At 65.4% G+C, this 57,333-nt stretch carries 46 protein-coding genes and 1 pseudogene (1 of these 47 only partly in view); 26 read left to right on the forward strand and 21 right to left on the reverse strand.

Features of this window, described 5'->3' with window-relative positions:
- From L284_RS0123755 to L284_RS29325, 6 genes and pseudogenes are all read left to right on the forward strand, one after another.
- Positions 1-177, forward strand: a pseudogene (locus L284_RS0123755) (AAA family ATPase); the annotation flags it as partial.
- Between the two features lie 31 nt (positions 178-208).
- The gene (locus L284_RS29305) at positions 209-1,537 is read left to right on the forward strand and encodes a DUF58 domain-containing protein (RefSeq protein ID WP_021232861.1); all 1,329 of its coding nucleotides are present in this window, start codon (positions 209-211) and stop codon (positions 1,535-1,537) included.
- Entirely contained in the window at positions 1,534-2,607 is a 1,074-nt protein-coding gene (locus tag L284_RS29310; protein WP_031341572.1) for a stage II sporulation protein M, read from the forward strand. Before L284_RS29305 ends, L284_RS29310 begins: the two co-directional genes overlap by 4 nt.
- Positions 2,604-3,560, forward strand: a complete 957-nt coding sequence (locus tag L284_RS29315) for an RDD family protein (protein ID WP_021232863.1) — start codon at positions 2,604-2,606, stop codon at positions 3,558-3,560. The genes L284_RS29310 and L284_RS29315 overlap by 4 nt, the downstream gene beginning before the upstream one ends.
- The gene (locus tag L284_RS29320; protein WP_021232864.1) at positions 3,557-4,024 is read left to right on the forward strand and encodes a GNAT family N-acetyltransferase; all 468 of its coding nucleotides are present in this window, start codon (positions 3,557-3,559) and stop codon (positions 4,022-4,024) included. The genes L284_RS29315 and L284_RS29320 overlap by 4 nt, the downstream gene beginning before the upstream one ends.
- Entirely contained in the window at positions 4,024-4,536 is a 513-nt protein-coding gene (locus L284_RS29325) for a GNAT family N-acetyltransferase (RefSeq protein ID WP_021232865.1), read from the forward strand. The genes L284_RS29320 and L284_RS29325 overlap by 1 nt, the downstream gene beginning before the upstream one ends.
- Before the next feature lie 29 nt (positions 4,537-4,565).
- Here the strand turns inward: L284_RS29325 and L284_RS46785 are convergent, their stop codons facing one another.
- The gene (locus tag L284_RS46785) at positions 4,566-5,663 is read right to left on the reverse strand and encodes a S41 family peptidase (RefSeq protein WP_152524608.1); all 1,098 of its coding nucleotides are present in this window, start codon (positions 5,661-5,663) and stop codon (positions 4,566-4,568) included.
- Between the two features lie 168 nt (positions 5,664-5,831).
- Here L284_RS46785 and ispG point away from each other — a divergent pair, with 168 nt between their 5' ends.
- Together ispG and L284_RS29340 are read left to right on the forward strand one after the other, a co-directional pair.
- Positions 5,832-6,959 (forward strand): flavodoxin-dependent (E)-4-hydroxy-3-methylbut-2-enyl-diphosphate synthase, encoded by a 1,128-nt coding sequence (gene ispG, locus L284_RS29335; RefSeq protein ID WP_021232867.1) that lies wholly within the window; start codon positions 5,832-5,834, stop codon positions 6,957-6,959.
- Positions 6,960-6,983: 24 nt separating this feature from the next.
- Positions 6,984-7,709 carry a hypothetical protein gene (locus L284_RS29340; RefSeq protein WP_152524609.1) on the forward strand — a complete coding sequence of 242 codons (726 nt, stop codon included), beginning with the start codon at positions 6,984-6,986 and terminating at the stop codon, positions 7,707-7,709.
- A 482-nt stretch (positions 7,710-8,191) separates the two neighbouring features.
- Here L284_RS29340 and rpoC read toward each other — a convergent pair whose 3' ends face one another.
- Positions 8,192-12,496, reverse strand: coding sequence for a DNA-directed RNA polymerase subunit beta' (gene rpoC / locus L284_RS29345; protein WP_021232870.1), 4,305 nt, complete (start codon positions 12,494-12,496; stop codon positions 8,192-8,194).
- A gap of 78 nt (positions 12,497-12,574) precedes the next feature.
- Complete coding sequence (gene rpoB, locus L284_RS29350; protein WP_021232871.1) at positions 12,575-16,729, reverse strand: DNA-directed RNA polymerase subunit beta; 4,155 nt, start codon at positions 16,727-16,729, stop codon at positions 12,575-12,577.
- Between the two features lie 474 nt (positions 16,730-17,203).
- Between rpoB and L284_RS29355 the strand changes: the two genes are divergently transcribed.
- From L284_RS29355 to rplL, 5 genes are all read left to right on the forward strand, one after another.
- A complete protein-coding gene (locus L284_RS29355) occupies positions 17,204-17,389 on the forward strand; it encodes a hypothetical protein (protein ID WP_021232872.1) in 186 nt (61 codons plus the stop codon).
- Between the two features lie 23 nt (positions 17,390-17,412).
- Positions 17,413-17,967 carry a DUF2975 domain-containing protein gene (locus L284_RS29360; protein ID WP_021232873.1) on the forward strand — a complete coding sequence of 185 codons (555 nt, stop codon included), beginning with the start codon at positions 17,413-17,415 and terminating at the stop codon, positions 17,965-17,967.
- A complete protein-coding gene (locus L284_RS29365) occupies positions 17,967-18,200 on the forward strand; it encodes a helix-turn-helix domain-containing protein (protein WP_021232874.1) in 234 nt (77 codons plus the stop codon). The genes L284_RS29360 and L284_RS29365 overlap by 1 nt, the downstream gene beginning before the upstream one ends.
- 321 nt (positions 18,201-18,521) lie before the next feature.
- Positions 18,522-19,034 (forward strand): 50S ribosomal protein L10, encoded by a 513-nt coding sequence (gene rplJ / locus L284_RS29370; RefSeq protein ID WP_021232875.1) that lies wholly within the window; start codon positions 18,522-18,524, stop codon positions 19,032-19,034.
- A gap of 87 nt (positions 19,035-19,121) precedes the next feature.
- Positions 19,122-19,493: a 50S ribosomal protein L7/L12 gene (gene rplL / locus L284_RS29375; protein WP_021232876.1), complete on the forward strand. Its 372-nt coding sequence runs from the start codon at positions 19,122-19,124 to the stop codon at positions 19,491-19,493.
- A gap of 132 nt (positions 19,494-19,625) precedes the next feature.
- Here the strand turns inward: rplL and L284_RS29380 are convergent, their stop codons facing one another.
- Positions 19,626-20,057, reverse strand: coding sequence for a c-type cytochrome (locus L284_RS29380; RefSeq protein ID WP_031341575.1), 432 nt, complete (start codon positions 20,055-20,057; stop codon positions 19,626-19,628).
- 126 nt (positions 20,058-20,183) lie between these two features.
- Here L284_RS29380 and L284_RS29385 point away from each other — a divergent pair, with 126 nt between their 5' ends.
- The 5 genes from L284_RS29385 to bla all read left to right on the forward strand — a co-directional run bounded on the left by L284_RS29385 (position 20,184) and on the right by bla (position 25,145).
- On the forward strand, positions 20,184-21,563 hold the full coding sequence (locus L284_RS29385) for an MATE family efflux transporter (protein ID WP_021232878.1): 1,380 nt from the start codon (positions 20,184-20,186) through the stop codon (positions 21,561-21,563).
- Between the two features lie 164 nt (positions 21,564-21,727).
- Positions 21,728-22,015: a co-chaperone GroES gene (gene groES, locus L284_RS29390; RefSeq protein ID WP_021232879.1), complete on the forward strand. Its 288-nt coding sequence runs from the start codon at positions 21,728-21,730 to the stop codon at positions 22,013-22,015.
- A 47-nt stretch (positions 22,016-22,062) separates the two neighbouring features.
- Positions 22,063-23,706, forward strand: a complete 1,644-nt coding sequence (groL, locus tag L284_RS29395) for a chaperonin GroEL (RefSeq protein WP_021232880.1) — start codon at positions 22,063-22,065, stop codon at positions 23,704-23,706.
- A 176-nt stretch (positions 23,707-23,882) separates the two neighbouring features.
- Positions 23,883-24,050 carry a hypothetical protein gene (locus tag L284_RS48185; RefSeq protein ID WP_160172093.1) on the forward strand — a complete coding sequence of 56 codons (168 nt, stop codon included), beginning with the start codon at positions 23,883-23,885 and terminating at the stop codon, positions 24,048-24,050.
- A 12-nt stretch (positions 24,051-24,062) separates the two neighbouring features.
- Positions 24,063-25,145 (forward strand): class A beta-lactamase, encoded by a 1,083-nt coding sequence (gene bla / locus L284_RS29400; RefSeq protein ID WP_021232882.1) that lies wholly within the window; start codon positions 24,063-24,065, stop codon positions 25,143-25,145.
- A 160-nt stretch (positions 25,146-25,305) separates the two neighbouring features.
- On the opposite strand, the gene L284_RS29405 is transcribed toward bla, so the two are convergent.
- Positions 25,306-25,641: a hypothetical protein gene (locus L284_RS29405; protein WP_021232883.1), complete on the reverse strand. Its 336-nt coding sequence runs from the start codon at positions 25,639-25,641 to the stop codon at positions 25,306-25,308.
- A gap of 248 nt (positions 25,642-25,889) precedes the next feature.
- Between L284_RS29405 and polA the strand changes: the two genes are divergently transcribed.
- Together polA and L284_RS29415 are read left to right on the forward strand one after the other, a co-directional pair.
- Positions 25,890-28,730, forward strand: a complete 2,841-nt coding sequence (gene polA / locus L284_RS29410) for a DNA polymerase I (protein WP_021232884.1) — start codon at positions 25,890-25,892, stop codon at positions 28,728-28,730.
- 219 nt (positions 28,731-28,949) lie between these two features.
- Complete coding sequence (locus L284_RS29415) at positions 28,950-30,092, forward strand: mechanosensitive ion channel family protein (RefSeq protein ID WP_021232885.1); 1,143 nt, start codon at positions 28,950-28,952, stop codon at positions 30,090-30,092.
- A 12-nt stretch (positions 30,093-30,104) separates the two neighbouring features.
- Here the strand turns inward: L284_RS29415 and L284_RS29420 are convergent, their stop codons facing one another.
- The 5 genes from L284_RS29420 to L284_RS29440 form a co-directional block, all read right to left on the reverse strand.
- A complete protein-coding gene (locus L284_RS29420) occupies positions 30,105-31,679 on the reverse strand; it encodes an ATP-binding cassette domain-containing protein (protein WP_021232886.1) in 1,575 nt (524 codons plus the stop codon).
- A gap of 110 nt (positions 31,680-31,789) precedes the next feature.
- A complete protein-coding gene (locus tag L284_RS29425; protein WP_021232887.1) occupies positions 31,790-32,572 on the reverse strand; it encodes a glutaminyl-peptide cyclotransferase in 783 nt (260 codons plus the stop codon).
- Between the two features lie 188 nt (positions 32,573-32,760).
- On the reverse strand, positions 32,761-35,076 hold the full coding sequence (locus L284_RS29430; RefSeq protein WP_021232888.1) for a CDC48 family AAA ATPase: 2,316 nt from the start codon (positions 35,074-35,076) through the stop codon (positions 32,761-32,763).
- A 516-nt stretch (positions 35,077-35,592) separates the two neighbouring features.
- Complete coding sequence (locus L284_RS29435; protein ID WP_021232889.1) at positions 35,593-36,375, reverse strand: universal stress protein; 783 nt, start codon at positions 36,373-36,375, stop codon at positions 35,593-35,595.
- Between the two features lie 62 nt (positions 36,376-36,437).
- Positions 36,438-37,334 (reverse strand): LysR family transcriptional regulator, encoded by an 897-nt coding sequence (locus tag L284_RS29440; protein WP_021232890.1) that lies wholly within the window; start codon positions 37,332-37,334, stop codon positions 36,438-36,440.
- 86 nt (positions 37,335-37,420) lie between these two features.
- Between L284_RS29440 and L284_RS29445 the strand changes: the two genes are divergently transcribed.
- The 4 genes from L284_RS29445 to L284_RS29460 all read left to right on the forward strand — a co-directional run bounded on the left by L284_RS29445 (position 37,421) and on the right by L284_RS29460 (position 40,121).
- Positions 37,421-38,128 carry a CoA transferase subunit A gene (locus L284_RS29445; RefSeq protein ID WP_021232891.1) on the forward strand — a complete coding sequence of 236 codons (708 nt, stop codon included), beginning with the start codon at positions 37,421-37,423 and terminating at the stop codon, positions 38,126-38,128.
- Positions 38,128-38,763: a CoA transferase subunit B gene (locus L284_RS29450; RefSeq protein WP_021232892.1), complete on the forward strand. Its 636-nt coding sequence runs from the start codon at positions 38,128-38,130 to the stop codon at positions 38,761-38,763. Before L284_RS29445 ends, L284_RS29450 begins: the two co-directional genes overlap by 1 nt.
- A gap of 53 nt (positions 38,764-38,816) precedes the next feature.
- On the forward strand, positions 38,817-39,503 hold the full coding sequence (locus L284_RS29455) for a glutathione S-transferase family protein (RefSeq protein ID WP_021232893.1): 687 nt from the start codon (positions 38,817-38,819) through the stop codon (positions 39,501-39,503).
- Positions 39,504-39,575: 72 nt separating this feature from the next.
- Complete coding sequence (locus tag L284_RS29460) at positions 39,576-40,121, forward strand: glutathione peroxidase (RefSeq protein ID WP_021232894.1); 546 nt, start codon at positions 39,576-39,578, stop codon at positions 40,119-40,121.
- 2 nt (positions 40,122-40,123) lie between these two features.
- Here the strand turns inward: L284_RS29460 and L284_RS29465 are convergent, their stop codons facing one another.
- From L284_RS29465 to hisS, 8 genes are all read right to left on the reverse strand, one after another.
- Positions 40,124-43,057 carry a CHAT domain-containing tetratricopeptide repeat protein gene (locus L284_RS29465; protein WP_160172094.1) on the reverse strand — a complete coding sequence of 978 codons (2,934 nt, stop codon included), beginning with the start codon at positions 43,055-43,057 and terminating at the stop codon, positions 40,124-40,126.
- Positions 43,058-43,164: 107 nt separating this feature from the next.
- Positions 43,165-44,016 carry a sulfurtransferase gene (locus tag L284_RS29470; RefSeq protein ID WP_021232896.1) on the reverse strand — a complete coding sequence of 284 codons (852 nt, stop codon included), beginning with the start codon at positions 44,014-44,016 and terminating at the stop codon, positions 43,165-43,167.
- 189 nt (positions 44,017-44,205) lie between these two features.
- A complete protein-coding gene (gene metK / locus L284_RS29475; RefSeq protein ID WP_021232897.1) occupies positions 44,206-45,423 on the reverse strand; it encodes a methionine adenosyltransferase in 1,218 nt (405 codons plus the stop codon).
- 41 nt (positions 45,424-45,464) lie between these two features.
- Positions 45,465-47,147: an apolipoprotein N-acyltransferase gene (gene lnt, locus L284_RS29480; RefSeq protein WP_021232898.1), complete on the reverse strand. Its 1,683-nt coding sequence runs from the start codon at positions 47,145-47,147 to the stop codon at positions 45,465-45,467.
- Between the two features lie 168 nt (positions 47,148-47,315).
- On the reverse strand, positions 47,316-48,236 hold the full coding sequence (locus tag L284_RS29485) for a DUF4167 domain-containing protein (protein WP_021232899.1): 921 nt from the start codon (positions 48,234-48,236) through the stop codon (positions 47,316-47,318).
- A gap of 237 nt (positions 48,237-48,473) precedes the next feature.
- On the reverse strand, positions 48,474-49,316 hold the full coding sequence (gene prmC / locus L284_RS29490) for a peptide chain release factor N(5)-glutamine methyltransferase (RefSeq protein ID WP_021232900.1): 843 nt from the start codon (positions 49,314-49,316) through the stop codon (positions 48,474-48,476).
- On the reverse strand, positions 49,309-50,379 hold the full coding sequence (gene prfA, locus L284_RS29495) for a peptide chain release factor 1 (RefSeq protein WP_021232901.1): 1,071 nt from the start codon (positions 50,377-50,379) through the stop codon (positions 49,309-49,311). Before prfA ends, prmC begins: the two co-directional genes overlap by 8 nt.
- A 151-nt stretch (positions 50,380-50,530) precedes the next feature.
- Positions 50,531-51,787: a histidine--tRNA ligase gene (gene hisS / locus L284_RS29500; protein WP_021232902.1), complete on the reverse strand. Its 1,257-nt coding sequence runs from the start codon at positions 51,785-51,787 to the stop codon at positions 50,531-50,533.
- 174 nt (positions 51,788-51,961) lie between these two features.
- On the opposite strand from hisS, the gene L284_RS29505 reads away from it, so the two are divergent.
- Both L284_RS29505 and ppa read left to right on the forward strand, forming a co-directional pair.
- A complete protein-coding gene (locus tag L284_RS29505) occupies positions 51,962-53,905 on the forward strand; it encodes a M61 family metallopeptidase (RefSeq protein ID WP_021232903.1) in 1,944 nt (647 codons plus the stop codon).
- A 238-nt stretch (positions 53,906-54,143) separates the two neighbouring features.
- Positions 54,144-54,692: an inorganic diphosphatase gene (gene ppa / locus L284_RS29510; protein WP_021232904.1), complete on the forward strand. Its 549-nt coding sequence runs from the start codon at positions 54,144-54,146 to the stop codon at positions 54,690-54,692.
- 107 nt (positions 54,693-54,799) lie between these two features.
- Here the strand turns inward: ppa and L284_RS29515 are convergent, their stop codons facing one another.
- The 3 genes in view from L284_RS29515 to L284_RS29525 are tightly spaced (each overlapping or abutting the next) and all read right to left on the reverse strand, a layout consistent with a single transcriptional unit that may run on beyond the window.
- Complete coding sequence (locus tag L284_RS29515; RefSeq protein WP_021232905.1) at positions 54,800-55,381, reverse strand: hypothetical protein; 582 nt, start codon at positions 55,379-55,381, stop codon at positions 54,800-54,802.
- Positions 55,378-56,751, reverse strand: a complete 1,374-nt coding sequence (locus L284_RS29520) for a sensor histidine kinase (RefSeq protein WP_021232906.1) — start codon at positions 56,749-56,751, stop codon at positions 55,378-55,380. The genes L284_RS29515 and L284_RS29520 overlap by 4 nt, the downstream gene beginning before the upstream one ends.
- Positions 56,736-57,333: the 3' portion of a response regulator transcription factor gene (locus tag L284_RS29525; protein ID WP_021232907.1), read on the reverse strand. Its footprint extends 110 nt past the window's final position; only the last 598 of its 708 coding nucleotides appear in the window; its start codon lies beyond the right edge, outside the window — the gene reads right to left on this strand; it ends in the stop codon at positions 56,736-56,738. Before L284_RS29525 ends, L284_RS29520 begins: the two co-directional genes overlap by 16 nt.

The following is a 57,333-nucleotide window of genomic DNA, read 5'->3' on the forward strand; positions in this document are numbered from 1 at the left end:
GCGCGGGCGCGTGCGGCGCTGGACGGCCGCGACTACGTGGTGCCGGACGATGTCAAGGCGCTGGCCGGCTCGGTCCTGCGCCATCGCCTGCTGCTGAGCCCTGCCGCCGAGATCGAAGGCAAGCAGGTGGAGGCGCTCGTCGCACAGCTTGTCGAACAGACCGAGGCGCCCCGTTGAGGCCATCCGTTGAGGCCATGGCGCTGATCCCGTGAGCCTGCGCTCCGCTCCCCTTGTCCCCACCGCCCGCGCGGCAGGGCTCCTGGCCCTCGCAGCGCCCGTGGCGCTGGTGATCGGCGCCACCCGGCCGGAAGCCTGGGTGGTGGCGCCGCTGTTCGGCCTGGCGATGCTGGCGCTGATCATCGTCGATGCATTGCTCGCCGGGAGGCTGGGCGACTTGCGGATCGGCGTGCCGGGCGATGTGGAGGTGGGGGCGCCGTTCGAAGTGACCGCCACGCTCGATCTCTCGGGCACGCGCGTCTCGCGCCTGGACCTGGCGCTGGAGTGCGATCCGCGACTGGCGCCGGGCGGGCGGGCGACTCTGCCCCTCGAGCGCCGAGAAGAGGGCTGGCGCGGTGCGACGACCTTGCAGGCGGCGCGGCGCGGCACCGGGACTATCTCGCGCACCTGGCTGCGCTGGACAGGGCCGCTCGGCCTGGGCGCGCGGCAGTTTCGGGGCGAGCTTGGCCGGGACGTGCGGGTCTGGCCGAACATCGCCGCCGTGCGCTCGCCGGCTTTGCAGACGTTCCTCAAGGATGCGCAGTATGGCCTGATCGCCCGGCGCATCCGGGGCGAGGGCACGCAGTTCGAATCGCTGGCCGAGTACGAGCCGGGCATGGATCGCCGCCGGATCGACTGGAAAAGCTCCGCCCGCCACGTCCATCTCTATGCCAAGGAATTCGAGACCGAGCGCAATAACCAGATCGTCTTCGCCTTCGATTGCGGGCAGACGATGTGCGAGCCGATCCAGGGCATGCCCCGGCTGGACCGCGCGATTTCGGCGGCACTCGCCACCGCTTACGTCGCTCTCAAGGGAGGCGACCGCGTGTCGCTGTTCGGGTTTGCCGCGCGGCCCCAGGTGGCGACGCCCTTCGTCACCGCCTCGCGCGATTTCCACCGGCTGCAAAGGGCTGCGGCGGGGCTGGACTATCGCTCGGAAGAGCCCAACTTCACCCTGGCTCTGGCCACTCTGGCATCCCGCCTGCAGCGCCGGTCGCTCATCGTCGTATTCTCCGACTTCACCGATCCTACCAGCGCGCAGTTGATGATCGAATCGATCGGGCGGCTCGTCTCGCGCCATGTCGTGCTGTTCGTGACCATGGCCGACGACGAGCTTGAGGCGATCGCGCATGCCGCGCCGGAGGATCTCGAAACCCTGTCCATGGCGGTGTCCGCCGAGACGCTGCTGCGCCAGCGCGCGCTGGTGACGAAGAGGCTGCAACAGCTTGGGGTGGACCTGGTGGAAGCGCCCTATCACGCCATCGGCACCCGCCTGATCGACGCCTATCTTGCCATCAAGCGATCGGGAGCGATCGGATGAACGCCGCCACACATTCCGCAATGCACTCCGGCACTTCCCGGCTTCCCGAGGCCGTTTCCGCCATCGAAAGCGCCGCGCTGCGTTCCGATCGCTTTCGCCTGGAGCGGGAAGCCGATTGGCAGCGGCTGGAGGCCATCGTCACCCGCATGGAGAAAGGCCGGCTACGCCGCCTGCCCGATGAAGACCTGCTGGCGCTTCCCGGGCTCTACCGAACGGTGGCCTCCAGCCTGTCCATCGCCCGCGAAACGTCCCTGGATGCCGCCACCCTGGCCTATCTGGAGGCGCTGGTGCAGCGCGCCTGGTTCGTGGTCTCCGGCCCGCGCAGCTCGCTGTGGGATTGGCTGCGGGGCTTTCTGGGTGGCGGCTGGAGCGCGGCGGTCCGGGGGATCTGGCCGGATATCCTCATAGCCTTCGCCGTCATGGTGGCTGGTACGGCGGTGGGCTGGCTACTGGTGGCGCAGGACGTCAACTGGTATCACGCCTTGGTGGGCGGAGACATGGCAGGGGGCCGCGTGCCCGGCGCCGCGCCGGAGGTGCTGCGCCGAACCCTGTTCGGGGAAAGCGAGCGCGGCGGCATGAGCCTGTTCGCCACGCAGCTGTTCAGCAACAATTCGCAAGTCTCGATCCTGGCTTTCGCGCTGGGCTTTGCCTTCGGCATCCCGTCGCTCCTGCTGCTGGTCCACAACATGGCGATGCTGGGCGCGATGCTCTGGCTCTATCATGGCGCCGGGCTACTGGTGGATTTCGCGGGCTGGCTGGCAGTCCATGGCACCACCGAGCTGTTCGCGATCATGCTGGCAGGCGCGGCAGGCCTTCACATCGGGCGCGCCCTGGCTTTCCCCGGCGACCGTCCGGTGCTCCAGGCCACGGCAGAGGCGGGGCGGCGCGCGGCATTGGTCATGACCGGCGTGGTGCTGATGTTGGTGGTGGCCGCGCTGCTCGAAGGCTTCGCGCGCCAGCTCGTCGACCAGACGTTCGGCCGCTTCGTCATCGGCGGGTTCATGCTGGCGCTGTGGTGCGCCTATTTCTTCGCCTTTCGGGGCAATCGCCGTCAGGTCGGCCCGGCGTGAGCGTGGTCCCCACCCGCTATCGGCGCACCGCGCGCGACCGGCTGCTGGTCACGCCGGAGGGTATTTCGGTCCCGGTGGCCGTCGCCAGCCGAGGATCCCGCCTGGGCGCGCTCATGCTGGATTTCCTGGTGATCCTGGTGCTCATGGGGCTCACGACCTGGGGCCTCATCGCGATGGCGGGCGGCCTGGTAGGCATCGACCGCCAGCTCGAGCAGAAGAATGCGCTTGGCTACGCTCTGCAATTCCTCGTCATCGTCTGGATGGTGGCGATGTTCCTGTTCCGCAATGCCTATTTCCTGCTCTTCGAACTGGGACCACGCGGCGCGACCCCCGGCAAGCGGATGGTCGGCATCCGCATCGCCGCGCGGGACGGCGGGCGGTTGACCGCGGAAATGGTGATCGCCCGCAACCTGCTGCGCGATATCGAGCTGTTTCTGCCGATCGTCTTCATCATGCAGGCAGGGGCGGACAGCGGCATGGGTTGGCTGGCGGCCTCGGGCTGGCTGGCGATCTTCCTGCTCATGCCCTTGTTCAACCGGGACGGGCTGCGCGCGGGCGACATCATCGCCGGGACCTGGGTGCTCGAGCAGCCGCGCCGGAAGCTCGAAGCGGCGATGTCGGTCGGCCGGGCATCGGCGCAAGCCGTGTCTTTTGCTGACGATAAGGCGCCGCGCACGGCCCCCGCGCGCGCCGGTTTCCGCTTCGAGGATGCCGAACTGGCGGTCTACGGGGAATACGAACTGCAGGCGCTGGAACGCGTGCTGCGCGACGGCCGCGCGCAATCGCTGGAGAGCGTATACCAGACCATCGCTCGGAAGATCGGCCGCAGCGACGGGTGGAACGACGAGCGGGCCTTTCTGGAGGATTACTACACCCAGTTGCGCGCCCGCCTGGAAGCAGGCATGCGCATGGGCCGCCGCAAGGCCGACAAGTTTTCCGGAACGAGCGAATGACTCTTCAGCTTACCATTGTCGAAGACGACCTGACTGACCGTCAGGTGCTCGACCTGCTCCAGTTTCATCTCGACGAAATGCACCGGTGGTCGCCGCCCGAGAGCGTCCATGCCATGCCCGCCGAGCGCCTGCGCCAGCCCGACGTGACCTTCTTCTCGGCCTGGGACGGCGAGCGGCTGGCCGGTTGCGGCGCGATCAAGCATCTCGATCGCGGCCATGGCGAACTCAAGTCGATGCGCGCCGCCGACCCCTATCGAGGCAAGGGCGTGGGCAAGGCGATCCTTTTGCGCCTGATGGAAGAGGGCCGCGCGCGCGGTTACTTGCGGGTCAGCCTGGAAACCGGCCGCCCCGAACCGTTCCACGCCGCCCAGCGGCTCTACCGCGCTCACGGCTTCGAGGAATGTCCGCCTTTCGGCAGCTACCGGCACGATTCCTTCTCCCTCTGCATGACGAGAGCCCTGTGATGAACCTGCGCTTTGCCGCTCCCGATGATGCCGCCGCCCTTGCCGACCTTGGCGCGCGCAGTTTCGTCGCGAAGTTCGGGTACATGTATACGCCCGAGGATCTCGGAAACTTCCTGGACGAATCGCATAGCGCGAAGAAGACGGCGAAGGAGATCGCAGATCCGGCCATGCGCGTCGTGCTGGCGGAGGAAGCGGGCAAGTTGCTGGGCTTCTGCAAGCTCGTTCTGGCCTGCGGCTGGCCGGAACATGCGCAGGGTTCCAAGGTCGTGGAATTGAAGCAGCTCTACACCGATCCCGACACCACCGGCCGGGGGATCGGCTCGGCACTGATGGACCGCGCGCTGGAAATCGCCCGCGAGCACGGAGCCGAGGAAATGCAGCTTTCGGTCTGGAGCGGCAACGAAGGGGCGCAGAAATTCTACGCCCGCTACGGCTTCGGCAAGATCGCGGACATCCACTTCATGGTCGGCGATCAGCGCGACGACGAGTTCCTCTACGCCCGGATGTTGTAAAGGGATGAGGTGAGCGTCGTCTCATCGACTCAGCGCCGGTTTCGGCGCTCCATCGGCAATGTCGGTTTATGCGAATCGGATAGGGCCTTGGCTGCGGCGGCAGGCAAGCCGAGGTCGGTCAGCGTCCATTCCAGTGCCTGTTCCTTGGCAACCGCCACATCGGGGGCGACCCCGACGCCTTCCCAGTCCTTGCCGGTCGCAGGATCGTAAGTGCGGCCGACCGGGAGGAAGACTGCCAGCCCGCCCGGCAAGTCCACTTGCCCGCCGAAGTGATTGGCCCCGGCGGTGGGCTCACCGACGAGGGTGGCGCGGCGGGTAGTCTTCGTGGCGAGCGCGAAATGCTCTGCGGCTGAGGCGGTGCGGGGACCGGTGAGCAGGTAGACCTTGGCCTTGCGAAGCCGTGCATCGGCATTGGGCGTGACCCAGTGTTCGCGCCGCACCATCTTCGCGTCCGGCACGAGTCGCATCGAGGCGACACCCTCTATCGGCGAACCCAGTTCCTGTTCGGCCGCACGCGGGCTTTCCATGGTCACCAAACGTGTCGGCTGGGCAAAGAGCCAGGGCAGCATGACGTCCATCTGCTGCACGCCGCCGCCGTGGTGGGTGCGCAAGTCGAAGATCAGAGCCCGTGCGCCTGCGTGATCGGCCATGAAGCGCGCCATGGCCCGCGTCGTGGCGCTGTCGTCGGGAAACTCGTTGATGCGGACATAGGCCACTCCGGGAGCGATCCAGCCGGGCTGCTCGTACTTCGGGATCGGCGCGCGCACAGGACTCGCCGCATGGCCGGACGCGGGGACTTCCGGCTCCACAGGCCAGACGTGGAGGTGACCATCCGGCGCTGTGGCCTGAAGGTCGGACGTCATGGCCTTGGCGGCTTCGGCTTTCGAAAGCTGGCTGTACCGTCCCGCACTTACGGCTGCGCGCAAGCCGGCCGCGTAGCGGGCGCCCTGTTCCGGGATGATGAACATCCGCTCCAGCAGGTCGGCCAGCTTGCAGGCGGCGGCATCGTTGCCGTCGGAGGTCGGCAGCGAGCGGCAAGGCTCACCGGGAGAGGCCGGCGATGATGCCGAAGCGGTTCCGGCGGCGATCGCTGCGGCGAGGGAGAGGGTGAGGACGATGCTCTTCATGGCGGACTTTCGCGTGTCTTCTCTGCACGAAAGAATGCCTTCGTCGTGGCCGAAACGGCAAATGCGCCGGCCGGCGCATTTCGGGCTTTCGTCGAAAGCCGAAAGGCTGGTGCCCCGGACGCGCAATCGTGCTTCAAACCGTCATCGCAAAGGCCTATAGGGGGCGCCATGTCTTCCGTACGTCCCTGGCGCGACATCGAGCGCCGCAAGAGCCGCCAGATCATGGTCGGCAATGTTCCCGTTGGCGGCGATGCCCCGATCACGGTGCAGACCATGACCAACACCCTGACGTCCGACGCCAAGGCGACGATCGACCAGATCCGTCGCTGCGAGGAAGCCGGGGCGGACCTGATCCGCGTGTCCTGCCCCGACGTGGAGAGCACGGCGGCGATGAAGGAGATCGTCCGCGCCGCCCGCGTGCCCCTGATCGCGGACATTCATTTCCACTACAAGCGCGCGCTCGAAGCCGCCGACGCGGGCGCTGCCTGCCTGCGCATCAATCCGGGCAACATCGGTTCGGATGACCGCGTGGCCGAGGTCGTCCGCGCGGCCAAGGCCAACGGCTGTGCCATCCGCATTGGCGTCAACGCCGGCAGCCTCGAAAAGGATCTGCTGGAAAAGTACGGCGAACCTTGCCCCGAAGCCCTCGTCGAATCGGCGCTGGATCACATCAAGCTGCTCCAGGACCATGACTTCCACGAATACAAGGTGGCGGTGAAGGCCAGCGACGTGTTCCTGGCCGTCGCCGCCTACCAGGGCCTGGCGGATGCGGTGGATTGCCCGCTGCACCTCGGCATCACCGAGGCGGGTGGGCTGATCGGTGGCACCGTGAAGTCCTCGATCGGCATGGGCATGCTGCTCTGGTCCGGCATCGGCGACACCTTGCGCGTCTCGCTTTCGGCCGAGCCGGAAGAGGAAGTGCGCGTCGGCTTCGAGATGCTGAAGGCGCTGGGTCTGCGCACCCGCGGCGTGCGTGTGGTGTCCTGCCCGTCTTGCGCCCGCCAGGGTTTCGACGTGATCCGCACGGTCGAGGCGCTGGAAGACCGTCTCCAGCACATCAAGACTCCACTCTCCCTCTCGGTGCTGGGCTGCGTAGTCAACGGCCCCGGCGAAGCGCGCGAGACCGACATTGGCCTGACGGGCGGCGGCAACGGCAAGCACATGGTCTATCTCTCGGGCGTGACCGATCACGTCGTCCAGTCCGAGGACATGCTCGACCACATCGTCAAGCTGGTCGAGGCCAAGGCCGCCGAGATCGAAGCGGCGAACGAGGCTGAGGCCCAGGCAGCCGAATGATTCCTGCCGAATGATTCCGGGCGAATGAGTTTCAGCCAGCGAATGGGCGGGGAGGTACGCACTTTCCTCGCCTCGCTGCGTGATGGCGTCAGGCTGTGGAAGCTGGCGCCGATCATCCCCGCGCTCGCCGTGCTGCCGGAGTTCGCGCAGCATGTCGTCGAGATCCGCCTTGGCATGTTCGCGAGCCATGATGCCTTCACGGCCTTCGCTTCCGCTCCGGCGCGGATGTCGCTGGGGGCGATCAAGATGGCGGGGTTCCTTATCGCCATCCTGCTGGCCGCGCGCTTCTGGGCCAATCGGGCGGAAGTTGCGCGGTTTTGGAGCCTTGCCGGGATCGGCCGGAAGCAGGTGCTGCTGGGCTTTGCCGTGCAGGTGCTGTGCTCGATCCCTGGCTTCTTCGACTTTCGCTTCCCGCCTGCGGGGCAGTTCGCGCTTTCCGCATTACTCTTCGTGGCCAGCCTGCCGGGTCTGGTGCTGATGATCGGCGGGCTGCTGGGAGACCGGACCAGCGGGTTGAAGGACGCCTACCGGAACGGCTGGGGGCAGACCTTGCGCATGGTGATTTTCACCGGCCCGATCTTCGCGCTGCTGCAACAGCTCCATCACGGGAACCATGTCTTCGCGCTCGGTAAGCCCTTGGCGGTGGTCTGGGGATTGATGGCCTGGGATGCGCTGCTGGTCGGTCTGATCGCGACGCTGGTGGGCACCGGATTTCATCACGGTTATCGAGGGGGGAAGATAAAGGGATGATCCTGGGGCCATCGCCCCGGACCCCGGAATGTCGACGTAGCGCGCCGCTATTCGTCGTGCGCTCCTTGCGGCGCAGCCGATGAGTCTTCCGACCCCGCCATGGGCGCAGGAGGCTCTCGGTTCGCGTGAACTCGACAGTATTGGGGGGCAGGGCGGCTATGCACCCCTGCTTTTCACTTTAACCTTCAAACGAAGCCTCCGATCCCCGCAAGGCAGGACCAAGCTGCGAGCGTGGCCATGGCGATGACCGAGGCGATCGCGGCCGGTACGAACTTGGACTCGGGATTGCCCATGTGGAATCAGCCTTGCGGAATGAGCGGAAGGTAGCGCCTCTATGCCCGTGACGGGGCGGGCAGGCCATGTCGCCGGTAGAGCATCGTCAGCCGCTCATCGAAGCGCCTGTCATCGAACGCCATGCAAAAGGCCCCGCCGGATCGCTCCGGCGGGGCCTTTCGTGTGCCTGTCAAGCGGAGGCGAGAAGCTTACGCTTCGTCGCCACCTTCCGCGTCGCCGTCACCCTTGATCAGGTAATCGCCGGCATCGGCATCCAGACCATGGGTTTCACCCTCGACGGCGGCGAGCGGATCGTTGCCGATCGCGGCTTCCGGACCCTGGGCCAGTTCGGCTGCATGCTCTTCTTCCGCCGAATTGGCGGCGATCAGGGCTTCCTGCATGCGGCGGTAGGATGCGCGCAGGGCAGCATCGCGGCTGGTGGCCGCCACGCGAACGCGGTTCATGCCGGCGCCGGTACCCGCCGGGATGAGGCGGCCGACGATGACGTTTTCCTTGAGGCCGATGAGCGAGTCCTTCTTGCCCTCGACAGCCGCCTGCGTGAGCACGCGGGTGGTCTCCTGGAACGACGCCGCCGAGATGAACGAACGGGTCTGGAGCGACGCCTTGGTGATGCCGAGAAGCACCGGCTTGCCTTCCGCGGGCTGCTTGCCCTCGGGAAGCTTGCTGTTGATCTCGAACATTTCCTCGTAGTCGACCTGTTCGCCCGGCAGCAGGGTGGTGTCGCCACCGGCCGTGATCTCGACCTTCTGCAGCATCTGACGAACGATCGTCTCGATGTGCTTGTCGTTGATCTTCACGCCCTGCAAGCGGTAGACTTCCTGGATTTCCGCGACGAGATATTCTGCCAGTGCCTCGACGCCGAGGACTTCCAGAATGTCGTGCGGATCGGGCGAGCCCGAAATCAGGTTGTCGCCCTTCTTGACGAAGTCGCCTTCCTGCACGTCGATCACGCGGCTCTTCGGGATCAGGTACTCGACCGGATCACCCTCTTCCGGAATGATCGCGATCTTGCGCTTGGCCTTGTAGTCGCGAACGAACTCGATGCGGCCGGAGACCTTGGCGATGATCGAGTTGTCCTTCGGCTTGCGGGCCTCGAACAGTTCGGCAACGCGCGGCAGACCGCCGGTGATGTCGCGGGTCTTGGCGGCTTCGCGCGAGGCACGGGCGATGATGTCGCCGGCCTCGACCATCTGGCCGTCTTCCACCGAGAGGGTCGTGCCCGGCGCCATCATGTAGCGCGCGGCCTCGCCCGAAGCGTCATCGAGAAGGGTGATGCGCGGACGCAGGTCCTCCTTCTTCTTGGCGCTGCGCGAGGAACGATCCTCGGTGACGACGCGGCTGGTCATGCCGGTGGCATCGTCGACCTGCTCGGTCAGCGTGCGGGTGTCGATCAGGTCCTGATACTTCACCGTACCCGAGGTTTCGGTGATGATCGGGAGCGAGAACGGATCCCACTCGGCCAGGCGTTCGCCTTCCTTCACGGTCGCGCCGCTGGTGTGCAGCAGCACGGTACCATAAGGAACGCGGTGCATGGCGCGCTCGCGGCCTTCGGTATCGAGCACCACGATCTCGCCGTTACGCGCCAGCGACAGACGACGGCCGCGCTTGTCGACGATCGTCGGGATGTCGCGATATTCGACGGTACCGTCGCTGATCGCTTCCAGATGGCTGGTTTCGTTGAGCTGCGCGGCGCCGCCGATGTGGAAGGTACGCATGGTGAGCTGCGTGCCCGGTTCACCGATCGACTGTGCGGCGATGACGCCGACCGCTTCACCGATGTTGACCGGCGTACCGCGTGCGAGGTCACGGCCGTAGCACTTGCCGCAGACGCCCTGCTGGGCTTCGCAGACCAGCGGCGAACGGATGCGGGCAGCCTGGAGACCGGTCGCCTCGATCGCAGCCACGGCGGCTTCGTCGAGAAGCTGGCCCTTGGCGGCGATGGTATTGCCTTCCTTGTCGACGATGTCCTCGGCCAGGGTGCGGCCCAGGATACGCTCGGCGAGCGAGGCGATGGTGGAACCGCCCTGCACGATCGAACGCATTTCCAGCGCGCGCTCGGTACCGCAATCCTCGATCACGACGACGCAATCCTGCGACACGTCGACCAGACGGCGGGTCAGGTAACCCGAGTTCGCCGTCTTGAGCGCGGTATCGGCCAGGCCCTTACGGGCGCCGTGGGTCGAGTTGAAGTATTCAAGGACGGTCAGACCTTCCTTGAAGTTCGAGATGATCGGCGTTTCAATGATCTCGCCCGAAGGCTTGGCCATGAGGCCGCGCATGCCGCCCAGCTGCTTCATCTGCGCGGGGCTACCACGCGCACCGGAGTGGCTCATCATGTAGATCGAGTTGATCTGGGCCATGCGGCCCGTCTCGGGATCGACCGGCTGCGCCTTCAGGTCTTCCATCATGGCGTTCGCCACCTGGTCGCCGCAACGGCTCCAGGCGTCGATCACCTTGTTGTACTTTTCCTGCTGGGTGATGAGGCCGTCCTGGTACTGCTGCTCGTAGTCGGCAACCAGTTCCTTGGTCTCGCCGACCAGGGCTTCCTTCGATTCCGGGATGATCATGTCATCCTTGCCGAAGGAGATGCCCGCCTTGAACGCGTTGCGGAAGCCGAGCGACATGATCGCGTCGGCGAACAGCACCGTGTCCTTCTGGCCGGTGTGACGGTAGACCTGGTCGATGACGTCACCGATTTCCTTCTTGGTGAGAAGGCGGTTGACGACGTCGAAGGGCACGGTGTGCGACTTCGGCAGGCATTCGCCCAGCAGCATGCGGCCCGGAGTGGTCTCGAAGCGCTTCATGTACTGCTCGCCGTTCTCGTCGGTCTGCGGCACGCGGGCCTCGATCTTCGAGTGCAGCGTCACGGCACCGACGTGAAGCGCCTGGTGCACTTCGGCCATGTCCGCGAACTTCATGCCTTCGCCCGGCTCGCCGGTACGGTCCATCGACAGGTAGTACAGGCCGAGAACCATGTCTTGCGAAGGAACGATGATCGGCTTGCCGTTCGCGGGCGAGAGGATGTTGTTGGTGGACATCATCAGCACGCGCGCTTCCAGCTGGGCTTCCAGCGAGAGCGGCACGTGGACGGCCATCTGGTCACCGTCGAAGTCGGCGTTGAAGGCCGAGCAGACGAGCGGGTGCAGCTGGATCGCCTTGCCTTCGATCAGAACCGGTTCGAACGCCTGGATGCCCAGACGGTGGAGCGTCGGCGCGCGGTTCAGCATGACCGGGTGCTCGCGAATCACTTCGTCGAGGATGTCCCAGACTTCCTTGCGCTCCTTCTCGACCCACTTCTTGGCCTGCTTCAGGGTCATGGAAAGACCCTTGGCGTCCAGACGGGCGTAGATGAACGGCTTGAACAGTTCGAGCGCCATCTTCTTCGGCAGGCCGCACTGGTGGAGCTTCAGTTCCGGACCGGTCACGATGACCGAACGGCCCGAATAGTCGACGCGCTTACCCAGAAGGTTCTGACGGAAGCGGCCCTGCTTGCCCTTGAGCATGTCGGACAGCGACTTCAGCGGACGCTTGTTGGCGCCGGTGATGACGCGGCCGCGGCGACCGTTGTCGAACAGGGCGTCCACGGCTTCCTGGAGCATGCGCTTTTCGTTGCGGACGATGATGTCCGGCGCGCGCAGCTCGATCAGCCTCTTGAGACGATTGTTGCGGTTGATGACGCGGCGATAAAGGTCGTTGAGGTCCGATGTCGCGAAGCGGCCGCCGTCCAGCGGCACCAGCGGACGCAGTTCGGGCGGGATGACCGGCACGACTTCCAGGATCATCCACTCGGGACGGTTGCCCGAATCGATGAAGGATTCCACGACCTTCAGGCGCTTGATGATCTTCTTGGGCTTGAGTTCCGACTTGGTCGTCTCAAGTTCCTGGAGAAGGTCTGCACGCTCCTGCTCGAGGTCGAGGTTGATGAGCATGTGCTTCACCGCCTCGGCGCCGATGCCGGCCGAGAAGGCGTCTTCGCCGTACTCGTCCTGCGCGTCGAGCATCTCGTCTTCGGTGAGAAGCTGGTACTTCTCGAGCGGGGTCAGGCCCGGCTCGATCACGATGTAGCTCTCGAAGTAGAGAACGCGCTCAAGCTGCTTGAGCTGCATGTCGAGCAGCAGGCCGATGCGCGAAGGCAGCGACTTCAGGAACCAGATGTGCGCGACCGGAGCGGCCAGCTCGATGTGGCCCATGCGCTCGCGGCGCACTTTGGTCACGGTGACTTCGACGCCGCACTTTTCGCAGACGACGCCCTTGTACTTCATGCGCTTGTACTTGCCGCAAAGGCATTCGTAGTCCTTCACGGGACCGAAGATGCGAGCGCAGAAGAGGCCGTCACGCTCAGGCTTGAACGTACGGTAGTTGATGGTTTCCGGCTTCTTGATCTCGCCGAAGGACCAGGAGCGGATGCGCTCGGGCGAGGCCAGACCGATCTGGATCTGATCGAAGGTCTCGGGCTTCGCCATCTGGTTGGTGAACTTGGTCAGGTCGTTCATGTTTCAGTCCCTCTGGGGGTGAATTCTCGGGGGCGGGCGGTAGGGAAGGCGGGGCCGCGCGGGCCCCGCCCGATCCCGTTATTCCGCCGCCAGGGCCACGCCGTCGTCGTCCTCGTTGTCATCGTGGCTCGTAAGCTCGACGTTGAGGCCCAGCGAGCGCATTTCCTTGACGAGCACGTTGAAGCTCTCGGGGATGCCGGCCTCGAAGGTGTCGTCGCCCTTGACGATCGCTTCGTAGACCTTGGTGCGGCCGACCACGTCGTCCGACTTCACCGTCAGCATTTCCTGGAGCGTGTAGGCTGCGCCGTAGGCCTGGAGAGCCCAGACCTCCATTTCACCGAAGCGCTGGCCGCCGAACTGCGCCTTACCGCCCAGCGGCTGCTGGGTGACGAGCGAGTAGGGACCGATCGAACGCGCGTGGATCTTGTCGTCGACAAGGTGGTGCAGCTTGAGCACGTACTTCATGCCCACCGTCACCTTGCGGTCGAAGCGATCGCCGGTGCGGCCATCGTACAGGTCCACCTGGCCCGACTCGTCGAGACCGGCGAGGCGGAGCATGTCGGTGACGTCCTTTTCAACCGCGCCGTCGAACACCGGCGAACCCATCGGCACGCCCTTGCGGACGGACTGGGCGAATTCGACGATCTGCTCGTCGCTGCGCGCTTCGATCTCGGCGGTGTAATTGTCGCCGTAGACTTCCTTGAGCAGCTCGCGAACGGCTTCCGGCGGCTGGCCGGCTTCCGGGTTCGGGTTGGCTGCACGCCAGTCGTCCAGAGCCGCGCCGATCCGCGCGCCAAGGCCGCGAGCGGCCCAGCCGAGGTGCGTTTCGAAGATCTGGCCGACGTTCATGCGCGAAGGCACGCCGAGCGGGTTCAGCACGAAGTCGACGGGCGTGCCGTCTTCGAGGAAGGGCATGTCTTCCAGCGGCAGAATGCGGCTGATGATACCCTTGTTGCCGTGACGGCCGGCCATCTTGTCGCCCGGCTGAAGCTTGCGCTTCACGGCCACGAAGACCTTGACCATCTTGAGCACGCCGGGCGCGAGTTCGTCACCGCGTTCCAGCTTCTCCTTGCGGTCCTCGAACTTCTCCTGGATCGCCTTGACGGTAAGGTCGTACTGGGTCTTCACCGCTTCGAGCTGCGACTGCATGTGGTCGTCCGCAACCGCGAACTTCCACCATTCGTGACGCTCGACTTCGTCCAGCAGTTCCTCGGTGATGTCCACGCCCTTCTTGAGGCCCTTGGGCGCCGAAGCGGCGACCTGGCCGAGGAGCATGTCTTTCAGACGGTTGTAGGTGGCGCGGTTGAGGATGGCGCGTTCGTCCTCGCGGTCCTTGGCGAGGCGTTCGATTTCCTCGTTCTGGATCGCGCGGGTACGGTCGTCGACCTCGATGCCGTGACGGTTGAACACGCGCACGTCGACGATCGTGCCCGAAACGCCCGGCGGCAGACGCAGCGAGGTGTCGCGGACGTCCGAAGCCTTTTCACCGAAGATCGCGCGCAGAAGCTTTTCTTCCGGCGTCATCGGGCTTTCGCCCTTCGGCGTGATCTTGCCGACCAGGATGTCGCCCGGGTGCACTTCGGCGCCGATGTAGACGATTCCCGCTTCGTCGAGGTTGCGCAGGGCTTCCTCGCCGACGTTCGGGATGTCGCGGGTGATGTCTTCCGGACCCAGCTTGGTGTCGCGGGCCATCACTTCGAACTCGTCGATGTGGATGGAGGTGAAGACGTCTTCCTTCACGATCCGCTCGGAGATCAGGATGGAGTCTTCGTAGTTGTAGCCGTTCCAGGGCATGAACGCGACCAGCACGTTGCGGCCCAGGGCCAGTTCCCCCAGCTCGGTGGAGGGGCCGTCGGCAATGGTGTCGCCGGCCTGGACCACTTCGCCCACCTTCACCAGCGGACGCTGGTTGATGCAGGTCGACTGGTTCGAACGCTCGAACTTCTGCAGGCGGTAGATGTCGACGCCGGACTTGCCGGGTTCGATATCGCCCGAGGCGCGGATGACGATACGCGTGGCGTCGACCTGGTCGACGATGCCGGCACGCAGCGCCGAGATCGCGGCGCCCGAATCGCGCGCGACGGTCTCTTCCATGCCGGTGCCGACGAACGGAGCGTCCGCCTTCACGAGCGGCACGGCCTGACGCTGCATGTTCGATCCCATGAGCGCGCGGTTGGCGTCGTCGTTTTCCAGGAACGGAATGAGAGAGGCGGCCACCGAGACGAGCTGCTTGGGCGAAACGTCCATCAGCGTGATCTGGTCGCGCGGGCTCATCACGAATTCGCCGTTCTGGCGAGCCGAGACGAGTTCCTCGACGAACGAGCCGTCGGCGTTCAGCCCGGCCGACGCCTGCGCGACGGTGTGCTTCTGCTCTTCCATGGCGGAGAGATAGACGACGTCCTTCGACACGTGACCGTCCACGACGCGGCGGTACGGGGTTTCGATGAAGCCGTACTTGTTGACGCGGGCGAAGGTCGACAGCGAGTTGATCAGACCGATGTTCGGGCCTTCCGGCGTTTCGATCGGGCAGATGCGGCCATAATGGGTCGGGTGAACGTCGCGAACTTCGAAGCCGGCGCGCTCACGGGTGAGACCGCCCGGTCCAAGTGCCGAGACGCGGCGCTTGTGGGTAACTTCCGACAGCGGGTTGGTCTGGTCCATGAACTGCGAGAGCTGCGAAGAACCGAAGAACTCGCGCACGGCGGCCACGGCGGGCTTGGCGTTGATGAGGTCGTTCGGCATGACCGTCGACACGTCCACCGACGACATGCGCTCCTTCACGGCGCGCTCCATGCGGAGCAGGCCGACGCGGTACTGGTTTTCGAGCAGCTCGCCCACCGAACGCACGCGGCGGTTGCCGAGGTTGTCGATGTCGTCGATCTCGCCCTTGCCGTCCTTGAGGCCGACAAGTTCCTTCACGACCGCGAGGATGTCCTCGACGCGCAGGGTGGTGACGGTGTCCTCGGCATCGAGGCCAAGGCGCATGTTCATCTTCACGCGGCCGACGGCCGAGAGATCGTAGCGGTCGGCGTCGAAGAACAGGCCGGCGAAGAGGGCTTCGGCGGTTTCCTTCGTCGGCGGTTCGCCCGGACGCATGACCTTGTAGATCGCTTCCAGACCCATGTCGCGGTTCTCGGCCTTGTCGGCCTTGAGCGTGTTGCGGATCCAGGGGCCGGTGTTCACGTCGTCGATGTCGAGCAGGTCGATCTGGTCGATGCCCGCGCGGTCCAGCGCTTCCAGGTTCTCCGGCGAGACTTCGTCGCCCGCTTCGATCCAGATGCGGCCGGTCGATTCGTCGATCAGGTCCTTAGCCGAATAACGGCCGAAGATTTCCTCGGTCGGGATGAGGAGCTCCTCAAGACCGTCCTTCTGCGCCTTGTTGGCGGCGCGGGGGCTGATCTTGGTGCCGGCCGGGAACACGACTTCGCCCGACTTTGCGTCGACGATGTCGAAGGCGGGCTTGGCGCCGCGCCAGGCTTCGGACTGGTATGGCAGCTGCCAGCCGCCCGAGCCGCGCTTCCAGGTCACGGTCTCGTAGAAGTAGTCCAGGATGGCTTCGCTATCGAGGCCGAGGCCGAACAGCAGCGAGGTGACCGGCAGCTTGCGCTTGCGGTCGATACGGACGTTGACGATGTCCTTGGCGTCGAACTCGAAGTCGAGCCAGGAACCGCGATACGGGATCACGCGGGCTGCGAAGAGGAACTTGCCCGACGAGTGGGTCTTGCCGCGGTCATGGTCGAACAGGACGCCCGGCGAGCGGTGCATCTGCGACACGATCACGCGCTCGGTGCCGTTGATGAAGAAGGTGCCGTTCTCGGTCATGAGCGGCATGTCGCCCATGTAGACGTCCTGCTCCTTGATATCGAGGACCGAGCGGGTCTCGGTCTCGGCGTCCACTTCGAACACGATCAGGCGCAGCGTAACCTTCATCGGGGCTGCATACGTGATGCCGCGCTGGCGGCACTCGGTCACGTCGTATTTCGGCTCTTCCAGCTCGTAGTGGACGAAGTCCAGCTCGCTGGTGCCGGCGAAGTCGCGGATCGGGAAGACCGAGCGCAGGGTCTTCTCCAAGCCGGAGACATAGCCGGTCGAAGGGTCCGAACGCAGGAACTGTTCGTAGCTCTCGCGCTGAACTTCGATCAGGTTGGGCATCTGGACGACTTCGTGGATGTCGCCGAAGATCTTGCGGATCCGCTTCTTTGCAGTGCGGACGCTGGCGGGCTTGGTGGCCATGAGCTGGTCTTTGCCTCTTCGCTTCAGAGGACCGATTCGCACGAACCGGCCCGAAAAATTTCGTCGTCGCGAGTGACGTTTCCCTGCGGGAAGCAGGGTATCCGAAGCACCAAAAGGCCGCACGGCACGCGCGGAAAACCTGAAGTTTACCGATGCGGCCAGCAGCCTTCTGCGTCAGATGAAACCCGTACCGCTTCCTTCCCGGGCATGTCCCCGCGCATGGACAAGCCTTGCTCGAAGCGATCGAGCGAGGGCCTCATATAGAAGTGAGGGGGGCCGCTGTCAACGAAGCGGCGCATTTCCGCGCAGTGGGGCTTGCTCTTTTCACGTCCTCGTTGCGGCGATGAGAGGGCAGGGCCTGGATAGCTTCGATCGTTAATCGGCAAATGATATATCGTTTTTCAATATTATCGTTTGACGATATGCCGAATCGAGATTATTGAATTTCGATATCAGGCATATCGGAGAACGAAAATGATTGTCTCGAATTCGCAAAGCGCTTCTCGCTCTGTCGCCGTCATTCTCGCTCTGGCTTTCATGGCGGCGTTCTGGCTCCCCACCGTTTCCAGCCCCGTCCAGGCAGCGGGGGCGGCGAGTTCCCAGCAAGCGGAGCATGCGGTGCTCGTCATCGTCGCGCCTGCCGCGCCGGTATTGATGTAGTCGAAGCCCAAGGAGCCAGGACAATGACCGCGACTTCCGCCATGAGCACGCTCACCCGCGATCCGCTGCTTGCCATCGCCAAGGGACTGCTATGGTTTCTCATGGCCAGCATGGTCGTCGGCATCGCCGCGTGCCTCGTCGCCGTGCCGCTGCTGCTTTTCTTCCGCAACGACATCTCGGTGGAGATGGCGAAGGAAATGCCGCTCGTCCTGCCGCAGTTCTTCTGGGTGGTGAGCGGCATTCTGGTCGTCGCGGCGATGCTCTGCGCGGTGCTGTTTCGCATCTTTCAGCTGCTCAAGCGTATCGTCAGCACCGTGGGCGAGGGTGATCCCTTCCTGCCCGAGAATGCCGTTCGACTCACGCAGATGGCGTGGCTCAGCCTGATCGTTCAGCTGTTCGGCCTGCCTCTCTCGGGCCTTGGTGCACTCATAAACAAGCTGGGCGAGGGCGAGACGCACCTCGACACGATGGGCGGGATCTCCGGCAACGGCCTCCTGCTGATGTTGATCCTGTTCATCCTCGCCCGGGTCTTCCGCAAGGGCGCCGAGATGCGCGCCGAACTCGAAGGAACCGTGTGATGGGCGACGACAGCAGCGAAGGAGGCAATATCGTGGTGAAGCTCGACGACTTGCTCTACGCCCGCCGCATGACGCTGACCGAACTGGCGGAGCGCATCGGCATCACGCTCGCCAATCTCTCGATCCTCAAGACCGGCAAGGCCAAGGCGATCCGCTTCTCCACGCTGGAGGCGATCTGCCGGGAACTGGACTGCCAGCCGGGCGACCTGCTGGGATACGATCCGACGGTTTGAAGTTCCCGCATTACCCGCGAATCGCTTGACTTCGGGCGCGCTTTCCTTCAGAGGCGCGCCCGAACCGTTGGGTTTCGGCCCATCGTTCATCCGTCCGAGACAGTTGGTGCCCTCGATTTGCGGGGGCTTAATTTCCAGCCTAGACGGGGAACAGGAAATTTTCCGGCCCTCGCTCAAGAGCGTGGTGTCCATTCGGGTTTCGACCCGAAAACTCCTTCCCCATCGCCAACGGACTCGCCCGAAGTGCATCAGCGCTTCGGACAAACGTAGCCGGCCGTGCGGGGCGCAAGTCCCAAGCGGTCACATGTGAAGGAGTAAGGCATGGATCGTTCGCAGAAAGCCGATTCGGTCGCCCAGCTCAACGCGGTCTTCAACGAGGTCGGCGTGGTGGTCATCACCCGCAACCTCGGCATGACGGTGGCTCAGTCCACCGCCCTGCGCGGCAAGATCCGTGACGCGGGCGCGACCTACAAGGTTGCGAAGAACAGTCTTGCCAAGCTTGCCATCGTGGATACCGACTATGCCGGTATCGACGACTTCCTGACCGGCCCGACGGCCATCGCCACTTCGGTGGACCCCGTCGCTGCTGCAAAGGCTGTCGTGGACTTCGCCAAGACGACCGACAAGATCGAGATCGTCGGCGGCGCGATGGGTTCGCAGGTTCTGGACGCAACGGGTGTCAAGGCTCTCGCCTCGATGCCCTCGCTCGACGAACTGCGCGCCAAGCTCATCGGCCTCGTTCAGGCTCCGGCGACCAAGATCGCCCAGCTTCAGACCGCTCCGGCGGCCAAGCTGGCGCGCGTCTTCGCTGCCTACGCCGACAAGGCTGCTTGAGTTCAAGCTTAAGCAACGCTTTTCTAACGATTTATTCCGCCGCTGGGCATGAGGCTCACGGTGGACCACAGATCAGGAGTTATTATCATGGCCGATATCGCCAAGCTTGTTGAAGAACTGTCGCAGCTGACCGTCCTCGAGGCCGCTGACCTCGCCAAGGCTCTCGAAGAAGCATGGGGCGTTTCCGCCGCTGCTGCCGTTGCCGTGGCTGCTGCCCCGGCCGGTGAAGCCGCTGCCGTCGAAGAAAAGACTGAATTCGACGTGATCCTCACCGGCGACGGTGGCAAGAAGATCAACGTCATCAAGGAAGTCCGCGCCATCACCGGTCTGGGCCTGGCTGAAGCCAAGGCTCTCGTCGAAGGCGCTCCGAAGGCCGTCAAGGAAGGCGCTTCGAAGGCTGAAGCCGAAGAAATCAAGAAGAAGATCGAAGAAGCCGGCGGCACCGTCGAGCTCAAGTAATCTGCTGCGGGCCCTGGCCCGCGCCGATTATCGATCTTCTCGGTTCTTCCGAGCAGATGAAAAAGGAAGGGCGGCTCTTCGGAGCCGCCCTTTTCTTGTGCCGATCGGTCTGGAGAAACTACCGCCGCAAAGTCACTTCAGGGTTTCCAGATAGTCGATGACCTCCTGGCGCTTCTTTGGATCGGACACGCCGATGACCATCTTCGTGCCGGGCACCATCTTCATCGGTCCCTGCAGCCAGGTGTCGAGCGACTGCCGGTCCCAGGTCACGCCCGAGTTCCGGAGCGCCGGACTGAAGTTGAAGCCCGGTATGTCGCCGGCCCTCGTTCCGACTATGCCGAACAGCGAAGGACCGATCCCGTGCTTGCCCGGTTCCACCGAATGGCACGAGCGGCAGGTTGCGAAAGCGGCCGGGGCGCTGTCGGCCGCCACGGCCTGCGTCTTCACGGGAGCCTGCGTCGCCGTGAGCGACGGATCTTGATCTCCAGCACTTTCGCGTTCCTCGCTGCCGCAAGCGGTCAGCATCGCGACGGGCAAGGCTAGGAAGAAGGCTTTGAAAATCACGCAAGTTCTCCTGATCGCCGCCCGTTTTGACGAGGTCGGCCTCGGCCCGCGATGACCTAGAGCAAATTCGTCTCTCAGGAAGCGAATTGTGCTTTCACCGTTCCGGCCCTATCGCCCGGAGCGACAATGGCTTCGCAACATCTCCCCTCGACTTTCCGCGCCGAAATGGGCGCAACCCTGCGCCTCGCCGGTCCCCTGGCGCTCGCGAACCTGCTGCAGATGGCGGTCTTCGCCACCGATGTGATCTTCGTCGCGCGCCTGGGGCAACAGGCGCTGGCGGCGTCGAGCCTGGCGATCGCCATCGTCGCGCTGATGATGATGGGCATCAATGGCGTAACCGGCGCCGTCGCGCCACTGATCGCAGCGGAGATGGGCCGCCGCTTCAACTCGGTTCGCGAAGTGCGGCGCTCCGCACGCATGGCGCTATGGGTTGCCGTCCTGTTCAGCCTGGGCGCGATCGCCTTGTCGCAAATGGGCGAGCTGCTGATGACTGCGACGGGCCAGGACCCGAAGGTCTCCTCGCTTTCCGCGCATTTCCTCGAGATCGTCAGCCTGGCCGTCTTGCCGATGACGATCGCCAATGTGCTGCGAACCTTCGTGTCCACCCTCGGCCGACCGTTCTTCGCGACCGTCATAACGGCGCTGGCGATCGGGGTGAACGCCTTGGGCAACTATGTGCTGGTCTTCGGCCACTTCGGTTTTCCGGCGCTCGGCCTGATGGGCTCGGCGCTTGCCAGCATCACCACGGCGACCGTCATGGTGCTCGCCTATGCCCTGGCCATCCGTAGCGACCGCCGGCTGCGGCGTTACCATGTGTTCGGACGCATCTGGCGGCCCGAATGGCAGCGCCTGCGCCAGATCCTCGCGCTCGGCCTGCCGATTGCCGCGACGCTGATCGCCGAGGGCGGCCTGTTCAGCGGCGCCGCCTTCCTGGTGGGCCGCATCGGCGAAGCGCAGCTTGCGGCGCACACGGTGGCGCTGCAGATCGCTGCCTTCGCGTTTCAGGTGCCGTTCGGCGTGGGTCAAGCGGCCACGATCCGCGTGGGCTATCACTACGGAGCGGGCAATCGGGCAGGGATCGGCCATGCAGGCTGGGCGGCGATCGCCATCGCGATGATGTTCATGGTCGTTTCCGCCTCCACCATGTTGCTGGCGCCGCGCTTCATCCTCTCAGCCTATGTCGATGTAGACGCCCCGCAGAATGCGCTGCTCGTCGGCTTTGCGCTGCATTATCTTTTCGTGGCGGCGATATTCCAGCTCACCGACGGCCTCCAGGCGGTAGCCGCAGGTGCCCTGCGCGGCATCCAGGACACGCGCGTGCCGATGGCCATCGCCCTGTTCGGTTACTGGGCAGCCGGGTTCGCGACATCGGCCGTATTGGGCCTGTTCACGCCGCTCGAGGGCGTCGGCGTATGGATCGGACTTGCCGTGGGCCTCACCGTGGCTGCATTGCTGCTGATCGCCCGCTGGCACTGGCGTGAAGAGTTCCATCTCGACAGGGTGTAACGCTCTCGTCTCATCCTGCATCCATACCGGACGAGAAATTTTTGCCGGGCCTGCGCTTGACGCCGCTTCAGGGCCGAACCATATCCACGGCCGTTGGCACTCTCCGAGTGTGAGTGCCAATTCCAGTTTTTGCCCTTTTTGTTCGTTGGATAAGGGAGAATCCCATGACTTTCCGCCCGCTGCACGACCGTGTTCTCGTGCGCCGCGTCGAGGCCGAAGAAAAGACGGCCGGTGGCATCATCATCCCCGACAGCGCCAAGGAAAAGCCCGCTGAAGGCGAAATCGTCGCCGTCGGCACCGGCGCCCGCGTTGAAAACGGTACCATCACCCCCCTCGACGTCAAGGTTGGCGACCGCGTGCTGTTCGGCAAGTGGTCCGGCACCGAAGTCAAGGTTGGCGGTGAAGACCTGCTGATCATGAAGGAATCGGACATTCTGGGCGTGATCGGCTGATCACCCGAATTTCCGCATTTTTCACATTTTCTGGAAGGATTTAAAACATGGCAGCCAAGGACGTAAAGTTCGGCCGCGACGCGCGTGAACGCATTCTCGCCGGCGTCGACACCCTCGCCAATGCCGTCAAGGTGACCCTGGGCCCCAAGGGCCGCAACGTCGTGATCGAGAAGAGCTTCGGCGCTCCCCGCATCACCAAGGACGGTGTCTCGGTCGCCAAGGAAATCGAACTCAAGGACAAGTTCGAGAACATGGGCGCGCAGATGCTGCGCGAAGTGGCCTCGAAGGCCAACGACAAGGCCGGTGACGGCACCACCACCGCGACCGTCCTCGCCCAGGCGATCGTGCGCGAAGGCATGAAGTCGGTCGCTGCCGGCATCAACCCAATGGACCTCAAGCGCGGCATCGATCTTGCCGTCGCCAAGGTCGTCGAGAACCTCAAGACCCGTTCGACCCCGGTTGCCGGTTCGTCGGAAATCGCCCAGGTCGGCATCATCTCGGCCAACGGTGACACCGAAGTCGGCGAGAAGATCGCCGAAGCCATGGAAAAGGTCGGCAAGGAAGGCGTCATCACCGTCGAAGAGGCCAAGGGTCTGGAATTCGAACTCGATGTCGTCGAAGGCATGCAGTTCGACCGCGGCTACCTGTCGCCCTACTTCGTCACCAACCCCGAGAAGATGACGGTCGAACTCGAAAACCCGTACATCCTCATCCACGAGAAGAAGCTCTCGTCGCTCCAGGCGCTGCTTCCGATCCTCGAAGCCGTGGTGCAGTCGGGCCGTCCGCTCCTCATCATCGCCGAAGACATCGAGGGCGAGGCTCTGGCCACGCTCGTCGTCAACAAGCTGCGTGGCGGCCTGAAGATCGCGGCCGTCAAGGCTCCGGGCTTCGGCGATCGTCGCAAGGCCATGCTGGGCGACATCGCCACGCTGACCGCTGGCGAGATGATCTCGGAAGACCTCGGCATCAAGCTTGAGAGCGTCACGCTCGGCATGCTTGGCGAAGCCAAGAAGGTCACCATCGACAAGGACAACACCGTCATCGTTGACGGTGCCGGTTCGCACGACGACATCAAGGGCCGCGTCGACCAGATCCGTTCGCAGATCGAAGTCACCACTTCGGACTACGACCGCGAAAAGCTTCAAGAGCGTCTGGCCAAGCTTGCTGGCGGCGTTGCCGTCATCAAGGTCGGCGGCGCGACCGAAGTCGAAGTGAAGGAGCGCAAGGATCGCGTCGACGACGCTCTCCACGCGACCCGCGCTGCCGTCGAAGAAGGCATCGTCCCCGGTGGCGGCACCGCGCTGCTCTATGCAACGCGTGCTCTCGAGGGTCTGACCGGCACCAACGAAGACCAGACCCGCGGCATCGACATCATCCGCAAGGCGATCACCGCACCGGTCAAGCAGATCGCTGAGAACGCCGGCAGCGACGGCGCCGTCATCGCCGGCAAGCTGCTCGACCAGACGGACGAAGGCATCGGCTTCAACGCCGCCACCGACGTTTACGAGAACCTGAAGGCCGCCGGCGTCATCGACCCGACCAAGGTCGTGCGCACCGCACTTCAGGACGCAGCTTCGGTTGCCGGTCTCCTGATCACCACCGAAGCGGCGATCAGCGACAAGCCCGAAGACAAGGCTGCCATGCCGGCAATGCCCGACATGGGCGGCATGGGCGGCATGGGCGGCTTCTAAGCCACTCACGTCACCGACGGGAATTGGGGCCGGAGAGAGCGATCTCTCCGGCCTTTTTCTTTGCTGCGACGGTACCAAGTGTCACCGACCCTCGTCACCGCGAGCGTAGCGGCGCAATCAGAGTTCCGCAGAGCCGCTCTGGATTGCTTCGCTACGCTTGCAATGACGACCAGGCCGTGGGTGCCGTGGAAATCACGCTGTTCGGCCAGCGAAAGGATTCGTTCATCCGCGCGAAAGGATTGTTCGATTCCAAGCAATTGCCCGCATGGTTCATGCAGTTCATCGCGCAGGGCTGGCGCTTTGCCTTATTGTCGTTAACTGTTCGGGAACATGAACAGGATTAGGGTGGGATCTGCATGATCGGGGCAGACGAACTCATCGCGCGGTGCCGTAAAGGGGCCCGGCGCTTTCTTCACGTTGCGGCTGCCGGCGCGGTGAGCCTGTCGCTCGGCGTTCTGGCGCCGGCTCAAGCACAAGTGCGGCCTCTCGCCTCTGTGCCTCTCGCGGCGGGCGCTCAAGCGGCCGGCATCGACGATGTGCAGGATTCGTTCGACTCGGTATTCGGGACCGAACGGCGCTCGCCCCGCAGCTACTCCAGCGATTTCGGCAAGCAGCTGGCTTCGGTAGCGGAGGCCTCGCGCGGGCGGATCGGCGTGGCAGCGATCGACCTGTCCAGCGGTCGCATGGTCGACGTGCTCGGCAACCAGCGCTTCCCGATGGCCAGCACCAGCAAGATCGCCATTGCCGCGACGTTCCTGGAAGGCGTGGACAAAGGCAAGTGGTCGCTCTCCAGCGAGTTCCCGCTGATGGTACCGGTGCCATCGGCGCCGTTCTCCAGTGCGATCGCCCCGGTTCGCCCCGGCACCTACATGAGCGCGCGCCAGCTGATCGAGATCATGATCACCCGGTCCAACAACTATGCCACCGACGCCTTGCTCAAGGTCGTCGGCGGACCTTCGGCGGTGAATGCCTGGGTGCGTCGCACCGGTATCGAGGAGTGGCACATAGACCGCGACATCGCGACTCTGGTGCGTGACGACGGCGCGATCGACCCCGCGCGGGTCGTCGACAAGCGCGACAGCGCCACGCCGATCGCCATGGCGCAGCTCCTCTCGGGCATCTACCAGGGCAAGTGGATGAGCAAGCAGGGCCGCGACGTCCTGCTGGGCGCTATGAGCCGCACCGTCACCGGCAAACGCCGGATACGCGCCGGACTGCCGGCCGAAGTGTCGGTCTCCCACAAGACCGGATCGCTCAACAATACCTCCAGCGATATCGGCATCATCGAGACCCCGGACGGCCGGGCCTATGCCGTGGCGATCTACGTCACCGGCCAGGGTACCCGCCCGAACCGCGAAGCCCGGATCGCCAGCATCGCCCGCACGATCTACGAAGGCTATCGGGCAGAAGGTTCTTCCTACCGCACGGCTGCCCGCTAGGGGGCCAGGCCACCGAGGCTTCCTTGGCTGTGCCCCTGGCCGCCAGGACCACACCTCTTTCGGTTCAAGCAGTCAACTTCACAAAAAAAGCGCCCCGGATTCGGTCCGGAGCGCCCTTGTCCAACGGACCACCGGGCGCGAAGCCCGGTGTCCGCGAAGATCAGTGCGGTTCGTTGTTGTTGTGCGGGGTGCTCTCCGCATCGGTGACGTCGGCAGCGGCCTTTTCGGCATCGGCGGCGATGTCGTCGGTGGTCTTCTCGGCCTTCTTGGCGGCGTCGGCGGCAGCGTTCTTCACGCCATCGGCCGCCTCGTCGGCGACGTTCGAGGCCTTGTCGCCGAGATCGCTGACGGCATCGCCCACGTCGTTGGCGGCTTCCGACATGTCACCGGCGGCCGAAGTCGCGGTTTCCGAAGCGGCATCCTGCGTCTTCTCCGAGCAGGCGGCGAGCGACAGGGCTGCAACGGCGGCAGTGGCGGCGATAACGATCTTGCGCATGTTCTCGGTATTCCCTCGTTTGCTAAAAAGCGCTTGCTGAAAAGACAAACCCTGTAAGCCCTGCCGCGGATGCGGGCAGCTTCCCCCCGTGAGGAGCGAAACTAGGCCGCTCGCGAGTACGTTTCAAGCAGTCGCGGGCAAACGGTGGGGGAGCGAATTTGTTCCCGGCCGATTGCGCTGGGCGATTTCACCGGTCTCGTCGCAGAGGCTTGCTGACGGCCAGCCTGCGCGCTGCTAGGGGTCTTGCCATGGATTCCAAGCAGCATCTCTACCTCGTCGACGGCTCGGCCTATATCTTCCGCGCCTATCATCGCCTGCCGCCCCTGACGAACCCGGAAGGGACTCCGGTCGGCGCGGTCTACGGCTATACGACGATGCTGTGGAAGCTGGCGGACGACCTCAACAAGGCCGATGGCCCGACCCACCTGGCGGTGATCCTCGACGCGGGCAGCCATTCGTTCCGCAACGACATCTACGACGACTACAAGGCCAACCGCCCGCCGCCGCCCGAGGATCTGGTCCCGCAGTTCCCGCTGATCCGCGACGCCACCCGCGCCTTCTCGCTGCCGTGCATCGAGGAGGTGGGCTTCGAGGCGGACGATCTCATCGCCTCCTACGCCCGCGAGGCGACGCGCCGGGGCTGGGACGTGACCATCGTCTCCTCCGACAAGGACCTCATGCAGCTCGTCGGCAAGTGTGCTGTCGGGGGCGGCTGCATCGACATGCTGGACACGATGAAGAACCAGCGGATCGACATTCCCGAGGTGATCGAGAAATTCGGCGTTCCGCCCGAGAAGGTGGGTGACGTTCTCGCACTGATGGGCGACTCGGTGGACAACGTGCCGGGCGTCTTCGGCGTCGGCCCCAAGACCGCGACCAAGCTGATCCAGGATTACGGCGACCTCGAAGCCGCGCTGGCCGCGGCGCCGTCGATGAAGAAGTCCAAGCTGCAGGAGCGCCTGATCGAGCAGGCCGAGCAGGCACGCCTGTCCAAGGTGCTGGTCACGCTCAAGGAAGACTGCACGCTGCCGATGGCGCTGGACGACTTCAAGCTGGACGCGATCCCGCCCGCGCCGCTGGCCGACTTCCTCGGCAGGCATGGCTTCACCAGCCTGCTCAAGCGGCTCGACGGCGGTCGCGGCAGCCCGGATCGGCCGACCCAGCTCAATCCCGCCAAGCCGGTCACCGCCGCCAGCGGTGCAAGCGAAGGCGCCGCGCGCCAGCCGCTGCCGGAATGGCCGGCGGTGGACTATGCCGCCTACGAATGCGTGCAGACGGTCGAAGCACTGGAACGCTGGGTTTCGCGCGGGCTGGCCGCGCACGTCGTCGCGATCGACACCGAGACGTCAGCGCTCGATTCGATGAAGGCGGATCTGGCCGGTATCAGCCTCGCGCTCGGCGCCAACGACGCCTGCTACATCCCGCTCGGCCATGGCGGCAGCGACATGTTCGCGGAGAAGCCGCAGCAGGTGCCGCTCGAGACGGCGCTGGCACTGCTGAGACCGCTGCTGGAAAGCGACGCCGTGCTCAAGGTGGGCCAGAACATCAAGTACGACCTCAACGTTCTTGCCCGTCACGGCATCGCGGTCGCGCCGGTGGACGATACGATGATCGTCAGCTTCTGCCTCGATGCGGGCCGCCAAATCGAAGGCATCGGCGGCGGGCACGGCATGGACGAACTGTCGGAACGCCACCTGTCGCACAAGACCATGTCGTTCAAGGACGTTTGCGGCACCGGCAAGAAGGCGATCCCCTTCGGCGAAGTGCCGCTCGACCGCGCCACGCCCTATGCGGCGGAGGACGCCGACGTCACCTGGCGCCTGCACGGCGTTCTCAAACCGCGCCTCTCTGACGAAGGCGGCACGCGCATCTACGAGCGCGTCGATCGCCCGCTGATCCCGGTCGTGGCGCAGATGGAGCGGCACGGCATCAAGGTCGACCGCGAGAAGCTGGCCGGCCTTTCCAGCCAGTTCGCCGAGGCCATAGGCACGCTGGAAGGCGAGATCTACGGCAAGGTCGGGCAGGAGTTCACCATCGGCAGCCCGAAGCAACTCGGCGATATCCTGTTCGAGAAGCTCGGCTACAAGGGTGGCAAGAAGGGCAAGAGCGGGCAATATTCCACCGACCAGTCGGTGCTGGAAGGCTTGGCCTCGCAGGGCGCGGAAGTGGCTACCCAGGTGCTGGAATGGCGCCAGCTCTCCAAGCTGCGCTCGACCTATACCGAGGCTCTGCAGGCCGCGATCAATCCGCAGACCGGCCGCGTCCATACCAGCTACAGCCTGGTCGGGGCCCAGACCGGGCGTCTGTCCTCGACCGATCCGAACCTTCAGAACATCCCGATCCGCACCGAGATCGGCCGCCAGATTCGCGACTGCTTCGTGGCCGAGCCGGGCAACGTCCTGCTCGCTGCCGACTATTCGCAGATAGAACTGCGCCTTGCTGCGCATATGGCCGATGTGCCGAGCCTGAAGGAAGCTTTCGAGCAGGGCGAGGACATCCATTCGCGCACCGCCATGGAGATGTTCGGGACGGTGGACCGCGACACCCGCGGGCGGGCCAAGACCATCAACTTCGCCATCCTCTACGGCATCTCGCGCTGGGGCCTTGCCGGACGCCTCGGCACCGAGGCGGAGGAGGCGCAGGCAATGATCGACCGCTACTTCGAACGCTTCCCCGGCATCCAGCGCTACATCGTCCACACGCTTGAGCAAGTGCGCGAGCGCGGTTATTCCGAGACGCTGTTCGGCCGCAAGACCTGGTTCCCGCGCATCGCTTCGAAGAACGGCGCCGAGCGGCAGGGCAGCGAGCGCGCGGCGATCAACGCGCCGATCCAGGGCACCAGCGCCGACATCATCAAGCGCGCCATGGTCCGCATGAACCCGGCGCTGGCGGCGGCGGGTCTCGGCCATGTCCGCATGTTGCTTCAGGTCCACGACGAACTGGTCTTCGAACTGCCCGAAGCCGACGTGGCAGCGGCGTCCGAAGTGATCCGCAGCGTGATGGCCGGCGCGGCCGAGCCTTCGGTGAAGCTGGACGTGCCGCTGGGCGTGGAGATCGGCTCCGGCCTTAGCTGGGGCGCCGCGCACTGACTCATGTAGCATAACGTCGTCCCGGACTTGATCCGGGACCGTCGGCCACGCATCGCCCAAGTCGGGGCGAGGCGCGTTCTTGCAAGATGGCGGCTGAAGAATCGCCGGCAGTCCCGAATCAGGTCCGGGATGACGCGCTATCTCCTCCGACCTGCCCCGAAAGCCCGATGAAGCGAGCCGATCGCTGAAACTGCTGCGATGCAGCATAGTTTCAGCCCCATGATCGATTTCATCGAAAGCCTGCTCGGCGGTTTGCCGGATTGGGCGGAACGTCCGTTGATGGCGCTAATCGCCGCGCTGATCGGCCTGACGCTGGCCTTCCTCGCCCATGCCTTGCTGTTCCGCGGCCTCCACCGCATTGCGCATCGCAGTGCGAGCGAGGCGGACGACATCGTCGTAAACCGCCTGAACCGGCCCGCACGCTGGGCCTTCCTTGCGATGGGTGTCGTTCTGGCAGCCCGCGAAACTCCGGCCCTTGAAGCGGTTTGGGAGCGCTTCGCGCCTTTCATCATGCCGCTGTTGACGGGCTGGGTGGCCGTCGCGGTCCTGCGCGCCTTCGTCGAAGCGATGATGGTGCGGGCCGACATCTCCGTGGAGAACAACCGCAATGCGCGCAGGCGCCGGACGCGGCTGTCGATCTTCAGCCGCATCGGCACGTTCCTGATCGTGTTCCTCACCGTCTCCGGCATGCTTGCTTCGGTTCCCGGCGTGCGAGAGATCGGCGTCACCCTCATGGCTTCGGCAGGCCTTGCCGCGCTGGCGGTGGGTGCTGCCGCCCAGCCAGCGCTCAAGGCGCTGATCGCGGGCTTCCAGATGGCGATGACCGAACCCATTTCCATCGACGATGTCATCATCCTCGACGGCGAGTGGGGCCGGATCGAGGATATCCGCACCACCTACGTCGTCGTGCGCCTGTGGGACGAACGGCGACTGGTGGTGCCGTCCAACCGCTTTCTCGAGGACACGTTCCAGAACTGGACGAAGACGACATCGCAGCTGCTCGGGACGGTGTTTCTCTACCTCGACCAGGGCACGGACATCGGTCCGATCCGCGAGGAATATACCCGCCAGATTACGTCGCACCGTCTCTGGGACAGGCGCGCGCAAGTCCTTCAGGTGACCGACTGCAAGGACAGCGCGATCGAAGTCCGTCTGCTGATGAGCGCGAAGGACGGCCCGACGCTGTTCGATCTGCGCTGCGAATTGCGGGAGGGCATGATGGACTGGATCAGGCGGAACCAGCCCGAGGCTCTGGTGCGGCGCCGCACCTTGCCCGTGGCCCCGGTGGAACTGGAGGCGACGGCCGGTTTGGCCGAACTCGTCACGGCTTCGGCGAACGGGCAGATCGGCCGGGCGAATTAGGGCGTTTACGCCCTAGAGCCCGATCGTCTCGCCCAAGCCCAGGGCCTCGCGAAAATCGGCATCGTGGCTGACGCAGATTACCGCGCCGTCATATCTCCTGAGGGCGTCTTCCAGCATTTCGACCGAAGCGAGATCGAGGTGGTTGGTCGGCTCGTCGAGGATCAACAGCCACGGCGCCTCCTGGCGCGTGAAGAGGCAGGCAAGGGCCAGGCGCATCCGCTCGCCGCCGGATAGCCAGGCAAGCTCGCGGTCCGCCCAGGCGTTGCGGAAGCCGAAGCGAGCCAGTGCGGCGCGGGCGCCATGGGGTGTCGCCTGGGGATCGAGGCGCAAGTAGGCATCGAGCAGAGTGCCGGTTTTGCCCAGCAGCGAGACATGTTGATCGAGCAGGGCGATCCGGTTTCGGTCAACGTCTATCTCGCCGCTGTCGGGGCGGTCGATCCCGGCCAGGATGCGGATCAGGCTGGTCTTCCCCGAGCCGTTTGCCCCCGCGAGCCCGACGCGCCGGGGTCCGCGCAGCGTGAGATCGAGCGGGCCGAACAACCGCTTGCCGCCCCGCGTACAGGTGATGCCCCGAGCCTCGATCAGAACGTGGTTGGAGGGGAGGCGGCTCGGCGGCAATTCGATGTGAATGGGCGCGAGCACCTCCACCTCCCGGCGAGCGGCATCCAGGCCCTGCTGCGCACGGCTCACCATTTCCTCGCCGAGTTTGCCCAATCGGCCGCCGGTCTCCTCGGCTCGCTGCTTGCGCGCGCCGAGCAGGATCCTGGGATCGCCGCCCTTCGCCGCTTCCTTGCGGCCCCTGCTGTCCCGCCGGGCCTGCTTTTCCGCTTCCTGCTGCTTTTCGCGCCGGGCGTGGCGCAAGGCATCCGCGCCGCGTTCGAGCGCTGCGGCGGCCCGGGCGCGTTCTCTGCTGCGCTGTTCGTCAAAGGCGTCCCATCCGCCGCCGACCATGTGGACACCCACGCTCGTGAGTTCGACGATGCGGTCGGCACGGCGCAGTAGGCGGCGGTCGTGGCTGGCGACGAGGGCGCCGCCGTTCCACCCTTCGAGGAGATCGGCCACGACCTTGCGCCCCGCCTCATCGAGGTTGTTGGTGGGTTCGTCGAGCAGGAGCACTTCGGGCTCGCCCAATAACAGGCTCGTGAGCATCAGGCGGGTGCGCTGGCCGCCGCTGAAGCTGGCAAGCGTCCGCTGCGGATCGAGAGCGGCAAACCCGGCAAGCGCCGCCGCTTTCTGGAACCGCTCGGCGAGGGTCCAATCGGCCAGATCGAGATCGTCGTCCGCGAACCGGCCGGTCTCGATGCGATCTAGTCGCGCGAAATGCGTGGCGAGCCCCAGTGCCTCGGCTACGCTGGCATTCTGATCGGGCGGGAGCTGGTGCAACAGGCCGACGCGGCCGTGTCGCACGATGGTTCCCTCCGAAACGGGTGCATCTCCGGCAATGGCGCGCAGCAGGGTGCTCTTGCCGGCGCCGTTGCGACCGACGAGGCCAAGCGTCTCGCGGCCGAGCGAGAAGGTTAGGTCATGGAAGAGGGGAGAACCGTCCGGAGCCGAGCAGGCCACGCGGTCGAGAGTCAGGAATGTCATGCGAACACCGGCAGATAGCGTTTGGGAAAACGGGCTATGTGCTCAGGTGTTCATCGATCCGTTCCTTAAGTTGCGACCTGCTTGTAACCGAAGCGGCCGGCCGGAACAAGTCAGGCGCCTTTCGTGCAGACCGGTGTGATCTGGAAGATCTGGTTCCAGTTCTTGCCGGTCACGAAAATACGCTGTCCCGGAGCATCCCAGGCGATTCCGTTGAGAACGGCGTCTGCGCCGTGTCCGCCTGCCCGGTCGCGCAGGCCGGCGAGGTCCAGCCAGGACGTGACTTTACCGGATTTCGGATCGATGCGGGCGATGCGATCCGTCATCCAGACATTGGCCCAGATCGCGCCCTCGATCCATTCCAGCTCGTTGAGGTTCTCGACCGGCCTGCCGTCGGCAGTGACGGCAAGCGTGCCGGTCTGCCGCATCGTCGCCGGATCGCGCAGGCGCAGGCTGGAGGAGCCGTCGCTCTGGTAGATCGTCTCGTCATGGCGAGTCATGCCCCAGCCTTCGCCTTCGTAACGGAAGGTGCCCAGCGGCTTCAGCGTCTCGCGGTCCCAGCGATAGCCGATCCCGTCCCGCCAGGTGAGGCTGATGAGTTGGTCCTCCCAGTCCACCAAGCCCTCTCCGAAGACGGACGGATCGATCTGCGCCTGGAGTATCGGCTCCAGCGTCTCGAGCGCACGCACGACGATGCGGGAATCGCCCTTCTGGCCAGTGCTTTCGTAGAGCAGGCCGCGATCGAACAGCAGGCCTTCGGTGAAGGCGCCGGTGTCGTGGGGATAGGCATTGTCGATGCGGTAGCCGCAGACCGGCACGCTCTTGGCCTGCGCGGCGGGTACGGCGGCGATGAGGCTGAGAGCGGCGACGAACACGGTGCGAAAGGTAGGAAGCATGGTGGGGAGGTGCCGCAAGGTGACGGTGGCCGCAAGAGGGGGCGGCGGGGAGAGAGGGGGCGACAGGTGAGGATCAGGCCGTCGTCTCGAACTCGACCTGGGACCGCTGGCGGTTCTTGAGGCGCTTGCTCGGGGGCAAGGCGCGCCTCGGCCAGCGGTCCCGGATCAAGTCCAGGACAACGGACTATTCAATCCCCGTGCTTCCGTTCGCGGCGGGATTCCACCATGCCGGGCGCGATGAAGCCGATGGGCGTCAGTTCCATGGCCCGCTTCTTCAGCTCGCCTTTCATGCGTTCGTACTCGGCTTCCATCTCCTCGGTCACCGTGGCGCGGCTGTCTTCGAGGGCATCCTCGAAGTCCTCGCGGCGGACCTGCTCCACTTCGGCTCCGCGCTTGCGAATGGCGGTGAGGCCGGCGCGGCGGACCACGTCTTCCAGATCGGCGCCGGTGAAGCGCTCGGTCCGCGCGGCCACATCGCGCAGGGAAACGTCGTCGGCCAGCGGCATCTTGCTCGTGTGAATGCCGAGGATATGCTCGCGCCCGGCCTCGTCCGGCGTGCCGACATAGACCAGTTCGTCGAAGCGGCCCGGACGCAGCAGCGCGGGATCGACGAGGGCAGGGCGGTTGGTGGCGCCGATCAGCACCACCGACTGCAATTCCTCCATGCCGTCCATCTCGGCGAGGATCGTGTTGACCACGCGCGAGGTGACCTGCGGCTCGCCGCCACCGCCGCCCATGCCGCGGGCGGGCACGAGGCTGTCGATCTCGTCGATGAAGATCACGCAAGGCGCGACCTGGCGGGCGCGGGCGAAGAGGCGGGCGATCTGCTGCTCGCTTTCGCCGTACCATTTCGAAAGAAGGTCGGACGACTTGATCGAGATGAAGTTCGCTTCGGCTTCCTTGGCGACGGCCTTGGCGAGCAGGGTCTTGCCGGTGCCCGGCGGACCGTAGAGCAGGAAGCCCTTGGCCGAGCGGATGCCCAGCTTGTGGAAGGCTTCCGGATTCTTCAGCGGCAGTTCCACGCCCTCCTTCAGCTTCAGCTGCGCATCGTCGAGGCCGCCGATGTCGGCCCAGCCGATATTCGGCACCTGCACCATGACCTCGCGCATGGCGGAGGGCTGGACCCGCTTGAGCGCGGCCACGAAGTCTTCGCGAAGAACCTGCAGTTCCTCCAGCACTTCGGTCGGGATCGTCCGCGCTTCGAGATCGAGCCGGGGCATGATCCGGCGCACCGCCTCGATCGCGGCCTCCCGGGTGAGGGCGGCAAGGTCTGCACCGACGAAGCCGTGGGTAGTGCGGGCGAGTTCGCCCAGGTCCACCTTGCTGCCCAGCGGCATGCCACGCGTATGGATACCCAGGATCTCGCGCCGGCCGGCTTCGTCCGGCACGCCGATGACGATCTCGCGATCGAAACGGCCGGGACGGCGCAAGGCTTCGTCGATGGCGTCCGGCCGATTGGTGGCGGCGATGACGACGACATGGGCGCGGCTGTCGATGCCGTCCATCAAGGTCAGCAGCTGCGCGACGAGGCGCTTCTCCGCCTCGCCGTGGACCTGGCTGCGCTTGGGAGCGATCGAATCGATCTCGTCTATGAAGACGATCGCGGGAGCGGCCTTGGTGGCTTCCTCGAAGACTTCGCGCAGCGCCTTCTCGCTCTCTCCATAACCGGAACCCATGATCTCGGGGCCGTTGATGGTGAAGAAGTTCGCCTCGCTTTCGTTCGCCACGGCCTGCGCCAGGCGGGTCTTGCCGGTTCCTGGCGGACCATGGAGCAGCACGCCCTTCGGCGGGGCGACCCCGAGGCGGGTGAAGAGTTCGGGATAGCGCAGCGGCAGTTCCACCATTTCGCGCAGCTGGCGGATGGTGTCGCTCATGCCGCCGACGTCGTCATAGTTGACGTCGCCGCGGGCATCATGCGCTTCCTCGAAGACTTCGCGCAATTCCACTTCGGTGTTCTCGTCGATGTGGACGATGCCGCGCGGGGTGGTGGAGACGACGTTGAGGCGGATCTGCGTTAGGGCATAGGCCGGCGCATCGAACATGCGGCGAAGCTGCGGCGGAATGTCCGCGACCTGCTGCTGGCCCGTGGTGGCGACGAGATCGCCCTGCACCATCGGCCGCGCGAAGAAATTGCGCTTGAGCGCGGCCGAGGGGCCTTGGAGGCGCATGTCTTTCTGGGCAGGGGCGAAGACGACGCGCTGCGCCGGCCGGGACTCCGTCTTGCGCACGACGACATGATCGCCGGAGCCGACTTCCGCATTGCCACGCTGGAGGCCGTCGAGGCGGATGACCTGAAGGCCTTCGTCCTCGTCATAGGCGAGCACCGCGCGCGCGACCGTGACGGTCTTGCCGGTGATTTCCAGCACGTCGCCTTCCATTGCACCGATTTCCGAAAGCGATGCGCGAGAGAGGCGGGCGATACCCTGGCCGCTTTCTTCCTGCCGGGCAGCCGCGACCTGCAGCTTCACCGTGCGTTCGTCGACATGGGTTTGGGCGTCCGCCATGGGTGTCCTTTCCATCTTCCCGATGCAGGCGCCGCGCCGGTTCGCGTGGGCCTTTCGGATGTGGACGAGAACTAGGTATCGGCGTGTCGGATTTCAAACCAGCGAACGGCCACTGCGGATCTTTCCGCGATGACTTACGAAGAACGGTGTTCCCAATCAAGCCAAAAAAAAGGCCCGGGAGTTTCCAACCGGGCCGTGAAAAGTTTTGGGAGAGGATGCCTGAAAGGCACGATCTATATGACTTGGACCCGGCTTTTGTGCAAGTGCGAAACAAGCTGTTAATAGTTGCGAAACATGCAACGGAGCTTGCGTAGGGGGAAACTGGCCCGTGCAAAATCAAATGAACATATGCAAATCAAAGTCATAGAACCTGGATCGGCTCCGCGGCCGAAGTGCGCAGGCGTCGGGGTAAGAAGTTGCCGAGCCTGCTTCTCCCGGTTGTTGCTGCGCTGCGACATGAACTCGTTTGGCCGAAGATGAGTTCATTTCAGGCCGTGGGCGGCAGTTCGAAAGAATTCAGTGCGCGAACAGGACCGCCGGGGCGCTGGCGTCCGACAGGAAGTGCGCCGTGACCCCGCCGAAGAGGAACTCACGCAGGCGGCTCTTGCCGTAAGCGCCCATGACCAGCAGTTCGGCATGGTTCTGGTTGACCGCAAGCGACAGCGTGTCCTCGGTGGAACCGCGCCGCTCGTATTCCTCGTATTCCGCGTGGATACCGTTGCGCGATAGGTAACGCAGCGCATCGGTGGTCGGGAAGCCGCCGCTTTTTTCGATGACCGTCACCAGCTTCACCGCCTGGCAGCTTTGCAGGAGGGGAACGGCGGCCTTGAGCGCACTTGCCGCTTGTTCGCCTCCGTCCCAGGCAATCACGGCGCGGCGGATCGGCAAGGAGAGGGTGCGGCCCTCCGGCAGCGCCAGCACCGGTGCGCGAGCAACCATGGCCAGCTGCCCGGCAATGCCGCTGGCGCGCGAAACCACGACGAGATCGGAGAGCCGGGCCGCGCGGGCCAGAGCGGGGACCGGGTCTTCCTCGCTGCGGATCATTTCGAAGGCCAGACCGGCCCGGGTCAGGCGGGCCTCGATCGCTTCTGCGGCGGCGTCGTCCTCTCCGCGGGCCTTTTCCAGAGCTTCGGATATGACGTAGCTGCCACCCATCGGGTCCATGGCGATATAGCGGGAAACCGGCGTATCGACGAGCACGGTGACATGACCGTCCATATGGCGGGCCAGTTCCAGCGCAGCCTCGACACGGGCTTCGGTATCGGGCTTGCGATCGGCGTTCACGAGTATCGAGCGCATGGTATTTCTCCCGTCTAGCCAGAGTAACCTATCGCACGATCGCGCAAATGCCATGACGAAGATCAAAAAGCAGGCCGCTCGATGGAGAGGCGCGCCGCCCGTTCGAACAAGTCGAGGATCACGGGCTCGCGCTCCCGGTCCCGAATCGCCGCCTCGAAATGGACCTGCTGCGTCGGACGCGGCAGGACTTCCTGCAAGGAACCGTTTGCGAGTTCTTCCCGCACCATGGTTTCCGGCAGGACCGCCGCGCCTTGTCCCCGCGCGACGATCTCGATCAGCATGCGCACGTTGTTGCAGGTGTTGAGCGCGGGGGCCGCGATCCGGTGTTGACCCAGCGTCGCCAGAGTGACGCCGTGAAGCGGGGAATGATCGGGCAGGGACCAGACCGGCAGCGGCGGGTTCGGGGGGGAACCGGCAAATCCGCCCGCCTCGGCAACCGAGCGGCCCGCCACCCAGACCAGTTCCACGGATCCGATCGGGGCGGTACGCAGCCCTGGGCTTGCGATCGGCCCGGCCAGGAACACGATGTCGCGCATGCCGGAAAGAAGCTGCTGGAGCAGGCGGGCCGTCAGGTCGAGTTCGATCTCCAGCGTCACGCCGGGGCGCTCGCGCTCGATGGCGCCGACGAAATCGGGCAGGCAGGTCGCGGCGGCGATCTCGCCGGAGCCTATGCGCACGGTGCCGGTCGCTCCTGCAAAATCGCTGGCGTCGAGCAGCACGCGTTCCAGGCCCTGCCGCAGGGGTTCGCAGTCCTGCACCAGGCGCCGACCGCGGGCGGTCAGTACCATCCGCCGCCCGTCTCTCTGGAACAGGGGAACGCCGAGTTGCTCCTCGATCTCGCGCACGCGTGCCGAAATGGCCGGCTGGGTGGTGTTGAGTCTTTGCGCTGCAGCTGCGAACGTGCCGAGCCGATCGATCCACATGAGCGTTTCGAGATGGAAGAGCGCGATACGTTTCATAATACGGACTTATTCGTTCCGATAAAAAACAATCGCTATTCCTGATGAGATGCGCTGTCTAGGTTTGCTCCAAACGGGAGAATGAGATGAACAAGATCTATCCCAGCGCAGATGCCGCGCTGGACGGGCTGCTCGAGGACGGGCTGCTGATCGCCGCCGGCGGCTTCGGCCTTTGCGGTATTCCCGAACGCCTGCTGGACGCGGTTCGCGATTCGGGCGTGAAGAACCTGACATTCGCGTCCAACAATGCAGGCATCGACAACGAAGGCATCGGCAAGCTGCTGCGCACCAAGCAGGTGGCCAAGATGATCTCGTCCTATGTGGGCGAGAACAAGGAGTTCGAGCGCCAGTTCCTCTCGGGCGAGCTGGAAGTGGAATTCTGCCCGCAGGGAACCCTGGCCGAGCGCATGCGTGCCGGCGGCGCTGGCATTCCCGGCTTCTACACCAGGACCGGTGTCGGCACGCAGGTGGCCGAAGGCAAGGAAGTGAAGCAGTTCCGGGGCGAGGACTATATCCTGGAGGAAGGCATCTTCGCCGACCTCAGCCTGGTCAAGGCGTGGAAGGCGGACGAGACCGGCAACGTCGTGTTCCGCAAGACCGCGCGCAACTTCAACGTGCCTGCCGCCACTTGCGGCAAGGTCTGCGTGGTGGAAGTGGAGGAGATCGTCCCCACCGGCTCGCTCGACCCGGACGGCATCCACCTGCCGGGCGTCTTCGTCCAACGCCTCGTCCTTGGCGCGCCCTACGACAAGAAGATCGAATTCACGACTACCCGCGAGAGGGAGACCGCCTGATGTCCTGGAATCGCGATGAAATGGCCGCGCGGGCGGCGAAAGAGCTGCAGGACGGGTTCTACGTGAACCTCGGCATCGGCATCCCGACCCTGGTGGCGAACCACGTGCCCGGCGGCATGACCGTGACGCTCCAGTCGGAAAACGGAATGCTCGGCATAGGGCCTTTCCCTTATCCTGACGAGGTCGATCCGGATCTCATCAATGCCGGCAAGCAGACGGTCAGCGAATTGCCGCAGTCCGCCTATTTCGACAGCGCCACCAGCTTCGGCATGATCCGCGGCGGCCACATCGATCTGGCGGTGCTGGGCGCCATGGAAGTGGCGGAGAACGGCGACATCGCCAACTGGATGATCCCCGGCAAGATGATCAAGGGCATGGGCGGCGCGATGGACCTCGTCGCTGGCGTGAAGAAGATCATCGTCGTCATGGAGCACAATGCCAAGAACGGCGATCCCAAGTTCATCCCGGCCTGCACCCTGCCGCTTACGGGCAAGAACGTGGTCGACATGATCGTCACCGACCTTGCCGTGTTCCAGCGGGTCGATCACGATAGCCCGTTCAAGCTGGTCGAACTGGCTCCGGGCGTGACCGCCGAGGAAGTCGCCGCTAAGACCACGGCGCATTATCTGACTTGAACGTCGTGGGCGAAATCCGCCCTCGGTGATTTTCAGGCTAGGGAGAGTTCCGAATGGCCTACACCCTGATCACTGCCAATCGGAACTACTCCAGCTGGTCGCTGCGACCCTGGGTGCTGATGAAGGCGCTCGGTATCGATTTCGTGGACCGGATCGAGCCCTTCACCGCTCCTGCCAACTACGAGGCTTTCCGCAGTTTCTCGCCTACCGGCCAGGTTCCCGCGCTGCTCGACGGCGACAGGACCTTGTGGGACTCGCTGGGCATCACGCTCTATCTGGCCGACCGTCACCCCGGCGTCTGGCCCGAGGACGAAGCGGCCCGCGCTTTCGCCCAATGCGCGGTGACGGAAATGCACGGCGGCTTTTCGGCGCTGCGCAGCGACTGCACGATGAACGTCGGCGTGCGCGTGAGGCCCAAGACGATGAGTGCAGCTCTGGTTCGAGACGTGGCGCGCCTGCGCGAGATCTTCGGCGAGGGGCTTTCCCGCTTCGGCGGTCCCTGGCTGGCGGGCGAACGTTTCACCGCCATCGACGCCTTCTTTGCGCCGATTGCCTTCCGCATCCGTACTTATGGCTTAGACGTGGGTACCTGCCAGTCCTGGGTGGATGCCGTCCTCGATCACCCGGCGATGAAGCAGTGGGAAGCCGAAGCCCTGGGCGAGGTCTGGCGCGAACGGGGCCATGAGGAAGAGCTGGCCGCCTGTGGCGAGGTGATCGCCGATTACCGCACGAGCGCTTGATTGCGGCGCCGTCTTGCCGCCGTCATGGGCTTGCGCCATGTTCCCGGCCGAACCCAACGGGAGACTTCGTTTATGGCCGACATCGCCGCAATTCCGCTGACCCGCATCGACGGCACCGCCGACAGCCTTGCCAATCACCGGGGCAAGGTCCTGCTCGTCGTCAACGTGGCATCGAAGTGTGGGCTTACGCCGCAGTACGAAGGGCTGGAGAAGCTCTATAACGACTACAAGGCCCAAGGCTTCGAGGTTCTGGGCTTTCCCGCCAACGATTTCGGCGCGCAGGAGCCCGGCAGCGACGAGGAGATCGTGGAGTTCTGCCAGGTCAATTACGGCGTCTCGTTCCCGCTCTTTACCAAGGCCGACGTCACCGGCGAGGCCAAGCAGCCGCTTTACGCCGCGCTTACCGAGACCATCCCCACCAAGCAGGGCGATGTCGAGGGCATGAAGGAGCGCTTCAAGGGCTACGGCATGACCCCGAACGACGATCCCGAAGTGCTGTGGAATTTCGAGAAGTTCCTGGTCTCGCGCGATGGCGCCGTCGTCGGCCGTTTCGCGCCGGGTACCGCGCCGCAGGATCCGCTGCTGGTGGATGCGATCGAGGGCGAACTGGCCAAGTAAGGTCAGTCTCCCAGCAGCACTAAGGGCGCCCATGTCGCGGGATGGGCGCCGCCGGGCACTTCGGCATCGTCCAGCAGGCCGAGCTGAGCGCGTCTCAAGGCATCGGCCCGGCTGGTGCCCCCGCGCGCGGTCTGCACGGTGCGCAAGGTGAGACGGCTGGCGACGTCGTCGCGGACCGGCCAGTGCGACAGCAGAAGCGAACGGGCTCCGGCCGCCACGAAGGCACGGGCCAGTCCCGAATACGTCGGCGCATTCTCGCTCTCGCCGGCGCTGGTGTCGCAGGCGGAGAGGATCACCCAATCGGCGTCGAGGTTCAGCTGGGCGATTTCGGCAGCGGTCAACAGGCCGTCCTCGCCGTCGCCTGAGGGCGTCAGCACCAGAGCAGGTTCGACGAGATTGCGGTAGGCGCCGCCGACCAGCCCGTGGGTAGCGAAGGCGATCACCCCCGCTTGGGCGAGCGGCGCCGCCTTCACCGCCGTTTCCGTGGCCTCTGCCCCCAAGAGAAGCCGGTGCTCTCCGCGAAACGATTGCGCCATGGCATGCAGTTCGTGATCGGCGCCGGGCAGCTCGGGAAGCTGCGTCAGTGCGGTTTCCACCGAATCCTCGAAGCCGGCGGTGCCTTGCCTGGTGGTCCTGTCCAGCAGCGGGGCACCTATGCCGACGAAGCCGCGAGGTCGGCTGCCGCGCTTGCCGACCGGCGACAGCGACCCGGCAGTGACCAGAGTGCTCACCGCATGGCGGCGCAGCAGCCACTCGGTCTTGCGCAGCGCCTCGGGATCCGCATCGTCGCCGAGGGGCGGCTCCGTCACTAACGTATCGAACGGTAGGGAGGCCAGCATGCCCGGTGTCAGGACCGCCAGATCGCGGCTCCCCCGCAAGGCCCGCGCGATCGGCTCTGGAAACAGGATCCGGTAGAGCTGATAGGCGGAGCCACGATCGAAGGCGGATCGCCCTTCCGTCAACACGCCGTCGTCTATCGAAGCGCGGAGCCGTCGCTGCAAGTCGGCCAGGTGCCGGGCGGCGATCGGCGTCACGGCAGTGGTGACGGCCTTGCGCGTCACCGCCATGATCACCAGTCCCTCCGCGTCCTGCCCGTAGAGCAGCAGCGCCTGACGCGGCGCCAGGCTGGCCCGCGCGGTTTGCAGCGTCGCCGGCTCGAAGCCCGTCAGCGAGGCATAGCCGGGCACGAGCGCGGCAATACTCGCGTCGAGCGTGCGCAGCCTCTGTTCGGCGGCGGCGATCCGATGGGCGGTCCCGGAGGCGCTCTCGTTTGCAGGGGCTTGGCCGAGGCCCAGCTCGCGGTCGCGCTGCTTGTGCAGATCGCGCAGCTGCGCATTTGCGGAGAGATAGGCGCGAATAGCCTCCCTGGCATCGGGGCCATGGCGATCGGCCACCGCGTCCATCGACGTGAAAGCGGTCTGAAGGTCACCCAAGCCGGCCATCTGCAAGGCATCGAAGGCCGTCTCGTGATCGCCCGCTGCAATCGCGATCCGTGCTTCCACGACGAAAGTGCCCGAAGCCTGATTGCGGAGCCGGATGGTGCCGGCGGCCGAGGCGCTGCGATCCAGCAGATGGGCGCGCAAAGGCGCCACGGCTACCTTCGCTGCGACCATGCCGGCTCCCGGATTGCCGCGGCCCGCATCGATGGCGGCGCGCTGGACAAGGCCTGAAACACGGTCGAGATTGGTCGGCAAGGCCCGCCTCGCATAAGCCGCATTGACGTGATCCAGCAGCGCTTGCGCCGGATCGAGTTCGCCCTTGGCCAGGAGCATCTTCGCCAGGCTGAGTTCGGCGCGAAGGACTTCCGGGTCTTCCGACGACGACGCCAGTCGGCGTGCCATCGCCAGAGCCTTGCGATTGAGCATGAGGGCGCGATCGACCTGACCGCCGTCCCGCACGATCCGGGCGATCTGGCCGAAGACGTTGGCTCCCGACATCGGCTGGGCCGAGGCCGGCAGCTTCTCGAAGATCGCCGCCGAGCGCTCGTAATAGGCGAGGGCTTCGTCGGAAAACCCGGCCAGGTCGAGGGCATAGGCCAGGGCATTGAACGAATAGCCGAGGTCGCGGGCATCGGGTTCGTTTTTTGCCATGCGCAAGTCGAGGGCGCGGCGCAGGATCGGCGTGGCCTGTGCATAGAGGCCGGCATCGTTGAGCGCTGCACCGAGCGCATTCAGCGCCGCCAGGGTGAGGCGATGATCCTGCGCGAGGTGTCCGGAGGCCCAGACCGCGGCGGCGCGGGCCGCTGCCACGGCGGCGGTGGAATCGCCGGCCTGGATGTGCAGGGTGCTCAGCGTGATGCCGTAGATCGCCGGCGCTTCCGCGTTACGCCCGGTGCGAAGGCTCGCGGCGGTGGCGATCGTCGCCGCCTGCTGTACCTTGGGCATGGCTTCCAGCGGCAACCCGCGTCGGTAGTCGATCAAGGCCAGCCCATAGAGCGCCGCGGCATATTCGCTGCTGTCGCGCCCGGCCAGGGATTCGCTTAGCTCCAGCGCCCGCAGCTTGTAAGCTCGCGCTTCGTCGAGCCGGCCGAGGCTGGAAAGGGCCGATCCGATGTTATTGACGATTTCCGCGCGGCGCGTCGTCATCGGCTGGCCCATGGCCGTCATCCGGGCATCGAAGCGGCGGAAGACCGCGAGCGCTTCCTCGTAGCGGCCCAGCCAGAACAGCGCCTCGCCGCGAGTGGCCTCCGCCAGCAGCAGGTCTGTCGTATCGACGTTCCCCGCCTGGCGCGCCCCGGCCAGTGCCGCGTCGATGCGCTGGAGGGCTGCCTTGGGATCGCCGGAAGTGTCGTAGTTCGCCAGAGCGCGGATCTCGTGGGCAGGCGGCGCCGTGGTCGCGGCCTGTGCCGGGCCGCTGGTCATTTCCGCCAGGAGGCCTGCCGCCAGGCAGACCCGAAGCCGCGTCTTCATGTTCACCCCCGACCGGAAGTCGATCATCGGGAACATCCCGCGTCGGCGTCGGCCTTCCCGGCAAAAGACAGGAAATCGAACGGCCGACAAGCATCCAATTGTCCAGGCTTGCAGAAAAGCGCGCTCGAGCAGGTTCAGGCGTCTCCCGTAGCGATCGGGCGAGCCGGGTCGGCGATCCACTCGCTCCAGGATCCGGGATAGAGTCGCGGTTCAGGCAGACCCGCTACGGCCATGGCGAGGGCATTGTGACAGGCGGTCACGCCGGAGCCGCAGGAAAGCACGGCGGGCCGACCGTCCAGCAGCACGGAGAAGGCGGCGGCGAGCTCGGATGCCGGGAGGAACCGTCCGTCGGATCCGAGATTGTCGCGGAAAAAGCGGTTGCGGGCGCCGGGGATGTGACCGGGAACCGGGTCGATCGGGTTGGGATCACCCCGGAAGCGTGAAGGATCGCGGGCGTCCAGCACTTGTGCGCCGCCGTTTTCCACGTTCGCCAGCACCTGGCGCGCCGACACGGGGGCGGGGACCAGCGGCTCGCCCGGCGTGAAATCGCCCGGCACCACGGATGCCGGATAACCGGTCTCCAGCGGCAGGCCCGCTTCCGCCCAGGCCTGCTTGCCGCCATCGAGCAGGGCGACCTGGGCATGGCCCATCCACCGCAGCAGCCACCAGGCGCGCGCAGCCCAGGCACCGCCGCGGGAATCGTAGACGATGACCTGTTGCTCCTGCTTGAGGCCCTGCTTGCGCAGCCAGGCTGCGAACGCGACCCGCGCGGGGAGCGGGTGGCGGCCGTTGGAGCCATCCGGCGGCCCGGCGAGATCCTCGTCGAGATGGGCATAGCGCGCCTCCGGCAAGTGCCCGGCTCGGTAACGCTCACGCCCCTTCTCGGGCTCGCCCAGTTCGAAGTCGCAGTCGAGCACGAGGAGATCCGCGCCAGCGGCGAAAAGATCGTGCAACTGGGAAACGGAAATCAGCGTGTCGTAAGCCATGGTCCTGCCTTGAAGTGCCCGCGTGCCCTTAGGCGAAAGGAGGGGCGCCTGTCGACGCAGTCCGTCCCGACCAGTGGGCGGCCGATCAGGCAAGCGACGGATAGACAACGAAAACGGGCCGAGTTTCCGTCTTGAAAACTCGGCCCGCTCTCTGAAGCCATTATCCGGAAAGCTGGATCAGCGCTCCCTTCAGGCGAGGGCGGCCTTCAGCGCCTCGGCCAGGTCGGTGCGCTCCCAGGGGAACAGATCGCCTTCAGGCTTGCGGCCGAAGTGGCCGTAAGCGGCCGTCTTGGCGTAGATCGGCTTGTTGAGGCCGAGACCGGTGCGGATGCCGCGCGGCGTCAGGCCGCCGAGCTTGTCGGCCGCGACCTTGGTGATCGCCGCTTCGAGAGCGGCATCGCTGGCGGTGCCGGTGCCGTGCGTGTCGACGTAGAGCGAAAGCGGCTCGGACACGCCGATGGCATAGGCGATCTGGATGGTGCAGCGCTTGGCGAGGCCGGCCGCCACGACATTCTTGGCGAGGTAACGGGTGACATAGGCTGCCGAGCGATCGACCTTGGTCGGATCCTTGCCCGAGAAGGCGCCGCCGCCGTGCGGTGCCGCGCCGCCGTAAGTGTCGACGATGATCTTGCGGCCGGTGAGACCGGCATCGCCGTCAGGGCCGCCGATCTCGAACTTGCCGGTCGGGTTGATGTGGAACTTGGTGTTCTCGGTGACGAAGCCGGCAGGCAGGATTTCGCCGACGGCCTTCTTCACGTAGGCCTTGAGTTCCGCGTCCTGGGCGCCTTCGTGGTAGCCGGCCTTGTGCTGGGTCGAGACGACCACGGCGGTCGCTTCCACCGGCACGCCGTCCTTGAAGCGCAGGGTCACCTGGCTCTTGGCGTCGGGCTCCAGGAACGGCGCCGCGCCCGAGTGGCGGTCGGCGGCGAGGCGCTCGAGGATCTTGTGGCTGTAGTCCAGCGTGGCGGGCATGAGGTCCGGCGTCTCGTCGCAGGCGAAGCCGAACATGATGCCCTGGTCGCCCGCGCCTTCGTCCTTGTTGCCGGCCGAATCCACGCCCTGCGCGATGTCGGCGCTCTGCGGGTGCAGGTGGTTCTCGAACAGCAGGTCCTGCCAGTGGAAGCCGGCCTGTTCGTAGCCGATGCGCTTCACGGTTTCACGGACGATGTGCTGGATTTCCTCCTGCGCGCCGTCTTCCCAGTGACCGTCCTTGTCGATCATGCCCTTGCCGCGCACTTCGCCGGCGAGGACGACGCGCTGGGTGGTGGTCAGGGTCTCGCAGGCAACGCGCGCTTCCGGATCCTTCGAGAGGAAGAGATCGACGATGGCGTCGGAAATCTGGTCCGAAACCTTGTCGGGATGGCCTTCCGAGACGCTCTCGGACGTGAAGACATAGTCATTTCGCATCGTGACACCACATATAAAGAAATCTTTATGTGGGCATGGGTCTAGCGACGACGGCGGAGGAGCGCAACCACGGAAAGCGCAAGAACCCAGAAAGACAGGGCCAGCGACAGGGGCAGAAGGTTTCCAAATCTTGCGAAAGGTGTGGCTTCATGGGGCGGGGGTATGCGTCCGTCGAGCCGTCCTGCCTGATGCCAGGGGACATGGGCGCGCACCAGTCCGTCCGCGTCGATCACCGCGCTGATACCCGTCGTTGTCGAACGCATGACCGGCAGTCCCTCCTCGATCGCGCGCAGCCGCGCCTGCGCGAGGTGCTGCGGCGGTCCCCAGCTTCCGAACCAGCCGTCGTTGGAGGGATTGAAGATATAGTCCGGCCGCAGGCGTGGATCGACGACCTGCCCGCTGAAAATGATCTCGTAGCAGATCTGGACGCCGGCCTTGCCCCAACGTCCGAAATCGAACGTGCGCGGGCCGGGACCGGGCCAGAAGTCGAGCGCACCGGGAACAAGCCGCGTGGCTCCCAGCGGTTCGAGCAGCCAGCGCAGCGCCAGGTACTCGCCGTAAGGCACCAGATGGGCCTTGGAATAGCTGGCGAGCAAGTTGCCGCCGCCGTCGATGGTGGAAACCGAGTTGCGTGCCGCGATGCCGTTGCCTTCCTCCATCACCAGATCGACGGCGCCGGTCATGAGCAGGCCGTAAGGGCCAATCACGCGGCCGATGCGCTCGCGCGCGAGTACCGGATCGCCGGCATAAGTGTACATGCGATAGAGGAACGGCGGGTATCCGTCCCGGATGTAGTCGCCAAGGCCGGATTCCGGCCAGAACACCATGCGTCGTTCGCCAGGGGAGCGCGGTAGCGACAGGCGGGCCATCTTGACGAAGTTGGCTTCGTAGTAGCGGGGATCGTCGATATATTCCTGGCGGATATCCGGCTGGACCAGGGTGTAGCGAACGGCGCCTTCCGCTCGGTCCGCCCACGGGTCGGGTGTGGTCATCACCACGGCCAGTGCGCCGAACACGGCGATCGGAGGCAGGACAGAGGCCCAGCGCATAGCGCCGTGAGAGGATCGGGAAAGGCGCCAGAACAGGCCAGGCAGGCAAGCCGTCAGCACGAGCAGGCCGGAGAGCCCGTAAGTGCCGGTCCACGGCGTAACCAGTGCCAGACCTCGGGTTTCGTAGCCGCCCAGCAGGGCTACGCCCAGCGGGTTCCAGGCAAAGCCGGTGAAGACCCAGGCGCGGAGCCATTCGCTGACGATCCAGGCGGGCGCGAATGCAAGCGCCAAGAGCAGGAACGTCTCCGGCCTGCTCACCGAGTTCGCGCTGCCCCGGTGGAGCCGGAGCACGAGCCAGCCGCCCAGCGCCGCCAGGCCGGGATAGATGGCCAGATAGAGCGAAAGCAGGAACACCGCGATCATGCCCAGCCAGGCCGGCATCGATGCCTGATAGGTGAAGGCCGTGGCGATCCAGTTGTTGCCGAGCGTGAAGTGGCCCAGACCGAAGCACCAGCCGATCAGGAAGGCGCGCCGCCAGCCCGGAGCGCGGATCACGAGTTCCACCAGCAGGGCCACGCCGATCAACGTCAGGGGCCAGAGCGCCAGGGGCTGGAAGCCGCAGGCCGCGACGATCCCGGCGAGGATCGCAGCAGACCCGGCCGCCAGACGGGGGCGGCGGTCGAGGAAGTCCAGTGCGGGTTTCAGAAGCCGGGCCTCGTGCCGAAAGGGAACCATTAGCCGCCGCTATGTAGGGGCAAGCCGGCGTGAGGCAAGCCAACATCGCGGATCGAAGTCAAGCCTGTGATCCTCGCCAATAGCCGACGACCCGCGCCTTGCCTTTCGGCGAGACGCGGGTCGCGGGCTTTTCATGCGCTGGCGCTTTCGAAAAAGCGCCCGTCCCTCTTATGAGTTGAGGGCTTCCAGCGGGCTTTCGCCACCTTCGTCGGCCGAGGGCGCGGCCTTGCGCGTGCGACGACGGCGAGGCTTCTCTTCGGTCGCTTCAGCGTCTTCTACGGGCTTGGGCGCTGCCTTGGCCGCGGAAGCCCTGGTGCGCTTGGCCGGAGCGGCCGAAATCGCGGGGGGCAGGGTGGCGGGATCGAGGTTACCCATCGGCTCGGCTGCTGCCGGCGCCGCTTCGGCGGCCGGAGCTGCTTCGACGGCGGTCTCGCCCTGGTCCTCGTCGCGCTGACGACGCGGCTTGCGCTGCTTCAGGCCGCGCGATGCACGATTGTCGCGAACGAAGGGGTTTTCCGCCGGCTCGTAGACCATCGGCTCGCCTTCGGGCTGAACCTGGGCCTCGTTGCCGGGATTGGCAGTAGCTTCTTCCTGGATCGATTCGCTGCGCGGTGCGCGGTCCTCGCGGCGAAATTCCTCGCGGCGCGTATCGTCACGGCGGGGCTGGCGTTCCTGGCGCGGCTCACGATCCTGACGGCCGTAGCTGCGCTCCTGACGCTCGGGCCGTTCCTGCCGTTCAGGGCGTTCCTGACGCTCCGAAGCGGGCGATTCATAATCGCCGTATTCGTCCGATCCGTAATCGTCGCTGTAGTCCGACGAGCGATCGTCCCGACGCGGCTGACGCGATTCTTCCTGACGCTGCTTCTGATCGGCAAGGACACGGAAGTAGTGGTCCGCGAACTGAAGGTAATATTCCTCCTGCACGCGGTCACCGTTGAGGTGCGCGTCATGGGCCAGCTTCTTGTACTTCTCCAGCAGCTGCGGCGCATTGCCGCGTGCCCTGCTGTCGATCCGGTTAATCTGCTGACCGCCCTGCTGGCGATTGTTGCCGCGGCCGCGCCGACGGTTGTTACCACGATTATTATTCAAGGATTATTTCCTCAAAACCCAGGGCATCCGCCTGTTCCCGTCGGGCCGATCTGCCACACGTCACATGATCACGGATCGCCCCCGAGTGCCGTGAACTCCACCGTTGCCGGGTCGTAGCCGTTTCAGGCCGCGACGATCTGCAAGAGTTGGAGGCGAACCACCCACATGGGAAATTTCATCCATGTGCCGGTTCGCCATAATCTTTAGGGACTCCGGGGCGGAATTCCAAGTGAAAACTTAAGAGACTGTTGAAAACTCCAGCACGCGCGGCCGATAGCCCAGATCGCGGTGCAGGCGGCTGGACAATCCGCAGGATGCGCCGATTGCCGCGACCGCCTCGGCCTGTTCGTGGCCGATCTCCACCAGCGCAGCCCCGCCCGGAGCCAGTATCGCAGGCAATTGGGGGATCAGCGCGCGATAGTCGTCGAGGCCCAGTTCACCGGAATAGAGCGCGCTCGCAGGCTCGTAGGCGGCGACCGAGCGCTCGAGCCTTACCGTCGTTTCGACATAAGGCGGATTGGCGAGAATCAAGTCGAACGGCCCGTCCAGCGCCGCAGTCCATCCCGGGACGTGCCAATCCGCCGGGATCATGCATGCGCGGTTTCCGAGGCCCAGGGCAGCCGCGTTGCCCTGGGCGACGGCCAGCGCGCCGGGAGAACTGTCGATGCCGACGCCGCGCGCGTCGGGCAGGTTCGCGAGCACCGCCAGCAGCAGAGCGCCGGAGCCGGTGCCGCAGTCGAGCACCTTGCGCGCAGCGGGGCGGGCGGCCAGGGCGGCCTCGACCAGAACTTCGGAATCTCCGCGCGGGATCAGCACGTCCGGTCCAACCGCGAGGGGCAGGCCGAAGAATTCCTGGGAGCCGGTGATATAGGCGACGGGTTCGTGCTCCATCCGGCGGTCCACGAGCGCGGCGAAGATCTCGGGCACGGGGTCGCGCATGCGGTTCAGCAGCAGCGACGATCGCGATGTGGCCAGGGCATGGGCCATGAGAACTTCGGCATCGAGCCGTGCAGTATCGCTGCTCGCGGACAGGCGTTCTGCTGCCTCGCGAAGAGCCTCACCGACGGTTTTGTCAGGCATCCATGGCGGCGAGGCGCTTGGCCTCGTCCTCTGCCAGCAACGCATCGACCATTTCGGCGAGGCCCGGACCTTCGAGAATCTCGGGCAGGCGATGCAGGGTGAGGTTGATCCGGTGGTCGGTCACGCGGCCTTGCGGGAAGTTATAGGTGCGGATGCGCTCCGAACGGTCGCCCGAGCCGACCATGGCCTTGCGGGCTTCGGCTTCGGCGCCGTGTGCCTCTTCGCGCATCTTCTCGTACAGACGCGCGCGCAGGACCTGCATGGCCTTGGCCTTGTTCTTGTGCTGGCTGCGCTCGTCCTGGCAGATCACCACCAGGTTGCTGGGCAAGTGAGTGATACGCACCGCCGAATCGGTCGTATTGACGTGCTGGCCGCCCGCGCCCGATGCGCGGAAGATGTCGATCTTGAGATCCTTGTCCTCGATCTGGACATCGACTTCGCTCGGTTCCGGCAGAACGGCCACGGTTGCCGCCGACGTATGGATGCGCCCCCCCGATTCAGTGACCGGCACACGCTGCACCCGGTGGACCCCGCTTTCGAACTTGAGCTTGGCGAAGACGCCCGCGCCCGCCACGTTGGCGACCACTTCCTTGAAACCGCCGAGGTCGTTGGCATTGACGGAGATCATCTCCACGCGCCAGCCCTGCTCGGCGGCGTAGCGCTCGTACATGCGATAGAGGTCGGCGGCGAACAGGGCCGCCTCGTCGCCTCCGGTGCCGGCGCGGATTTCCAGCATGGCCGGGCGCACGTCCGCCGCGTCGCGCGGCAGCATGGCGACGGCGAGCTGGCGTTCCGCCTCGGGCAGTTCGGCCTTGAGGCGGATCACTTCCTCCTCGGCAAGCGCCCGCATGTCGGGATCGGGGTCTTCCAGCGTCTGGAGCGCTTCCAGTTCGCCGCGCATCGACACGACCTGGGCCGCGACGCGCGCCACCGGCTCCAGCTCCGCATAGTCGCGGCTGGCGGTGACGAAGGCCTCGCCTTCCAGCGTGCCCGAGGCCAGGCGTGCTTCCAGTTCGGAGAAACGCGCGGCGATCTGCGCCAGACGGGTATCGGAGACGGACATTACAAGCCCCTCCTCTTCAGGGGAGGGGTTGGGGGGGAGGGCTTTCTCCCCGCGTGGCACCGGACGGACAACCCCCACCCCTCGGTCCCCTCCCCTGAGGGAGCGGGGAAGGGGAGGCCCAAAGCGCGATGCACCAGGGAAGCAACCAAGATCACGGATGGACCGATTGGAGGACCTGCTCGACCGCGAGGTACTCGGCGGTGGGCTCGGCCGCGCGCAGGTTCGCGGTGGGGACGCCGTCCTGCACGCCGAACGAGACGAGCACCTTGGCGCCCATCTTCACGGCCTTGTCGAAGCGCTTGCGGGCGCTGCCGGTGGCGACCATCTCGGCGTCGAGGCCCTGGAAGCGCAGGGCGGTGACGACCTTCTGCGCATAGTTCAGTGCAGCATCGTCCTCGACCGCGAGAACGACCGTCAGCGGCGCTTCGGTGAGCGTTCCGGCGTCCGCGACCAGCATCGCCAGACGCTCGATCCCCGCCGCCCAGCCCACGGCCGGAGTGGCGGGGCCGCCGAGGCTTTCCATCAGCCCGTCATAGCGGCCGCCGCCCAGGACCGTGCCCTGTGCGCCGAGGCGGGTGGTGACGAATTCGAAGGCGGTGTGCCGGTAGTAATCGAGCCCGCGCACCAGCGAGGGTGCGCGCTCATAGGCAACCCCGGCGGCATCGAGCCCGGCGGTGACTGCCGCGAAGAAGTCCTGCGCCTCGGCCGAGAGGAAAGCGTCGATCTTCGGAGCATCGCCGACGAAGACCTTGTCGCGAGGATCCTTGGAATCGAGGATGCGCAGCGGGTTGCGCTCCAGGCGGTCCTGCGAATCCTCGGACAGTTCCGCCTTGTGGCCCCGGAAATAGTCGATCAGCGCGGCGCGCCAGGCATCGCGGCTGGCGACATCGCCCAGCGTGTTGAGCTGGAGCGTCACGCCGTCCGAAATGCCCAGATCCTTCAGGAGGTGGTCGGCCATCACCAGCAGTTCCACGTCGGCCAGCGGCTCGGGCGAGCCGATCAGTTCGGCGTCGATCTGGTGGAACTGGCGGTAGCGGCCCTTCTGCGGGCGCTCGTAGCGGAACAGCGGGCCGTGCGTCGCCACCTTGAGCGGGGCGAACTGCTTCCAGCCGTCGGTCAGGTAGGCGCGGGCGAGACCTGCCGTGAATTCGGGACGCAGGGTCAGCGATTCGCCGCCGCGATCCTCGAACGAATACATTTCCTTGGAGACCACATCGGTCGTCTCGCCGATCGAGCGCGAGAACACTTCGGTCTTCTCGAAGACCGGCATTTCCACACGGCGGAACCGGTAGAGCCTGCGGATGCGCTCGAAGGTCTCGACAACATGGGCGAAAGCCTCGGCATCGGTGCCGAAGATGTCTTGGGTTCCGCGAATGGCCTGAGGCGTTTTGCTCGGTGTGGTGCTCATGACGCGCGCGCTTAGCCCGATTGCGGCGGCGGGGAAAGTGGCTGTGGACGGGGCGCCCGGCCCCGAGGGTGAAATTCCGGGGGAGCAGCGGATGGCGCGACAACATGTGGTCCCTTCGCGCCGGAGCGAATTGGATGGTTGCCAAAACCGGCAACAGCCGCAAAGACTGGCGACATGAAATATCGTAACGCGGTCGTCACGCTCCTCGCCCTCCTTTCGGTTTCAACCCCCGCGCTCGCGCAGGATTCCGCGCAGCGGAGCCGCCCCATGGCCCCGGCGCTGCCCGCGCCGCTGCCTGCCGCGCAGGACAAGGCCTACCCCGGCACCATCGCGCTCGATATCGACGCCAGCGATGTCGTCCACGGAGTCTATCGGGTAACGCAGCAGTTCCCGGTCGCGGCGGGTGCGGACAAGCTGATCCTCGTCCAGCCTAGCTGGTTGCCGGGCAACCACTCGCCCACCGGCCCGGCCGCGCTGCTCGCGCAGATCCACTTCTTCGCCGATGGCAAGGAGATCAGGTGGCAGCGCGACCCCGTGGCGGTGAATGCCTTCCACCTCGACCTTCCGCCCGGGACGCAAGCGGTCACCGCCAAGTTCATCCACACTTCGCCGGTGCAGGCCAAGGAAGGCCGCGTCACGATGACGCAGGAAATGCTCAACCTCCAGTGGGAGAAGATGAGCCTCTACCCCTCGGGCTACTACACGCGCGGCATCACCGTGAAGCCGACGGTGAAGTTCCCGACCGGCTGGACCGTCTACACCGCGCTCGACGGCAAGAGCCAGCAGGGCGACACCGTGACCTGGGCACCGACCGACTACGAACGTCTGGTCGACGAGCCGATCTTCGCGGGCAAGTATGCGCAGCGCTGGGATCTCGGCCATGACGTCGGCATGGCCGTGGTCGCGGACGAGGCCAAGCTGCTGGGCATCAAGCCCGAGAACATGAAGACCTATCGCAACCTGGTGTCCGAAGCGCTGCTGACATTCGGCGCGCGGCACTTCGACCATTACGACTTCCTGCTGGCGCTGACCGACCGCATGGGCGGCATCGGCCTCGAACACCATCGTTCGAGCGAGAACCAGATGGAGCCCAAGGTCTGGACCGAGTGGGACAAGATGGACTGGGATCGCAACGTGATCCCGCACGAATTCGTCCATAGCTGGAACGGCAAGTACCGCCGGCCGGCCGACCTCTGGACGCCGGATTACCAGCAGCCCATGCAGAACACCCTGCTCTGGGTCTACGAGGGCCAGACCCAGTTCTGGGGCTATATCCTGGCGGCGCGCTCGGGCGTGCAGACCAAGCAGACGATCCTCGACACGCTGGCGGGTGCCGTCGCCCGCTATTCGGAGGCGACGCCGGGTCGGGGCTGGCGCTCGGTGGAGGACACCACCTTTGCGCCGGTGCTCAACATGCGCCGTCCGCTGCCTTATACCTCGATCACCCGGACCGAGGATTACTACGTGGAAGGCGCGCTGACCTGGCTCGAAGCGGACCAGATCATCCGCCAGGGCACCGGCGGCAAAAAGGGCCTCGACGATTTCGCCAAGGCGTTCTTCGGCGTGCGCGACGGCGACTGGGGCGAGCTGACCTACGACTTCGATGAAGTGGTGAAGACGCTGAACGGCGTCTATGCCTACGATTGGGCGACGTTCCTCAAGACCCGCATCTACGACACCAACCAGCCCGCGCCCACCAGGGGCGTCGAGATGGCCGGTTACAAGCTGGTCTGGAAGGACACGCAGAACGGCTATGACAAGGGCGTCTCGGATTCGCGCAAGTCGCTCGATCTCACCTATTCGCTGGGCGTGACGCTGGACAGCGAAGGCATGGTGACTTCCGCCGTGTTCGACGGTCTGGGCTACAACGCCGGGCTGGTCAGCGGCGTGAAGGTGATGGCGGTGAACGGCACGGCCTATAGCGGAGAAGGGATCAAGGACGCGATCACCGCGGCGAAGACCGCGAAGACGCCGATCTCGCTGCTGGTGAAGCGCGGCGATGCCTTCAGCACCGTGGCGCTCGACTATCACGGCGGCCTGCGCTGGCCCTGGCTGGAAAGCACTACGCCAGGCAAGGTCAACGGCCTCGACCGGTTGCTGGCACCGCGCAGCAAGTAGGCGCGTCCGCCGGGGCGCATATGCCTCATATCAAGGAAGGGCTCGGATACGGAATTGATCCGTTTTCTGGGCCTTTTCCTTTTCAGCGTGGGTATTTCGTCGACCGCAGCGGCGGATGTGTCGCAAACTGGAGACATCTACCCCGAGAAGGCAGTTGCGATGCATAAGTTGCAAGGCTAAGCCCCCCGGTCAAAGATGAACAGGCACGACAACTGCGTGCCAGTAATGAAGGACCAACATGCGCATCGACATGATCCCTGTCGGCAAGAACCCGCCGGAGAGCCTGAACGTCATCATCGAGGTGCCCGTCGGTGGCGAGCCCGTGAAGTACGAGTTCGACAAGGACTCCGGCGCGCTGTTCGTCGATCGCATTCTGCACACGCCGATGCGCTACCCCGCCAACTACGGTTTCGTGCCGCACACGCTTTCGCCGGACGGTGACCCGCTCGACGCGCTGGTCGTTGCCCGCTCGCCCTTCGTGCCCGGCTCGGTCGTGCGTGTTCGCCCGATCGCGGTGCTGAACCTGGAAGACGAGCACGGCGGCGACGAAAAGCTCGTCTGCGTGCCCGACGACAAGACTTTCCCCTACTATTCCGACGTTCAGGAACGGGGCGATCTGCCGGGCATCGTGTTCAGCCAGATCGAGCACTTCTTCACCCATTACAAGGACCTCGAAGCCGAGAAATGGGTGCGCGTCGGCACCTGGGGCGGCGCCGAGGAAGCACGCAAGATCGTTCTCGAGGCGATCGAACGCTACGAGACCGAGGGCAAGAAGGTCGAGGCCTGATCCAGCCTATAGAGTTCCACCACCCCCCATGTGGAACGAAGGGCCGGCGGTGTGAACCGTCGGCCCTTTATGTGTGGGTTTCGAGGAGAGCAGGGGGACTGCGCAGCTCAGTCGACGACGAGGAAGTAGTTCGCCTGGCTCTGTCCGCCGTTGCGGACCTCGATCATGTAGCGCTGGGTAAATACGGGCACCCAGCGGCAGGCGCGACGCGGTGCGTCGGCCAGGCAGACGGGCCGGCGCTCGGCATCGATTACGCGCAGGCTCAGCGGCTCGCCGCCTGCAGTGGACAGAGCGATGCTGGCCTTGCGGCCGGAGAGGAAGACCTGCTGGAAGGAGTCGATTTTCCCCGCGGCCACCTGGCCCGTCCTGTAACCCGGACCCAGCGGGCTGCCGCGCAGGACGGCCCCTTCGGCATTCGGAACGAGCGTCCGCCAGGCCGGAACCGGATCGGCGCCGCTCCAGCCCTGCAGGGGCCGGGCACCCGATCGTTCGACGATGCGCAAGGCGTCGGCCAGCGCCACGCGATCGGAGGAGATCACGGCCTGCTGGGCCGTCACCAGCGCCTCGGCCACGCGTTCGTCGCGCGCCATGGGAAGTCTTGCCGCATCGCCCGGCGCGACGGGTGCCGACAGCGCCGGAACGGCGGCAAGCAAAGCGGCGCCGCCAAGGATGGACCTGAGCGCATTCATGATTTCGACTCCGGGGCGATCGTGAAACAGGCGCCCTTTTCCGATGGCACGAGGCGGATTTCAAGATGATGGCGTTGGGCGATCGCTCGACACAGCGCCAGCCCCAGTCCTGCTCCGCTGGCGTCGAGGCCGTCATGGTTGGCAGCGCGGCTGAACTTGTCGAAGATCCTGTCGCGATCCTGGGCAGGTACGCCCGGGCCGTCGTCGCGGATCGTCAGCCTTGGTCCCCGCTCCAGTTCCAGCCGGACGGTGCCGCCCGGCGGCACGAACTTGAAGGCGTTGTCGAGCAGGTTGGTGATCAGCCGGGTGAGCTGCATCTCCTCTCCTTCGACAGTGACGCCCGGCGCGATCGCCAGTTCGAAGCGATGGCCCGATTCCTCGGCACTGTCGGCATATAGCTCGGCCAGACGCTCGGCGAGAGCGCTGAGATCGACGGGCGAAAGCCCGTGTCGGTCGCCGCGCCGCGCCTGGCTCGCGGCGATATCGAGCAGCGATTCCAACATGCGGATAATGCTCCGGATTTCCTGCCGGGCATCGGTGATGCGGGCGGCGATCTCGCTATCGCGCGCTTTTCCGGGCAGCGCGGCGAGGGCCCGGACCAGCCGGTTGTCGAGATGCATCAGCGGTGTGCGCATTTCGTGCGCCACCTGATCGGTCGTTTCCCGCTGGGCGCTGGCGAGGCGGCGCAGGCGGGAGAGGGCATCGCCGGAATGGCGCGTCAACTCGTCGATCTCGTCGCGGTCCTTCGAGCCGTTCGCAAGCTGGGCGAGGGCATCGTCGTCAGGGTGGCGGAAGGCGGCGTTGATGCGCTCGATCCTCCCCGCCAGCCGCCGCGCGGCCAGGCATCCGGCGAGCGCGACCGCCGCCACGGCGAGCAGTCCGCCGGCGAGGAAGGCCAGCGCGACCTGCCGCAGCAGAAGCCCCAGATCGCGGTACTCGTGCGCCACCAGGAGCCGCAGGTCCGGTCCCAGCTGGGTCGCGCGTGCCAGCGCGCGTTGCCCGCTCGGCAGGGCGATGTCGCGGGTTTCGGAAATGCCCGCGTGCAGCCCCGGCCAGGTGCGGAGGTCGCCCGCAAGGGCCGCTCCTCTGGCATCGGCCAGGATGTAGTGCGCCGGGTTGGCGTCGCGGGGTTGAAGCGCGAGCCGGTCGTTTAGCCGGTTGGAAAGTTCCACCGCGCCGCCGCTGGCGAAAATGTCGACCATGCCGGCAAGGTCCACGTCGACCGCGCGTTCGAGGGCAATGCGGTTGGTGCGCTGGATCGTCGCATCCGTCAGCAGCCAGAGGCCGAAAGTGATCATCGCCGCGATCAGGATGGCCCAGGCGATGAGCTGCGCGAAAATCGACCTATGGATTTCTACGAGGCGTGCCATGAATCCTGCCGCCCATCGAGCAGGCGATAACCCGATCCCCAGATCGTTTCGAGCGCGGGCGAGTCGAAGCCTTCCTCCAGCTTGCGGCGCAGGCGGCCGATATTCACGTCGACGACGTTGGTCTGGGGGTCGAAGTTCATCTTCCAGACGTCGCGCAGCAGCATCTCGCGCGTGAGCACTTCTCCGGCGTTTTCCATGAAGTAGCGGAAAAGCTCGAATTCCTTCGGGCTCAGCGCAAGATGCCGATTGGCGCGGAAAGCGGTGCGCGCCTTTACGTGGCATTCGAAGGCGCCGTAGAGAATGACCGCGCTGTGCTCGCGGCCGGAGGCGCGTCGGTGCAGGGCCCGCAGCCGGGCGAGCAGTTCGGCCGCTTCGAAGGGTTTCGCGAGGTAGTCGTCCGCGCCGGCATCGAGGCCTTCGGCACGGTCGCTGGTGCGGCCCAGCGCCGACAGCATCAGGACCGGCGTGCCGATCCCGCTCTCGCGAAGGCGCGAGAGGATCGTCAGCCCGTCACGATCGGGCAGCATGCGGTCGAGGATGATCACGTCGAAATGCTCGACGCCGGCCAGCCGCAGGCCATCT

The organism is Novosphingobium lindaniclasticum LE124 (assembly GCF_000445125.1).
Classification (GTDB): domain Bacteria; phylum Pseudomonadota; class Alphaproteobacteria; order Sphingomonadales; family Sphingomonadaceae; genus Novosphingobium; species Novosphingobium lindaniclasticum.

What these genes read in the sequence shown, in the direction of transcription:
- L284_RS29310 (WP_031341572.1), top strand. Translation starts at nt 1,534, where the DNA reads ATGAACGCCGCCACACATTCCGCAATGCACTCCGGCACTTCCCGGCTT.
- L284_RS29320 (WP_021232864.1), top strand. Translation starts at nt 3,557, where the DNA reads ATGACTCTTCAGCTTACCATTGTCGAAGACGACCTGACTGACCGTCAG.
- L284_RS29325 (WP_021232865.1), top strand. Translation starts at nt 4,024, where the DNA reads ATGAACCTGCGCTTTGCCGCTCCCGATGATGCCGCCGCCCTTGCCGAC.
- L284_RS46785 (WP_152524608.1), bottom strand. Translation starts at nt 5,663, where the DNA reads ATGAAGAGCATCGTCCTCACCCTCTCCCTCGCCGCAGCGATCGCCGCC.
- ispG (WP_021232867.1), top strand. Translation starts at nt 5,832, where the DNA reads ATGTCTTCCGTACGTCCCTGGCGCGACATCGAGCGCCGCAAGAGCCGC.
- L284_RS29340 (WP_152524609.1), top strand. Translation starts at nt 6,984, where the DNA reads ATGAGTTTCAGCCAGCGAATGGGCGGGGAGGTACGCACTTTCCTCGCC.
- rpoC (WP_021232870.1), bottom strand. Translation starts at nt 12,496, where the DNA reads ATGAACGACCTGACCAAGTTCACCAACCAGATGGCGAAGCCCGAGACC.
- rpoB (WP_021232871.1), bottom strand. Translation starts at nt 16,729, where the DNA reads ATGGCCACCAAGCCCGCCAGCGTCCGCACTGCAAAGAAGCGGATCCGC.
- L284_RS29355 (WP_021232872.1), top strand. Translation starts at nt 17,204, where the DNA reads ATGATTGTCTCGAATTCGCAAAGCGCTTCTCGCTCTGTCGCCGTCATT.
- L284_RS29360 (WP_021232873.1), top strand. Translation starts at nt 17,413, where the DNA reads ATGACCGCGACTTCCGCCATGAGCACGCTCACCCGCGATCCGCTGCTT.
- L284_RS29365 (WP_021232874.1), top strand. Translation starts at nt 17,967, where the DNA reads ATGGGCGACGACAGCAGCGAAGGAGGCAATATCGTGGTGAAGCTCGAC.
- rplJ (WP_021232875.1), top strand. Translation starts at nt 18,522, where the DNA reads ATGGATCGTTCGCAGAAAGCCGATTCGGTCGCCCAGCTCAACGCGGTC.
- rplL (WP_021232876.1), top strand. Translation starts at nt 19,122, where the DNA reads ATGGCCGATATCGCCAAGCTTGTTGAAGAACTGTCGCAGCTGACCGTC.
- L284_RS29385 (WP_021232878.1), top strand. Translation starts at nt 20,184, where the DNA reads ATGGCTTCGCAACATCTCCCCTCGACTTTCCGCGCCGAAATGGGCGCA.
- groES (WP_021232879.1), top strand. Translation starts at nt 21,728, where the DNA reads ATGACTTTCCGCCCGCTGCACGACCGTGTTCTCGTGCGCCGCGTCGAG.
- groL (WP_021232880.1), top strand. Translation starts at nt 22,063, where the DNA reads ATGGCAGCCAAGGACGTAAAGTTCGGCCGCGACGCGCGTGAACGCATT.
- bla (WP_021232882.1), top strand. Translation starts at nt 24,063, where the DNA reads ATGATCGGGGCAGACGAACTCATCGCGCGGTGCCGTAAAGGGGCCCGG.
- L284_RS29405 (WP_021232883.1), bottom strand. Translation starts at nt 25,641, where the DNA reads ATGCGCAAGATCGTTATCGCCGCCACTGCCGCCGTTGCAGCCCTGTCG.
- polA (WP_021232884.1), top strand. Translation starts at nt 25,890, where the DNA reads ATGGATTCCAAGCAGCATCTCTACCTCGTCGACGGCTCGGCCTATATC.
- L284_RS29415 (WP_021232885.1), top strand. Translation starts at nt 28,950, where the DNA reads ATGATCGATTTCATCGAAAGCCTGCTCGGCGGTTTGCCGGATTGGGCG.
- L284_RS29420 (WP_021232886.1), bottom strand. Translation starts at nt 31,679, where the DNA reads ATGACATTCCTGACTCTCGACCGCGTGGCCTGCTCGGCTCCGGACGGT.
- L284_RS29425 (WP_021232887.1), bottom strand. Translation starts at nt 32,572, where the DNA reads ATGCTTCCTACCTTTCGCACCGTGTTCGTCGCCGCTCTCAGCCTCATC.
- L284_RS29430 (WP_021232888.1), bottom strand. Translation starts at nt 35,076, where the DNA reads ATGGCGGACGCCCAAACCCATGTCGACGAACGCACGGTGAAGCTGCAG.
- L284_RS29435 (WP_021232889.1), bottom strand. Translation starts at nt 36,375, where the DNA reads ATGCGCTCGATACTCGTGAACGCCGATCGCAAGCCCGATACCGAAGCC.
- L284_RS29440 (WP_021232890.1), bottom strand. Translation starts at nt 37,334, where the DNA reads ATGAAACGTATCGCGCTCTTCCATCTCGAAACGCTCATGTGGATCGAT.
- L284_RS29445 (WP_021232891.1), top strand. Translation starts at nt 37,421, where the DNA reads ATGAACAAGATCTATCCCAGCGCAGATGCCGCGCTGGACGGGCTGCTC.
- L284_RS29450 (WP_021232892.1), top strand. Translation starts at nt 38,128, where the DNA reads ATGTCCTGGAATCGCGATGAAATGGCCGCGCGGGCGGCGAAAGAGCTG.
- L284_RS29455 (WP_021232893.1), top strand. Translation starts at nt 38,817, where the DNA reads ATGGCCTACACCCTGATCACTGCCAATCGGAACTACTCCAGCTGGTCG.
- L284_RS29460 (WP_021232894.1), top strand. Translation starts at nt 39,576, where the DNA reads ATGGCCGACATCGCCGCAATTCCGCTGACCCGCATCGACGGCACCGCC.
- L284_RS29465 (WP_160172094.1), bottom strand. Translation starts at nt 43,057, where the DNA reads ATGATCGACTTCCGGTCGGGGGTGAACATGAAGACGCGGCTTCGGGTC.
- L284_RS29470 (WP_021232896.1), bottom strand. Translation starts at nt 44,016, where the DNA reads ATGGCTTACGACACGCTGATTTCCGTTTCCCAGTTGCACGATCTTTTC.
- metK (WP_021232897.1), bottom strand. Translation starts at nt 45,423, where the DNA reads ATGCGAAATGACTATGTCTTCACGTCCGAGAGCGTCTCGGAAGGCCAT.
- lnt (WP_021232898.1), bottom strand. Translation starts at nt 47,147, where the DNA reads ATGGTTCCCTTTCGGCACGAGGCCCGGCTTCTGAAACCCGCACTGGAC.
- prmC (WP_021232900.1), bottom strand. Translation starts at nt 49,316, where the DNA reads ATGCCTGACAAAACCGTCGGTGAGGCTCTTCGCGAGGCAGCAGAACGC.
- prfA (WP_021232901.1), bottom strand. Translation starts at nt 50,379, where the DNA reads ATGTCCGTCTCCGATACCCGTCTGGCGCAGATCGCCGCGCGTTTCTCC.
- hisS (WP_021232902.1), bottom strand. Translation starts at nt 51,787, where the DNA reads ATGAGCACCACACCGAGCAAAACGCCTCAGGCCATTCGCGGAACCCAA.
- L284_RS29505 (WP_021232903.1), top strand. Translation starts at nt 51,962, where the DNA reads ATGAAATATCGTAACGCGGTCGTCACGCTCCTCGCCCTCCTTTCGGTT.
- ppa (WP_021232904.1), top strand. Translation starts at nt 54,144, where the DNA reads ATGCGCATCGACATGATCCCTGTCGGCAAGAACCCGCCGGAGAGCCTG.
- L284_RS29515 (WP_021232905.1), bottom strand. Translation starts at nt 55,381, where the DNA reads ATGAATGCGCTCAGGTCCATCCTTGGCGGCGCCGCTTTGCTTGCCGCC.
- L284_RS29520 (WP_021232906.1), bottom strand. Translation starts at nt 56,751, where the DNA reads ATGGCACGCCTCGTAGAAATCCATAGGTCGATTTTCGCGCAGCTCATC.